The organism is Mesorhizobium sp. B2-6-2 (assembly GCF_006440615.1).
In the GTDB taxonomy this organism is placed as follows: domain Bacteria; phylum Pseudomonadota; class Alphaproteobacteria; order Rhizobiales; family Rhizobiaceae; genus Mesorhizobium.
The window spans coordinates 56226-110850 of the sequence record NZ_VFUG01000003.1; the positions used below are offsets into that span (position 1 = coordinate 56226).

A 54625-nucleotide genomic window follows, 5' to 3' on the forward strand; every position below is an offset into this window, starting at 1 on the left:
GTTCAGGCCGGCGATGGCCTGGACCGTCATGTGGTCGGGATTGCCGGCGCCGATGCCGATGACGAGAAGCTTGCGCATGGCGATCTCCTGCCCGATCGGCGGCGCGGTGTCCAGAAGTACCCGCATCGGCCTACGAAGGGCTTTGAAACGCCGTCCTGAAACGGCTAGATGGAACTGCGCATTCGGCTGATCCCGGTATCGCCGCACAGAGGAGGGTCCATGTTACGCACCGTACTGACCGCAGCGCTGGCGCTCGTGGCTGCCCCGGCCTTCGCCAATGATTCCGTCGCCGAGCTCGGCACCGGCGGGCTGATCCTGTCGCGCAGCGACGCGGTGGCGATGCAAGGCGAGGACCTTTTCATCTCGCCGGAGAAGGTGACGGTCGACTATGTGTTCCGCAACAACACCGACAAGGATGTCAGCTCCATCGTCGCGTTCCCGATGCCCGACATCGAGGGCGATCCGAACGAGATGCCGGCGATCCCGGAAGCGCAGAGCGATAATTTCCTCGGCTTCGAGGTGACGATCGATGGCGTCGACGCGAAGCCTCAGCTCGAGCAAAGGGCGCTGGCGCTCGGCATCGATATCACCGCCGATCTCAAGACGCAGAACGTGCCGCTCTATCCGTTCGGCGACGCCGCAAAGACGGCGCTGGCGAAGCTGCCCAAGGATGTCGCCAAGGACTGGGAAGACCGCGGCATCATCATCGAAGATACGGCCGATAACGGCTCGGGCATGCAAACCGCCTTTGCGCCGTTCTGGCAGCTACGCTCGACCTATTGGTGGCGCTCGACCTTCCCGGCCAACAAGGAGGTCCATGTCTCGCACCGCTACAAGCCCAGCGTCGGTGGCACGTCCTCGGTCAGCTTCTTCTATGATGGGCAGTTCCAGGGCCAGTATGCGGCCTACAAGTCCCGCTATTGCATGGATCAGACGTTCGAGAACGCGGTGCGCAAGGCGGCAAAGGCAAATCCGGACGGTTATCCGAAATATTACGAGAGCCGGATCGCCTATATCCTGACCACCGGCGGCAACTGGGCGGCCGGGACGATCGGCAATTTCAAGCTCACCATCGACAAGGGCAGCCCCAAAAACCTCGTCTCCTTCTGCGGCGACAATGTCAAAAAGGTCGGGCCGACGACGTTCGAGGTCACCGCCAAGGATTATTATCCCGAGCACGATATCGACATCCTTCTGCTCGAGCCGTCGGACAATGGCGGGAACGGCGGCTGATGGACATCGCGATCTATGTCGCCATCGCCGAAAACGGCGTGATCGGCCGCGAAGGCGGCCTGCCGTGGCGGCTTTCCACCGATCTCAAGCGCTTCAAGGCAGACACGATGGGCAAGCCGATCATCATGGGCCGCAAGACCTATGAAGGCATCGGTCGGCCGCTGCCCGGCCGGCTCAACATCGTGGTGACTCGCGACAAGGCCTGGTGCGCCGAAGGCATCGAGGTGGCCCACTCGCTGGAGGACGCTATCGCTCTGGCCAAGGTGCGCGGCCGCTGCATGGCGGGAGCGGAGGAGATCTGCGTGGTCGGCGGCGGCGAGATCTATGCCCAGGCCTTGGCGTTTGCCGACCGGCTGCATGTGACCCATGTGCTGGCCAGCGTCGATGGCGACGCCTATTTCCCGCCGATCGATCCAAGCGCCTGGCAGGTCGTCAGCGCCGAGGATTTTCCTGCCGGCGAGAAAGACAGCCACGCCACGCGTTACACGGTTTACGAGCGCCGGCGCGACGATCGTTGACGACGACAAAGGGTCGCTACCCGTCCAAATCGCACGGGGACGATGGCACATTGCGTTGAAAGCGGGTCAAGGCGTCCCTATAGAAGAACGGTGTTGCAGCGGCGCGCGTCCAACCGGACGCGCAAGAGGCCGCCGTAATACTTTGATTTTGGGGCATGATTCCTTTTCGAAAACCGATATGGGTTTTCGTGGTCATGCGCTAGGATTGCGCCGCAAGGCCCGAGGGAACCGAAGCGAAAGGACATTCATGCCCTGGAACGACAAGAGCGGTGGCGGCGGCCCATGGGGCGGCGGCGGCAATCAGGGGCCCTGGGGGCAGGGACCGAAAGGGCCAAGCGGCCCGCAGGGTTCGCCCCCCGATCTCGAGGACATCATCCGCCGCGGCCAGGACAGGCTGCGGCGTGCGCTTCCGGGCGGCGGCGGCGCCAGTCCGGCCGTGCTCGGGCTGATCGCGCTGGCCCTCATCGTGCTGTGGGCCTTCAAGGCGATCTATACCGTGCAGCCCGACGAGGTTGCCGTCGAACTGCGCTTCGGCCAGCCGAAGACCGAGCTTTCGCAGCCAGGCCTGCATTTCCACTGGTGGCCGATCGAAACGGTCGAGACCGCCAAGATCTCCGAGCAGCTCGTCAGCATCGGCGGCGGGTCGAGCAGCGGCTCCGGGCTGATGCTCTCCGGCGACCAGAACATCGTCAACGTGCAGTTCTCGGTGGCCTACCAGGTCTCCGATCCCAGAGCCTATCTGTTCGATGTTTCGGATCCCGACGGCATGCTGACCCAGGTCGCCGAGAGCGCCATGCGCGAAGTCGTCGGCCGGCGGCCGGCGCAGGACATCTTCCGCGACGACCGCCAGGGTATCGCAACCGGGGTGCGCGAGATCATCCAGGGCACGCTCGACGGCTACAAGACCGGTCTCCAGGTCAACGCAGTCTCGATCGAGGACGCGGCACCACCGCGTGAGGTGGCCGACGCGTTCGACGAGGTGCAGCGCGCCGAGCAGGACGAGGATAAGTTCGTCGAGCAGGCCAACCAGTATTCCAACCAGAAGCTCGGCCAGGCGCGCGGCCAGGCGGCTCAGGTCCGCGAGGACGCCGCCGCCTACAAGAATCGCGTCGTGCAGGAGGCGGAAGGCGAGGCGCAGCGCTTCATCTCCGTCTACGACGAATATGCCAAGGCGCCCGACGTCACGCGCAAGCGCCTCTACCTCGAAACCATGGAGAAGATCCTGAAGGACTCCAACAAGGTCGTCGTCGAGCAGGGCAACGGTCAGGGCGTGCTGCCTTACCTGCCGCTGCCGGCATTGCAGCCGAAAGCGCAGCCGGCGCCGGCCCCGCTGGGCGGCGTCACGACGGGAGGCAACCAGTGATGGCCAACCGTCTTCCCATCATCGCCGTCATTGCGGCTGTCCTTCTGTTCCTGCTCTATTCCTCGGTGTTCGTGGTCAATGCCGGCCAGCAGGCGATCGTGCTCAGGTTCGGCGAGATCATCGACGTCAAGAGCGAGCCCGGCATCTACTTCAAGGCGCCATTCGCCTTCTTCGATGCCGACAGCGTGCAGATGGTCGAGAAGCGGGTGATGCGCTTCGATCTCGACAACATCCGCGTCCAGGTCTCGGGCGGCAAGTTCTACGAGGTCGACGCCTTCATCGCCTATCGCATCTCGGATCCGCGCACGTTCCGCGCGGCGGTGTCCGGTCAGGTTGAACTGGCCGAGGCACGGCTGCGGACGCGTCTCGATGCGGCGCTTCGCCGTGTCTACGGCCTGCGCGACTTCGAGGCCGCGCTTTCGGAAGAGCGCGGCGTGATGATGCGCGAGGTGCGCGATCAGCTTCGCCCCGATGCGACCTCGCTCGGCCTCGACATCGAGGATGTGCGCATCCGCCGGACCGACCTGACGGCGGAGGTCTCGCAGCAGACCTATGACCGCATGAAGGCCGAGCGCCTGGCGGAAGCCGAGCGTCTGAGGGCGCGCGGCAACGAGGCGGCGCAGCGCATCAGGGCGCGGGCCGACCGCGAGGTCGTCGAGATCGTCGCCGAGGCGCAGAAGGAATCGGAAATCCTGCGCGGCGAGGGCGAGGCGCAGCGCAGCGCGACCTTCGCGGACGCCTACAAGCGCGATCCGGCCTTCTTCGATTTCTATCGCTCGATGAATGCCTACGGCACGGCGCTGGACAGCACCGGAACGACGATGGTGCTCTCGCCCGAATCCGAGTTCTTCCGCTACTTCCGCGATCCGGACAGCAAGCCTCAGCCCGGGCAGCCGGCCGCGCCCGCGACGCCGCCTGCCGCACCGGCCGCGCAACCCGGCACCGCCCAGTAGCGGCGGTGCAGGACTTTGTCGCGGCGATCGGGCTGGTCCTGGTGATAGAGGGCCTGGTCTATGGCGGGTTTCCGGGCCTTGCCCGGAAACTGGCGACGGAAATGCAGTCGATGCCCGAGAACGCGCTGCGGTTCGGAGGGCTGGCGGCAATCGCGGTTGGCGTCGCCATTGTGTGGCTGGTTCGCGGCTGATGAAATTCATTGGTGCCGCGGCGACGGACGATTTATCCTGAGAAGACGGGCATAGCCGCAAACGTGCCGTATTTCTTGCCAACATGAACCGGACAGGCGTCTTTGCGGAAAACGCCTGTCCTTTTCAGACACACCGGGAGGCCACGATGATATCCGACACCCTGTTGCGCGCGGCGCGGCGCATGGTCTTCGCCGGCGCCACCGCATTCGCGGTCGGCATTGTTGCCGTCCCGTCCTTCGTCACACCGACGATCGCCTCCGACGGGCCGCCCTCGGTCGCCGACCTCGCCGAGCGCCTGCTTGGCGCGGTGGTCAACATCTCGACCTCGCAGACGGTGAAAGGCACAGAAGGGCCAGGCGCGGTGCCGATGCCGCAGCTGCCCGAGGGCTCCCCGTTCCAGGACTTCTTCGACGATTTCTTCAAGAATCGCGGCGGCGACAAGGGCGGCGCCGGGCAGAAGGTGCAGTCGCTCGGCTCCGGCTTCGTCGTCGATGCCGAGCAGGGTATCGTGGTGACCAACAACCACGTCATCGCCGATGCCGACGATATCGAGGTCAATTTCTCCGACGGCATCACGCTGAAGGCGACGCTCGTCGGCACCGACACCAAGACCGATGTCGCTGTGCTGAAGGTCGATCCCAAGGGCCACAAGCTGACGGCGGTGAAATTCGGCGATTCCACCAAGATGCGTGTCGGCGACTGGGTGATGGCGATCGGCAATCCGTTCGGCCTGGGCGGCACGGTGACGGTCGGCATCGTCTCGGCGCGCAACCGTGACATCAATTCCGGCCCCTATGACGACTTCATCCAGACCGACGCCGCCATCAACCGCGGCAATTCCGGCGGCCCGCTGTTCAACGCCGAGGGCGAGGTCATCGGCATCAATACGGCGATCATCTCACCGTCGGGTGGCTCGATCGGCATCGGTTTCTCCATCCCCTCGCAGCTTGCCGCCGGCGTCGTCGACCAGCTTCGCCAGTATGGCGAGACGCGGCGCGGCTGGCTTGGCGTGCGCATCCAGCCGGTGACGGCGGACATCGCCGAAAGCCTCGGCATGGCGACCGCAAAGGGCGCGCTGGTGGCCGGTGTCATCAAGGGCGGGCCGGTCGACAACGGGTCGGTGCAGGCCGGCGACGTCATCATCAAATTCGACGGCAAGGATATCCATGAAATGCGCGACCTGCCGCGTGTTGTGGCCGAAAGCCCGGTCGGCAAGGCGGTCGACGTCGTCATCGTACGCAAGGGCGTCGAGCAGACCGTCAAGGTGACGCTCGGACGGCTGGAGGACGGCGAGAAGCTGGCCAGCGGCGAGAACGGCAACACCGACCAGGACAAGGGCGACAAGGCGACGCCTCCGGTATCGACGGCCTCGGTGCTCGGCATGACGGTCGGCGAGCTCAACGACCAGACACGGCAGAAGTTCGGCATCGCGGCGGATGTGTCGGGCGTGGTCATCACCGATGTCGCCAAGGATTCGGCGGCGGCCGAGCGCGGCATCCAACCCGGCGAGGTGATCACCGAGATCGCGCAGGAATCGGTCGGCACGCCCAAGGACGTCATGGACCGGATCGGCGCATTGAAGGAGCAGGGCCGCAAGAACGCGCTCTTGATGCTGGCGTCGAAGACCGGCGAACTGCGCTTCGTGACGATCCGGATGGATTGAGAGCGATGGAGACCGCGGCCGACTTCCTGCGCCGGCAAGCGGGCAACGCATCTGCCTGGGATTTTGCCAAGGTTCTAGACAGGGTCGCAGATGCGGCGCCACAGCCTGGCGACGAGCAGCCCTCCGAAAGCGATCAGCGCCGTCGCGCCCGCCAGTCCTCACGCGACAGCCTGTAGAGGACATGCCGCTTGAGATGCGGGTGGGTGTCCGGCACGGCGGGATGATCGAAATCGGCGCCCGCATCGGCTTGCATGCCGAGTCGCTTCATGACTGCGACCGAACGATGATTGTCGGCGACCGCGAACGATACGATTTCGTCGACGCCAAGCGTTTCGAAGCCGAAGGCGAGCCAGGCTTCAGCCGCTTCGGTGACATAGCCCTTGCCCCAGAATTCCGGCGCCAGCCGCCAGCCGATCTCGATCGTGCCGTCCGGTAGCGATGGCACATCATCCGTATCCAGGAGGCCGACGAAGCCGATGCATTCGCCGGTGGCCGCGATCTCGGCCGCGGCGAAGCCGTAGCCATCCTCATCGATCCAGGCGCGGAATTCGTCCATCTTGGCATCCGCGGTCGCACGGTCGCGGCGGAACGGGAAGAACTCCATCACGCGCTCGTCGGAGTTGACGCGGTGGAAAAGCTCGCGGTCGCGCTCCTCCCAGTTGCGCAGGATCAGGCGCTCGGTGCGGATCGGCTTCATTCGACGAACTCATCCCGGCGGTAGCCTTGGAGATAGAGCAGCGCGGTCAGATCGCCGTGATCGATGCGGATGCGGGCCTGCTCGGCCACCGTCGGCTTGGCGTGAAGCGCGATGCCGGTGCCGGCAAGACGGATCATATCGAGATCGTTGGCGCCGTCGCCGACCGCGATGGCATCCTCGGTCGTCAGCCCGAGCCGTGCCGCGATGTCGAGCAATGCTTCGGCCTTGGCGGCGCGGCCGAGGATCGGCTCGGCCACCATGCCGGTGAACGTGCCGTCTTTTTCGATCAGGCGGTTGGCGCGGTTTTCCTGGAAGCCCAGCATGGCGGCGATGCGGCTGGTGAAGACGTCGAAGCCGCCAGAGACCAGCGCCGTCCAGGCGCCATGGGCGCGCATCGTTTGCACCAAGGCGCGACCGCCGGAGGCGAGCGTCAGCCGGTTGGCGATGATGCGGTCGACCACGGCTGTGTCGAGGCCTTTCAGCAAGGCGACGCGCTCGCGCAAGGCGGGCTCGAAGGCGATCTCGCCATTCATCGAGCGCGCGGTGATCGCCGCCACATGGTCCTTGACGCCGATCTCGTCGGCTAGCTCGTCGATGCATTCCTGGTCGATCATGGTCGAATCCATATCGGCGAGCAGGATCTTCTTGCGCCTGCCTTCGGCTGGTTGGACGATGACGTCGACCGGCTCGGAAGCCAATGCTGCGCGCAGATTGGCGGTCATTTCGCCGATATCCGGCGTCTGCGGCAAAACGAGATCGCAGGCGACGTCCTCGGCCAGCCAATGAACGGCGCTTGCGCCGGCGGCCCGCAAGGCCATATTCGCAAGCGAGGCCGGCACGGCGCGGGCTTCTGGACGGGACACTAAAGTGGCGATCAGCGGCATTGAGAATTCCGGCAGGCAGGCGGGCGAAGGCCGCATCAAGAACGCGATCCTGATAGCCGGGCCGACAGCCAGCGGCAAGTCGGCGCTGGCGCTCGATCTCGCCGAGCGCCATGGCGGCGTCATCGTCAACACCGATTCCATGCAAGGCTATTCGGTGCTCGATGTCCTGACGGCGCGGCCGAGCGCCGCCGAAATGGCACGCGTTCCGCATTTCCTTTACGGCCATGTCCATCCCGCCACCGCCTATTCCACCGGCGCCTGGCTGCGCGACGTGACAAAGCTGATCGACGACGGCGTGCTGTCGGGCCGTCCGGTCGCTTTCGTCGGCGGCACCGGGCTCTACTTCCGCGCGCTGGCCGAAGGCATCTCGGATATGCCGGACATTCCGGCGTCAGTCCGCGACCGCTGGCGCTACGAGCTCAAGGAACAAGGGGCCGAAAGGCTGCATCGCCTGCTGATGCACGAGGATTCGGCTATGGCCATGCAACTCAGGCCGACCGACGGCCAGCGTATCGTGCGGGCACTCGAAGTGCTCGACGCTTCCGGGCGCTCGATCCTCGAATGGCAGGCGGTGCGCGGCCGGCCGCTGATCGATCGCGACAGCGCGCGCTTCTTGGTCATCGAGCCGGACCGCGAGCAACTGGTCCGGCGCATCGAGGCGCGTTTCGACCAGATGCTCGACAAGGGCGCTCTCGACGAAGTGCGTCGACTCACCGCGCTCGGCCTCGACCCGGACCTGCCGGCGATGAAAGCGATCGGCGTGCGGGAGCTGCAGGCGGCGATGGCCGGACAATCGGATTTTCCCGAAGCCATTGAGCGCGCCAAGATCGCGACCCGGCAATATGCCAAGCGTCAGTCGACCTGGTTCAGGCATCAGCTGGGCGCGGAGTGGCGCAGGCTGCGGCCGGGCGACGAACCGGCTGTTCAGGACTGACTAAAAGCTTTTTCAATCAGCGCCTTAAAATCCCCGGCTCTAATTCTCGCAAAGGTTGCTCGGGTTAACGGTCCGTAAGGTCGGCCATGCCATAACCTCGGGGCTACAGTGCGCGGGGAGTAGATGCGTTTCCATAAGGCGGAATCCGCATTTTTCGTCTTTATTTTCGTGATCCTGGCCGCGGGCCTGGTGACCTACCACGCCTATGGCCAATTGCAGGACATCGCCGCCGACCTCGACACCGCTTCGCGCGTCGACAGAATTGTCTATCTCAACAAACTGCTGTTCGTCACCGGGGCACTGCTGGCAACCGCGCTGTTCTTCGGCACCTTCTTCATCTACCCGCTGATCCGCGGTCAGGTACGGGAAGAGGGCAAGCTCAGGGCCATGACGGTTTCGCTCAGCGCCCGCTCGCAGACGCTCGAGCAGGCGGCGCTCACCGACAGTCTCACCGGAATGCAGAACCGCCGCTATTTCGATGACGCGCTGCGCGAATATCTGCACGAGTTTCGCCGCATCGACAGGCCGGTCGGGCTGATGATCCTCGATCTCGACCATTTCAAGCAGGTCAACGATACGCATGGCCATGACGTCGGCGACGAGGTGCTGAGGGCCGTCGCTACCTGCCTGCGGGGCATGACGCGCTATCACGACGTGGTGGCGCGGCTGGGCGGCGAGGAGTTTGCCGTCGTCACCCCCAACATGGATGTCGAATTGCTGGCCAGGTTCGCCGAGCGCATCCGCAAGGCGGTCGCCAACATGTCGATCATGTCGGGCAATGTGCGGCTGAAGGTCACCACCAGCGTCGGCCTTGCCGTCTGGGACCACAAGGAGAGCGCGGAGGATTTCTATCGCCGCGCCGACCGCCAGCTCTATGAGGCGAAGAAGCAAGGCCGCAACCGCGTCTGCGCCTAAAATCCCGCCACTAAATTCGTGAGGCTGGCCGTCTGAAGCTTCCTTCTGCGCTTCCGGTGCTCACGGACTTTATGTCCGCTCCGCTCCGGTTCTCGAAGGCAACTTCAGCCGACTCAGCCTGACGAATTTCCTGGCGGGATTTACCCCTGCTTTTCACGATCGCAGGCTTAATCGTTGAGCTGGCGCATGCCGAAGGTCGAGGGCTTCAGGCCGTAGCGAGTGTCGAAGTCGTCGTCCGGCTGCACGCGTGCGGCGGTGGCCGGCTTCTTGTAGTCCGGGTCGCCGGCCTGGCGGGAGGAATCCACAGCCTCGGCGAAGGCCATGGCCTGCTGCGGCTTCGGCACGTTGCGCAGCCGCTCGACGATCATGGCGAGATCGACGTCGTTGCCGTCCACGGAGGGCTCGATCTTCTCGCCCTTCGCGGTGCCCGGGATGAACTCCTGCGGCAGCTTCTCGAACTTCAGCCGCATGGTGGTCGCCACGCCTTCGCCGAAGGCGATGGCTTCGCGCTGCCCCATCGAGGAGAGGAACGCCAGGGTCGAGGCCGAGGAATCGGCGATCGCCGAGCGGATGATGGCCTGGTCCTGCTCGTTGGCAAGCCGCATGGCGAAGAAGGTCGAGCACTGCGACAGGATGGTCGGGTCGAGCTCGCCCGGACGCTGGGTGACGACGCCGAGATAGCAGCCGTATTTGCGGCCTTCCTTGGCGATGCGCGACAGCGCGTGTCTTGTCGGCGCGAAGCCGAGACGCGGATCGGCCGGCATGTAGCGATGGGCCTCCTCGCAAAGCAGCAGCAGCTTCAGCCGGCCCTCGCTCCACAGCGCCAGGTCGAAGGCCAGGCGTGCCAGCACCGAGCAGACCGAGTTGACGACTTCCGAAGGCATGCCCGCCATCTCGAAGCAGGTGACCGGGCGGCCATGGTTGGGGACGCGGAAAATGTTGCCGATCGTTTCGTGGATGGTGTCCTCGATCAGCCGCGAATTGAACATGAAGCGGTAGCGCGGATCAGCCGCCGCCGATTCGATGCGCGTTTTCAGCGACTTCAGGGTCGGGCGGTCGTTCTTGGCCTCAAGCATGCCCATGCGCTCGTCGATCTGCTTGATGAGATCGGCAATGCGATAAGGCACCGGCGTGTCCGCCGTCAGCGCGTCGCTGCCGCGCCTGACATAGGTGCCGGAATTCGGGTTGCGGTAAAGGTTCTTGGCGGCGGGGATCAGGTCGCGCAGGACATCCACTTCCTCGGGCACCGTCTCGCGGCCGCGAAACAGCACTTCGGCGAACTCCTCCAGCCTGAACATCCAGAACGGCAGGTCGAGCGTCTTGGAATCGACCTTCACGCAATATTCCGGCAGCGAGGCGGCGAACTCGTTATGCGGGTCGAGGATGAGCACGCGCAGATCCGGACGCGCTTCGATCGTCTTGCGCAACAGCAGCGAGACAGCTGTCGACTTGCCGACACCGGTGGTGCCCACGATGGCGAAATGACGCGCCAGCGTGTCGTCGATAGCAATGTTGGCATCGATCGATTCATCCTGCGACAGGGTACCGATGGTCACCGAATGGCGCCCGGCCAGATCGTAGACCGCCTGCAGGTCGCGGGTTCGGATGCGGTGAGCAATGGCGCCGATATGCGGGTAGGTGGTGATGCCACGGTCGAACACCGGCTTGGCGCCGGGGTCGACGCCGTCGCGCACCTCTCCGACCAGTTCGACGCTGACCTCGATCGGATTCTGCCCTTCGTGATTCCAGGCGCGATCCGATTTGCCGATGGCATAGACAAGGCCGACCGTTCGTGTCGATCCGAGATTGATTGAGATCATCTTACCGACGGTCCAAAGGCCGCTGATCGCGCCTTCGGTGTCTTCGGCATGGGCACTGATGGTGGCGCGCGCGCCGTCGCATTGCACGACATTGCCCAGAATCCGCTTGTCGTTCTGTTGGATGTTGCGGCGCTCCTGCGAAGTCGGTTCGCCAACGGAGGCTTCGCGTTCGACAAACATGGCTTACCCGATCCCATTCCCCTGGAGCCTCGACCCTACCCAATCGGGGTTAAAGTCAGGTGAGGTCGGATGGTGTAGGCAGCGTTAAGCCTGGCGCGACAATTCGATCAACTGGCCTCTTTCCAGGCCGAAAAAATCCGATATATTGGACGAATGGATGATATATCGAATGTTATTACCGCCACGATCGGCAGGCGGATACGCTCCGAAAGAACGGTGAGGGGCTGGTCGCTCGCCGAATTGGCTGAGCGCTCGGACGTTTCGAAGGCGATGCTGAGCGCCATCGAACGCGGCACGACCAGTCCGACCGCGGCGCTTCTGGTGCGCATCGCGGTGGCCTTCGGCATGACGCTGTCGACGCTGATCGCACGGGCCGAGATGCAAGGCGGCGGTATTTCGCGCCGGGACGAGCAGCCGATCTGGCAGGATCCGGCAACCAGGTACATCAGGCGGCATCTATCGCCGGCATCGCAGATGCCGCTGGAACTGGTCAGGGTCAGCCTTCCAGCCGGTGCCAAGGTCAGTCTGCCGGCGGCGTCCTACGCCTTCATCAAACAGCAGATATGGCTAATCGACGGAAGGCTGGATTTCACCGAGGGCGATGTGGTGCATCGGCTCGAGCCCGGCGACTGCCTGGCGCTGGGCGCGCCCTCGGATTGCGTCTTTCATGCTCCCGGACCGGATGTGGCGGAGTATCTCGTGGCGCTGGTCAGGGACTGACTCCGATGTCTCGCCGGCCAAGACGCTCGCACAATGGCGGGCCGCCGCTCGACGACTATGACGGCCCGCCCTGGGGCAAGGGCGATGCCTACATTTTCCTCGCCTGGCGCGCCGCCCACGACAAGGCTTGGAAGGCGCCAAGTCACGCCGTCATGCTGATGCGGCTGGAACGGGCCGAGCGGCTCGGTCTGACCTATGAGGAATATACGCTCGAGGTCCTGGAGCGTGGCCGCCATCTCAGCGAGGACGACGCCGACCGTATCGCCGAAATCCGGCGGGCGCGCCGACGCAAACGCATCAGCCATTTCGAATGACCTGTCCCCGATGTTTCGTCACCTGGAGAGCACCAGCATGAATTCCCTTGAAATCCGGGCGTTGCGCGACGATGCGGCGACCATTGCGATGCTCACCGATCTGTTGATCGAGACGGTCGCCGCCGGCGGATCGGTGAGCTTCATGCATCCATTGTCGGCGGAGGACGCGCGGGAATTCTGGCGCAAGTCGCTCGCCGCGGCTGCGCGCGGCGAAAGGGCGGTGCTGGGCCTATGGCAGGGCGAGGTGCTTGCCGGCACCGTCACGCTGTTGCTCGACTTCCCGCCCAACCAACCGCACCGCGCCGAGATCGCCAAGCTGATGACTGGCCGGAACCATCGCGGCAAAGGCATCGCGACCGCGCTGATGCGGGCAGCGGAGAACCTGGCCGTCGACAAAGGCCGTACGTTGCTGGTGCTGGACACGGCCAGCGAAGAGGGCGCGGCCGGGCTTTATGAGAAACTTGGTTTCACCTTGGCCGGTGAGATCCCCGATTTCGCGCTCAAGCCACAGGGCGGGCTCACCGGCACCCTTATCTACTGGAAACGGATCGGGGCAGCGGCCGACAGGCTATCCTGAAATCCTGGCGATACGCGACAGAAGCCAGCGGCGAAAATCCTGCTCGGCGCCGGAGAGCCGCGACGATGAGGGTCTCGTCAGGAAATGGCCCGACGGGCTCGAAAGCTCGAAATCCGAAAGCCTGACCAGAACCTTGTCCTTGAGGGCCGCGTCGATCAGTGGCCGCGAGCCGAGCAGCGCCCCGGCGCCGACCTTCGCGGCTTCCAACGCGGCGACGAAACTGTCGAAGCGATGCGAGCGCCGGGAATGGCCGGCAAGCCCCGCGGCGGCAAACCATTCCGCCCACATTTCGCGCGCGCCGGCCACCAGGAGAAGCGGCAACGACGTCCACTCGCCACCTCGGGCAAGCGGCGGAGCCGCGACCGGGACAAGCCGCTCGACGGTCAGCCGGTCGGCCTCACGCCCGGGAAAGGATCCATTGCCGAAGCGTATGTCGAGCGCCGAGCCCGGCTGGTCGTAGTCGGTCGGCCGATGGATGGTCACCAGATCGAGCCGGATCTGCGGCAGCACCTTTGCCAGATCCGGAAGAGCCGGGACCAGCACCAGCATCGCGAAGGAGATGGGGACGCGGATGCTGACGATCTGCACGGCACGCGGCTCGAACAGCTCGTTCGTGCTGTTGCCGATGGTCGCGAACGCCGACTGGATGTGCGGGAGATAGGCTGCGCCTTCCGGCGACAATGCCACGCCGCGCGCCAGGCGCGCAAACAATCGCGTCTTGAGCCGCTCCTCCAGAAAACGGATGTGCTGGCTGACGGCGGCTTGGGTGAGCCCGAGCTCGGCGGCCGCGGCGGTGAAGTTCGACAGGCGGGCGGCAGCCTCGAAACTGCGCAGCCAGTCGAGCGGAGGAATCGCATCGAAAGTTCTTCCAGCCATCAGAAGTTTAGCGCCAATGCCCGCAAAACAATAATTGGATTTATGCCTTGGATGAAGCCAGCATGCAATCCGTGCCCCTAGTGGCGGGTAAAGGATGGGAGCTTTCGGGATATGTTGAGGACGGTAACGCTAGCCGACGACGGACGAGTGATCGAGCTTGGCTGGAAAGACGGAACGGTGAGCCGGTTTCATGCCATATGGCTGCGCGACAACGCGCTGGACGACAAGACGCGCAGCGCCGGCAACGGACAGCGGCTGATCACCATCCTCGATATTCCGGCTGAGACGCGGATCGGCGCGGCTGAGATCAAGGGCGAGCTGCTCGAAGTCACGTTCGTTCCCGATGACAAGACCGTCGGCTTTCCCGCCGGCTGGCTGCGCAGCCATGCCTATGATCGCCAGCAGGCGCGCGAGCCTGGCTGGACGGCAAGCGATATAGAGCGCTGGACGAAAGCCACGATGCAGAATTCCGTGCCGCGCGCGGCCTATGCGGAGGCCAGCCGCGACAGCGATGTCCTGCGGCAGTGGCTGGCCGCGGTCCGCAGCTTGGGCTTTGCCGTGATGGACGGCCTGCCTGCCGAATCCGGCGCGCTGTGCAAGGTGGTCGACCTTTTCGGCTATATAAGGGAGACCAATTACGGGCGCTGGTTCGAGGTGCGCGCCGAGGTCAATCCGAACAATCTCGCCTACACCAATCTCGGTTTGCAGGCGCATACCGACAATCCCTATCGCGATCCGGTGCCGACGCTGCAGATCCTGGCCTGCATCGAGAACACGGTGGAAGGCGGCGAATCCAGCGTCGTGGACGGGTTCGCGGTGGCTGCCGCACTTGAGTCGGAAAACCCGGACGGCTTCCGGCTGCTTTCTTCCTATCCGGCGCGTTTCGAATATGCCGGCTCGTCGGGTGTGCGGCTCCAGTCCAAGCGGCCGATGATCGAGCTCGGGCCCGATGGCGAGCTCATCTGCATCCGCTTCAACAACCGCTCGCTGGCCCCGACCGTCGATGTGCCCTTCGCTGAGATGGACAAATATTATGCGGCCTATCGCCGGTTCGCCGAGCTGATCGAGGATCCTGCCTTCGAGGTCACGTTCAAGCTCGAGGCGGGGCAATCCTTTATCGTCGACAACACCCGCGTCATGCATGCGCGCAAGGCGTTTTCCGGCAGCGGCAAGCGCTGGCTGCAGGGCTGCTACGCCGACAAGGACGGCCTGCTGTCGACGCTTGCCGCGATCGAGCATGGTTTCAAGGAGGCGGCGGAATGAAGCCGAACGAATTGAACGCAGGCAACATCGTCGAGTTCATCGCCGATATTTTCGAGCGTCGCGGCGCCGAATCCTATCTCGGCGAGCCGGTCACCATGTCGGAGCATATGCTGCAGGGCGCGTGGCTGGCCGAGCAGGACGGCGCGCCGGAGGAGCTTGTGGCGGCGGCGCTGCTGCACGACATCGGCCACTACACCAGCGAGTTCGGCACCTATTCGCCCGACGACGTGGAAGACAAGCATCATGACGAGGCGGGCGGCGAGGTGCTGGCGCCGTTCTTCCCGCCGGTCATCGTCGAATGCGTCAGGCTGCATGTCTCTGCCAAACGCTATCTCTGCGCCACCGATCCGGCCTATTTCAGCAAGCTGTCACCTGCCTCGGTGCATACGCTGTCGCTGCAGGGCGGGCCGATGAGCGCGGAGGAGGTGGCTGAGTTCCGCTGCAATCCCTTCCACGACGAAGCGGTGCGCGTGCGCATCTGGGACGAGGGCGGCAAAGTCGCCAACATGAAGACGCGGGCCTTTCGCGACTACGTGCCGTTGCTCGAGCGGGTGGTGAAGAAGTTCGCGGCTGAAAACGCGGCCTAGATGGCAGAAGCCCGGTCGGCCGGCTTTCTGCCATCCGCGAGAGCGCCCTGGGTCAGCTCTTGTGGTAGACCTCCTGCAGCCCGTAGACGGGCGTCGGCAGGCCAACTTGGCGCGCCTTCAGCTGCAGCGACAGATACTGCGAATAGTGGCGCGACTGGTGCAGGTTGCCGCCGTGGAACCAGAGCGCTTCTTGCTGCGTCGGCTTCCACATGTTGCGCTGCTCGCCTTCCCACGGTCCGGGATCCTTGACGGTGGCGGAGCCGAGGCCCCAGACCTTGCCGACCTTGTCCGCCACCTCCTGCGAGATGAGGTCGGCGGCCCAGCCGTTCATCGAGCCGTAGCCGGTGGCATAGATCACCAAGTCAGCCGGCAATTCGGTGCCGTCGACGAATTTGACGCCGGCTTCGGTGAGTTCCTGCACCGCCGCGCCCGGTCCGCTCTTCAATTTGATCGAGCCGTCGATGACGAGGTCGCAGGCGCCGACATCGATATAATAGCCGGAGCCACGGCGCAGATATTTCATGAACAGGCCCGAGCCGTCGTCGCCCCAGTCGAGCATGAAGCCAGCCTTTTCCAGGTCGTCGTAGAATTTTGCGTCGCGCTCCCTCATCTGCCGGTAAAGCGGGATCTGGAACTCATGCAGGATGCGGTAGGGCAACGAAGCGAAGATCATGTCGGCCTTGCCCGTCGTCATGCCGTTCTCCACTGCCTGCTCGGAGTAGAGCGCGCCAAGACCGATATCCATCAGCGTGTCGGACTTGACGATGTGGGTCGACGAGCGCTGCACCATGGTCACGTCGGCGCCGCCTTCCCACAGCGCCGCGCAGATGTCGTGGGCCGAGTTGTTGGAGCCGATGACCACCACCTTCTTGCCGCGGTATTTGTCCGGTCCGGGATGGGTCGAGGAGTGCTGTTGCTCGCCCTTGAAGATGTCCTGGCCTTTGTATTTCGGCCAGTTCGCCTTGCCCGACATGCCGGTCGCCAGCACCAGTTGCTTCGGCTTGAGCACGATCTCCTTGCCGCCGCGCTCGACGACGATCGTCCATTCCTTGGCCTTCTCGTCGTATTTGGCGGATTTGGCGGTGGTGGAAGACCAATAGTTCAGCTCCATCACCTTGGTGTACATTTCCAGCCAGTCGCCGATCTTGTCCTTCGGCGCGAAGACCGGCCAGTTCTTCGGGAAGTCGATATAGGGCAGGTGATCGTACCAGACCGGGTCATGCAGGCAGAGCGACTTGTAGCGTTTGCGCCAGGAGTCGCCCGGACGCTCGTTCTTCTCGACGATGATGGCCGGCACGCCGAGCTGCTTCAGCCGGGCGCCGAGCGCGATACCGCCCTGGCCGCCGCCGATGATAACGACATAGGGTTGCTTGGTGTGGCCGAGCTCGGCGATCTCGTCGTCGCGCTCCTCACGCCACGTCTTGCGGCCCTTGCCGTGGCCGTGCTTGGCGCCGAGAGGGCGGGTGAAGCCCGCTTTCTCCTCATGGCCCTTGAGCTCCGCCATGGTGGTGAGCAGGGTCCAGATCAGGTCGCCCTTGAACCGCACGAGGCCAAAGCCGCGCGCAACGCTCGTCTCGAAGGTGATCCAGGCGGTGGTGACGCCGCCGTCCTCGCTCGCTTCCTCGCCCTTGGCCACCGCCCATCCGGTCGGCCTGGTGCTGGCCAGCGTCGCCTGCAGCATGTCGCGGATCTGGTCCTGGCCCTCCATCGTCTTCAGGTTCCAGGTGAAGGTGACGAGGTCGCGCCAGTAGCAATCGGCCTGGAAGCAGTTGACGGCGCTGTCGATGTCGCCGGCTTCCAGCGCCTTGCCGAACTTGTCGAGCAGCGCCTGCGCCTTGGTGGTGGGTGTTCTCTCGAGCATTTGTTCTCCTCCACTTTGCTAGAATCCGGCATGAGCAACAAGCAGCCTGCCAACCGCGACGCTCATGAGCGATTGCAATGAAATCAATCTGTTAGGACGATATGGGCTTCGATCGGCCGTGCCGGGTCGAGTCGATGGGTACCGATGCAGCGCAGCCAGGATTGAACTATGACATCGTCGCGAGACGATCGCACGCCGGACAGGACCTGCTCGATCTCGCGTATGTGCTCGCCAGCCATGCGTCCTCCTCGCACGTCTTTTGCCAGCGTATAGTGGTGCGTCGGAGAGGCACGCTCAACTGTACTATGGTAGCTGTGGGGTGGTAGCGCGCAGGCGCCATCTCTCACAGGCGAGTGAATTCGCGCTGGACCCCATTGACGAGCCCGCGTTTTGGCCCTTATTGTCCGCGCCCATGAAAACGGCACTCATTCTCGTAGGCTGGCGCGTGGGCAAGGCGGTGTAACCGCCGGGCGAAAACCTCCCATGCGCATCACACAGGCTCCCTCGGGGGCCTTTTTTATTGCCTTGAACACGACTAAACGACCAGCAAATCGCCAGGCGGCGAACATTACGGGACCAGACCGATGAGCAACGGACAGAACGAGCGGCGCGAAATGACCGGCGCCGAAATGGTGGTGCAGGCGCTGAAGGACAACGGCGTCAAGCATGTGTTCGGCTATCCGGGCGGCGCCGTGCTTCCGATCTACGACGAGATTTTCCAGCAGGACGACGTCGAGCACATTCTGGTGCGGCACGAGCAGGGCGCCGGCCATGCGGCCGAAGGCTATGCGCGCTCGACCGGCAAGGCCGGCGTCATGCTGGTGACGTCGGGCCCGGGCGCCACCAACGCGGTGACGCCGTTGCAGGACGCGCTGATGGATTCGATCCCGCTGGTCTGCCTGACTGGCCAGGTGCCGACCTCGCTGATCGGTTCCGATGCCTTCCAGGAATGCGACACGGTCGGCATCACGCGACCCTGCACCAAGCACAATTGGCTGGTGAAGGACGTCAACGAGCTCGCCGCCACCATCCATGAGGCGTTCCATGTCGCGACGACCGGCCGACCCGGCCCGGTCGTGGTCGATATTCCGAAGGACGTGCAGTTCGCCAAGGGCATCTACGTGCCGCCGCAGACGGCGCCGCGCACCAGCTATCAGCCGAAGGTCCAGGGCGACCTGGAAAAGGTGAAGGCCGCCGTCGAGCTGATGGTGGGCGCGAAGAGGCCGATCATCTATTCGGGCGGCGGCGTGATCAACTCCGGCGCGGAAGCCAGCCATCTGCTGCGCGAGCTGGTCGATCTCACCGGCTTTCCGATCACTTCGACGCTGATGGGGCTGGGCGCCTATCCGGCTTCCGGCAAGAACTGGGTCGGGATGCTCGGCATGCACGGCACCTACGAAGCCAATATGGCCATGCATGACTGCGACGTGATGATCTGTATCGGCGCGCGCTTCGATGACCGCATCACCGGCCGGCTCAACGCATTCTCGCCGAACTCGAAGAAGATCCACATCGATATCGACCCGTCGTCGATCAACAAAAACGTTCACACCGAGGTGCCGATCATCGGCGATGTCGGCCGGGTGCTCGAAGACATGGTGCGGCTGTGGCGGGCGACCGCCAAGGTCGACAAGAAGGCGCTCTATCCGTGGTGGGAGCAGATCGCGAAATGGCGGGCGCGGGATTCGCTCGCCTACAAGATGAACAACGACGTGATCATGCCGCAATATGCGATCCAGCGGCTCTACGAACTGACCAAAGATAAGGACACCTACATCACCACCGAGGTCGGCCAGCACCAGATGTGGGCGGCGCAGCACTATCATTTCGACAAGCCGAACCGCTGGATGACGTCGGGCGGCCTCGGCACGATGGGCTACGGCCTGCCGGCGGCGCTCGGCGTGCAGATCGCGCATCCCGACGCGCTGGTCATCGACATCGCCGGCGACGCTTCGGTGCAGATGACCATGCAGGAGATGAGCTCGGCGGTGCAGTATGAAGCGCCGATCAAGATCTTCATCCTCAACAACCAGTATATGGGCATGGTGCGCCAATGGCAGCAGCTGCTGCACGGCAACCGGCTGTCGCATTCCTATACCGAGGCGATGCCGGACTTCGTCAAGCTGGCGGAAGCCTATGGCGGCCACGGCATTCGCTGCGACAAGCCGGACGAGCTCGACGACGCGATCCGCGAGATGATCTCGGTCAAGAAGCCGGTGCTGTTCGACTGCCGCGTGGCGACCTTGGCCAACTGCTTTCCGATGATCCCGTCGGGCAAGGCGCATAATGAGATGCTCCTGCCCGACGAGGCGACCGACGAGGCGGTGGCCAACGCCATCGACGCCAAGGGCAGGGAACTGGTTTAGAGCATGATGCCGAAAAGTGAGAAGCGGTTTTCGGGCAACATCATGCTCCATCCATAACACCAGCCATCAAGGCGGGGCTGTCGCGAGAAAGCCGTGCGCAAACAGAGAATTAGCTCAAAAGTCTGAAATCGAGATTCACGTCATGAACGCACAGCACCTTCAACCGACCGGCTCCGCCTACTTCATCGCCAAGGAAACCGAGAAGCCGGAAACGCACACGCTTTCCGTGCTGGTCGACAACGAGCCGGGCGTGCTTGCCCGCGTCATCGGCCTGTTTTCTGGTCGCGGCTACAACATCGAGAGCCTTACCGTTTCCGAGACCGAGCATGAGAAGCATCTGTCGCGCATCACCATCGTGACGCGCGGCACGCCGCATGTGATGGAGCAGATCAAGCATCAGCTCGAGCGCATCGTGCCGGTGCACAGGGTGGTCGACCTGACCGTGCGCTCGCATGAGCTTGGGCAGGAGCGGCCGCTGGAACGCGAGCTCGCGCTGGTCAAGGTCGCCGGCACCGGTGACGCCCGGGTCGAGGCGCTGAGGCTCGCCGACGCGTTCCGCGCCAGCGTGATCGACGCCAACACCGAGCATTTCATCTTCGAGATCACCGGCAAGGGGTCCAAGCTCGACCAGTTCATCGCCATCATGAAGCCGCTTGGCCTGGTCGAGATCTGCCGCACCGGCGTCGCCGCGATGAACCGCGGTCCACAGGGAATGTGAACAGGACGACCGTCCTGTTTTCAAGCTTTGGCCCGGCGGTTGCCCGGTTCTGGCTTTTGCGCATTCGCTAAAGGACAGTAAGGCTGACATATCCGGGAGGATAACATGTCGCTCGACACATTCCTTGCGCTATTGGTCTATGCTTTCGTGACTTCGATCACGCCGGGGCCGAACAACCTCATGCTGCTGGCTTCCGGCGTCAATTTCGGTATCGCCAGGACGGTTCCGCACATGCTGGGCATCAGCATCGGCTTCCTGATCCTGCTGCTGGCCGTCGGCTTTGGGCTCGGCGCGGTGCTGACGGCGTTCCCTGCGCTGCATACGGCGCTGAAGATCGCCGGCGCCGCCTACCTGCTCTACCTCGCCTGGAAGATCGCCATGTCGCGCTCGATAAGCGACGGAAAAGGGGCGCAGGGCCGGCCGATGCGCTTCATCGACGCCGCCGCATTCCAGTGGGTCAACCCCAAGGCCTGGGTGATGGCGATCACCGCGATGGCCGTCTACGCCAATGCCGATCACCCGTTCGTCTCGGTGGCGCTCATCTCGATCGCCTTCACCATCGTCAACCTGCCCAGCGTTTCGGTATGGGCCGGCTTCGGCACGGCGCTGCGCGGCTTCCTGTCGGACCCGGTGCGGCTGAAATGGTTCAATATCGCCATGGGCGTGCTCTTGGCGGCGACTCTGTGGCCGATGCTCGGCTGAGGCATTTTGCGCTGATGGGAGTATCCGCGGCGGCAAGTTAGCCGGCTGCTTAGCTATTGTGCAGTGCACATTAAATCTTCGTAATGCCCCGTTTTGGCCCTTTTCGGCCAAAGCCTTGTCCTATCTACTCCACGAAAATCGCGGCACGAGGTCGTGAAGCGAGCTAGAATGGACCACCGGGATCGGCGTGTCGGGTAGAAGGCTTATTTGTCGATGCGCGGAAAAATTGCCTTTGCAGTTGTTGCGGTCGCCTGCCTGGCGGGCGCCGGGCTCTATCTTTCGCCCACGACGTTGGCCAAGGTCGAGCAGCTGATTTCGGGCAAGCAGTCAAGCACGGCCACCGCGGACAAGACGTCGAGCGGCGATAAAGCGGCCGGTGCCCCGGACAACGCAAAAGGCGACAATGCGAAGGGCAGTGGTCCGCGTTCGGCCTCGATCGTCTCCGCCACCGCGACGACGGCCGATTTTCCGATCCGCCGCTATGCCATCGGCTTCGTCTCGTCACCGGAGGTGGTCAATATCAATGCCCGAGTTTCCAGCCAGATCGTCTCGATTGCGGTCAAGGATGGGCAGATGGTCAAGGCCGGCGATCTGCTCATTTCGCTCGATGACCGCGCACTGAAGGCGCAGCTCGCCAAGGATCAGGCGCAGCTCGCCAAGGACCAGGCGATGCTGGTGAGCGCCCAGGCCGATCTGCAGCGCGCCAAGGACCTCGTCGCCAAGCAGGCCGGCACGCAGCAGACCTACGATCAGGCGCTGGCGGCGCAGAAGGCCGCGGCCGCCACCATCGACGCCGACAAGGCGACCATCGATGCCGACACCGTGCAATTGAGCTATGCAGCGATTACGGCGCCGATCTCGGGCCGGCTCGGCGCGGTCAACGTCTCGGTCGGCGATCTCGTCACCACTAGCAACGGCAACTCGAGCAGCTCGACGCCGCTGGTCACCATCACGCAGATGGACCCGCTGCAGGTGAACTTCACGCTGCCCGAGAGCAACCTTGCCCTGCTGCACAAGGCGCTCTCCGATCCACAGCAAGGCGACGTGACGCTGACCAAGACCGGCGATCCCAGACCGATCGGCAAGGGCACGCTCGATTTCGTCGATTCCAGCGTCGATACGGCCTCCGGCACCATCGCCACGCGGGCGAGCATACCGAATGCGGATCTTTCGCTGTGGCCTGGGCAGTATGTGAACGTGGTGCTCGAGGCCGGCATGATGCCGCAGATGACCTCGGTTCCGACGGTCGCGGTCCAGCCCAGCCAGAAGGGGCCGTTCGTCTATGTCGTCAAGCCGGACAACACCGTCGAGATGCGGCCGGTGCAGGTGGCGCTGACGGAAGGCCAAAACAGCGCCATCAGCGATGGTCTCAAGAGTGGCGAGAAGGTCGTCGTCGAAGGCCAGACGCGGTTGAAAAATGGCGCGGCCGTGCATGAAGGCAAAGCCGCGGCCGGATCCGGCGGTCAGGCATCGCCCAAGGTTGCGGAGGCCGACAAGGCGGGCGGGGCGAGCCAATGATCTCCGAATTCTGCATCCGCAAGCCTGTCGCCACCCTTTTGATGTCGTTCGCCCTCATTCTGGGCGGTATTTTTGCCTACAAGTTCCTGCCGGTGGCGGCGCTGCCCAGCGCCGAATTCCCGGTGGTCAACGTTTCGGCCAGCCTTCCCGGTGCTTCGCCGGAGACGATGGCGACATCGGTGGCGACGCCGCTGATCAAGCAATTCGCGACGATCGCCGGCATCGATTCGATCTCGACCACCAATTCGCTCGGCCAGACCTCGATCGCCATCCAGTTCGTGCTCAACCGCGACATCGATGCCGCGGCCGCGGACGTCCAGGCGGCGATCGCGCGCACGCAAAGATCGCTGCCGCCGGAAATGACCTCGCCGCCAAGCTATCGCAAGGTCAATCCGGCCGACGCGCCGATCCTCCTGATGTCGCTGGTCAGCGACACCGTCCCGCTGACCGATCTCGACGCCTTCGCCGAGAACGTCATCTCTCCGTCGCTGTCGACCATCGACGGCGTGGCCCAGGTCTCGATCTTCGGCCAGCAGAAATACGCCGTGCGCATCCAGATCGATCCGACCGCGCTCGCCGCGCGCGGCATCTCGATCGATCAGCTGCAGGCCGCGATAACCTCGGCCAACAGCAACACCCCGCTCGGTGTTTTGCAGAACAACAAGCAGCAGCTGACGATTACCGCCAACACGCAGCTTACCGACGCCGCAGGCTTCTCCAACCTCATCATCGCCACCAAGAACGGCCGTCCGGTGCGGCTGGGCGACGTGACGCGCGTCGTCGATTCCGTGCAGACCACGACGACGGCGAGCTGGTATGACGGCACGCGCGCGATCATCATGGCCGTGCAGCGCCAGCCCGACGCCAACACCGTCGATGTCGTCGACAAGGTCAAGACGATGCTGCCGTCCTTCCAGGACCAGATGCCGGCCGCCGCCCAGATCAAGCTGCTCAATGACCGCTCGACATCGATCCGTCAGGCCGTCGACGACGTTCAGTTCACGCTGCTCCTGACCATCGCCCTGGTGGTGCTGGTGATCTTCGTGTTCCTGCGCCGGGTGACGGCGACGATCATCCCGGCGGTGGCGGTGCCGATCTCGCTGATCGCCACGCTTGGCGCGATGTTCCTGTTTGGCTTCTCGATCGACAACATCTCGCTGATGGGATTGACTTTGGCCGTCGGTCTTGTCGTCGACGACGCCATCGTCATGCTGGAAAACATCTTCCGCCATATGGAAGAGGACGGGCTGTCCGCCTTCGACGCTTCGTTGAAGGGGGCGCGCGAAATCGGCTTCACCATCATCTCGATCTCGATCTCGCTGGTGGCGGTGTTCATTCCGGTGCTTCTGATGGGCGGCGTCATCGGCCGCATCTTCAACGAATTCGCCGTCGTGGTGACCGTCGCCATCCTGGCCTCGATGTTCGTGTCGCTGACGCTGACGCCGATGCTCTGCTCGCGTCTGTTGTCGGTGACCAAGGCCGATCGCGAAAAGCATGCCCCCGGTCATGAGCCGGACCTCATCACGCGCGGCTACGACCGGATCCTGGGCTTCTGCCTGCGAAACACTTTCCTGGTGTTCCTCGTCTTCATCGCGACCGCCGCGGCGTCGGTGTGGGTGATCCAGGTCTCCCCGAAGGGCTTCTTTCCGCAGGAGGATATCGGCCAAATATCGGTGAGCACGATCGCGCGCCAGGACATCTCGTTCGACGCCATGGCGAAGCTGCAAGGGCAGGTGGCCAGCGTGTTTTCGAAGTCGCCCTATGTCGACCATGTGGCCTGGTCGGCGGGCAGCGGCGACAACGCGCTCAACCAGGGCCAGCTCTTCGTCCAGCTCAAGGGCAAGGACCAGCGACCCAACATCGAGAAAGTGCTCTCCGATCTGAGACGCCAGCTGGCGGGCGTGGCGGGCATCGAGACCTATATGCAGCCCGTGCAGAACCTGCGGCTCGGCTCGCGGTCGTCGGCCAGCGCCTATCAGCTCGTGGTGCAGGGGCTCGACACCGGCCAGACGGATATCTGGGCGCAGAAGCTGAACGACGCGATGGCCGCGGACCATACGAAATTCACCGATGTCACCAGCGACCTGCAGAACAACGCATCGCAGGCCTCGCTGGTGATCGACCGCGACAAGGCCGCCCAGCTCGGCATCGACACCAACACGCTGCGTTCCGCCCTCTATGGCGGCTTCGGCACCGACCAGGTTTCGACGATCTTCGGTTCGGCCGACAGCTACGAGGTCATCACCGAGCTCGATCCCAAGATCGAGTGGTCGCCCGAGCGGATGCTCGCCATCCAGATGCGCACGGCGAGCGGCAGCCTTGTGCCTCTCGGCGCCTTCGCCCACGTCGATCGCACGGCCGGCGCGCTGACGATCAATCAGCTCGGCCAGCTTCCGGCGGTGACGATCTCCTACAACCTGCCGCAGGGCGTCTCGCTCGGCGACACGGTGACCCGCATCGACCAGCTCAAAGAACAGATCGGCATGCCGAAGGAGATCTCGACGAGCTTTGCCGGCACGGCCAAGACCTTCCAGGATTCGCTTGCCAATCAGGGGCTGCTGATCGGCGGTGCGATCCTGACGATCTATATCGTGCTCGGCATGCTCTATGAGAGCTTCATCCACCCGCTCACCATCCTCACCGGCCTGCCGTCGGCGGTGCTGGGCGCCGTGGTGGCGCTGCGCTTCGCCGGCATGGATCTGTCGGTGATCGCGGTGATCGGCATCCTGATGCTGATCGGCATCGTCAAGAAGAACGGCATCATGATGGTCGACGTCGCGCTGGAGCTCAGGCGGCAAGGCATGTCGGCAAGGGACTCCATCCACAAAGCCTGCCTGATGCGCTTCCGGCCGATCATGATGACGACGCTGGCCGCGTTGATGGGCACGTTCCCGATCGCGCTCGGCACCGGCGCCAGCGCCGAATTGCGCCAGCCGCTCGGCGTCGCGGTGGTCGGCGGCCTGCTCGCCTCGCAGGCGCTGACGCTGTTCGTCACGCCGGTGATCTACGTCTATTTCGAGAATCTCTCGGGCTGGCTGCTCGGCTTCTCGTCGAAGAAGAGCCGGCCGGCGCTGCATGTGGTGGAAAGCGGCGAGCAACGCTCGCTGTTCGATGGCGAACCCGAGCCGCAGAAGACAGCAGCCGAGTAGATCGCTCCGACTGGCCCAAGCCGTGGCGCTTGCCGCCGGCCGCAGCCGATCCTAGTCTGTGGCCATGGCCCATGATCATGACCACGACAACGAGCTCGATCCGTTCGCGGCGCGCGTGCGCGCGCTGGAGACGATCCTGACCCAAAAGGGCCTGATCGATCCGGCGGCCATCGACGTCATCGTCGACACCTATGAGACGAAGATCGGCCCGCGCAACGGGGCGCGGGTGGTGGCGAAGGCCTGGAACGATCCTGACTATGCCGAGTGGCTCAAGCGCGACGCGACGGCGGCGGTCGCCTCGCTGGGCTACACCGGCCGCCAGGGCGAGCACATGCAGGCCGTGTTCAACACCGAGGAGACGCACAATCTCGTCGTTTGCACGCTCTGCTCCTGCTATCCGTGGTCGGTGCTCGGCCTGCCGCCGGTGTGGTACAAGGCGCCGCCTTACCGCTCGCGGGCGGTCATCGATCCGCGCGGCGTGCTGGAGGAGTTCGGACTGACACTGCCGGCGGAGAAGAAAATCCGCGTCTGGGATTCCACCGCCGAGCTTCGCTACCTGGTGGTGCCGATGCGTCCCAAGGGGACCGAGGGCTGGTGCGAAGAGCAGCTCGCCGGACTGGTCAGCCGCGACGCGATGATCGGCACCGCGCTTGCAAAAGAGCCGGAAGGGGAACCGGCATGAACGGACCGCAGGATCTCGGCGGGCAGATGGGCTTCGGGTCGGTCGCGCCCGAGACGGACGAGCCCTATTTCCACGCGGAGTGGGAGCGGCGGGCGCTGGGTGTGACGCTGACGGCCGGTGCCATGGGCGCCTGGAACATTGACGAAAGCCGGCACGCGCGGGAATCGCTGCATCCGGCCGATTATTATTCGTCGAGCTACTATCAGATTTGGATCAAGGCGCTGGAAACGCTCCTGAAACGCCACGGCTTCATCACCGAGCGCGACCTTGCCGCCGGCAAGGCCGTGGATGCGGCCACGACGCCGAAGAGAGTGCTGAAAGCGGCGGATGTGCCGGCGGTGCTCGCCAAGGGCGGACCTTGCAACCGGCCGGTCGCCACGCCGGCGCGTTTTCAGCCGGGCGATCGGGTGCGCACAAAGATTTTCAACCCGGCCGGCCATACGCGCCTGCCGCGTTATGCGCGCGGTAAGCACGGCAGGATCGAGGCGGTGCGCGACGGCTTCGTCTTCCCCGACAGCAATGCGCATGGCAAGGGCGAGAGCCCGCAATGGGTCTATACCGTGGTGTTCGACGGGGCCGAAATCTGGGGCGAGGGCGCCGATCCGACGCTCAGCATCTCGATCGATGCCTGGGAGAGCTATCTTGAGCCGGCATGAAGGTGCGTTGCCGGCTGGTTTCGATGAGCCGGTCTTTGCCGAGCCGTGGCAGGCCGAAGCCTTCGCCCTGACCGTTGCGCTGCACGGCAAGGGCCTGTTCTCGTGGAGCGAATGGGCGGAGGCCCTGTCCGCCGAGGTGAAGAAGCCTGGCGCGGCGAGCGACGGGCATGACTACTACGAGCATTGGCTGGCGGCGCTGGAGAAGCTTTTGTCGCGAAAAGGGGTCGCCGGCAAGGGCGAGGTGGACGAGCTCGCCGCCGCCTGGGAACGCGCCGCGCATGCGACCCCGCATGGCAAGCCGATCCTGTTGGAGAATGATCCAGGCGCAGTCCGATAGATCGTCTTTGTTCTCTTTACGTTCCGGTTGGCGCCTGATAGCCTGAGTTGACGAGGCTCGCGCTCGCAGCCGACAACGATCGATATGGCGGCCAATCTTGTCTTTCGTCAGCGAATCCGGTCTGTCGCACTGATGGAATTTTCTCCCCAACAGGACGAGGCTCTGAAGGCGGTCGGGCGCTGGCTCAAGGAGGGCCGGCCGCAGGTCTTTCGGCTGTTCGGCTATGCCGGCACCGGCAAGACGACGCTGGCTCGCTATTTCGCCGAGCATGTCGACGGCCAGGTGCAGTTCGCCGCCTTCACCGGCAAGGCGGCGCAGGTGCTGCGCTCGAAAGGCGCGACCAACGCCCGCACCATCCATTCGCTGATCTACAGGCCGAAAGGCGAGGAATCGGTCGAGGACGAGGTGACCGGCAAGACATCGATGTCGCCGACCTTTTCGCTCAACCGGCAAAGCCCGATTTCGCGCGCCAAGCTTGTCGTCATCGACGAATGCTCGATGGTCGACGAGCAGCTCGGCCGCGACCTGCAGAGTTTCGGCACGCCGATCCTGGTGCTTGGCGACCCGGCGCAGCTGCCGCCGATCTCGGGCGGCGGCTTCTTTACCGAGCATGAGCCGGATGTTCTGTTGACGGAAATCCACCGCCAGGCGCGCGACAATCCGATCATCCGGCTGGCGCTCGACGTGCGCGAGGGCCGCGAATTCATGCATGGCGACTACGGCACGGCGCAGGTGATCGGCAGGGAAGCAGTCAACCAGGAGCTGGTTCTCAAGGCCGACCAGGTGCTGGTCGGCACCAACCGCACGCGCCGGCGCTACAATCAAAGGCTGCGCGAGCTGAAGGGGTTTGTCGCCGACTTCCCGCAAGCCGGCGACAAGCTGGTCTGCCTGCGCAACGATCCGGCCAAGGGACTGCTCAACGGTTCGCTGTGGAAGGTGATGACCTCGTCGCGCGAAACGGTGAAACCTGGCATCAATCTTCTGGTCTCGCCGGAAGAGGACGACCCCGACCGCGGCGTCGCCAAGATCAAGCTGCTCAAGGCGGCATTCGAGGATCCGGATGCCGAGATCCCCTGGCAGCAGAAGAAGCGCTTCGACGATTTCGACTACGGCTATGCGCTGACCGTGCACAAGGCGCAGGGCTCGCAATGGAACGACGTGGTGCTGTTCGACGAGAGCTGGGCGTTCAAGGAAACCAGGCAGCGCTGGCTCTACACCGCCATCACCCGGGCCGCGGAGCGACTGACGGTGGTGCGCTAGTCCGTTGGTCTTGCGCCAAGCCATTGCCAGGCGGCTTCCTCGTCGTCGACGCCAAAGCGCCTGAATTCGAAAGGCAGCGTCTTGGGGAAAAGGCCGGCGACGAGGGGGGCCCAACTCGGCTCGCCGATGGCCGCGCAGCGTACGACATGTTGCATCGCGTCGGCCACGCCCTGCTTGAGCGTGTCTTGCTTGATATTGGCCCAGTCGACGCTTTCCTCGTCGGTCAACCTGACCAGCACGTCGATCCTGGGATGCAGCGCGTAGGCGGCCTCCAGCAGGCCGCACAGATTTTCCGCATCGGCCGGCGAGACATCGCCGACGACGTCGATGGCGAAAAGCGCATCGCGGTTGGTCTCGATGCGGCGGATCGCCGGCACGGCTTCGAGGAAATTCACTGGCAAATCCTTATCTTAGCCTCCATCTATCCCCTGGAACACGCGAAACCCTCTATCTGTTCCCGTCAAAGGCGCTATAGATGCCCGCCGATCCACTGGACCCCAGCTCATGCCCGCCAAGCTTTCGGTCAATCTCAACGCCGTCGCCATGCTGCGCAACCGTCGCGACTTGCCATGGCCGAGCGTGACCGGACTTGGCCGCATAGCACTTGCCGCCGGCGCGCACGGGCTGACGGTGCATCCGCGCCCTGACGAGCGGCACACCAGGCATTCCGACCTGCCGGAGATCAGGGCGTTGATCGATGACGAGTTTCCGGGCGCGGAGTTCAACATCGAGGGCTATCCGACCGAGGATTTCCTGGCGCTTGTCGAAAAGAACCAGCCCGAGCAAGTGACGCTGGTGCCGGACGACCCTGCGCAGGCGACATCTGACCATGGCTGGAACTTCGTCGCCCAGGCGGCGTTCCTCACTCCGATCGTCAAGCGGTTGAAGAAGGGCGGGTTTCGCGTGTCTTTGTTCTCCGACGCCGATCCTGATGGCGTGAACGCGGCGCGCGATACTGGCGCCGACCGCATTGAACTCTATACCGGCCCCTATGGCGGCTTCCATTCCGATTCCGAAAAGGCGGCGAAAGAACTGGAAAGATTGGGAAAAACCGCTGATGCGGCGTTCGCGGCCGGGCTCGGTGTCAATGCCGGCCACGATCTGACCGTGAAGAACCTGCCGCCGCTGGCCAAACGCATTCCGGCATTAGCCGAAGTATCGATCGGACATGGGTTGACAGCGGATGCGCTGGAGTATGGCATGGCCGGCACTGTCGGGCGGTTCTTGAAGGCCTGCGGATGGTAGGGCGCCTTGCGTAACTCCGGCAGTTTCGGTGCGTCCCGCGCGTTGCGGCGACGTCGAAGCGTGGCGAATCTGATGAAATGGGGTTCATGGTGCTAGCCAACGCCAGCGAGACGGAATCCCTCGAACGCTCGGGCCATGCCGAAACCGAGCGGCAGCACAGCACCAAGGTTCTCATGCTTGGCGCGCTGGGCGTCGTCTACGGCGATATCGGCACGAGCCCGATCTACGCCTTCCGCGAGGCGCTGCATGCCTCGTCGAGCTCGGTCGCCCGCTATGACGTGCTCGGCGTGCTGTCGCTGATCGTCTGGGCGCTCACCATCATCGTCACGATAAAATATGTCGCCTTCGTGCTCAGGGCCGACAACAAGGGCGAAGGCGGCACGCTGTCGCTGATGTCGCTGGCGCGCAGCGCCTATCCCCCGGGCTCGCGTTTCATCCTGGTGATCGGCCTTTGCGGCGCGGCATTGTTCTTCGGCGATTCGATCATCACGCCGGCGATCTCGGTGCTTTCGGCGGTTGAGGGCCTGAAAGTCATCACCCCGGCGCTCGATGCCTATGTGGTCCCGATCACGCTGGTCATCCTGGCCGTGCTTTTCGCCGTGCAACGCTTCGGCACCGGCAAGGTGGCGGCGGTGTTCGGACCCGTGACGGCGACATGGTTCGTGGCGATCGGAGCGGCCGGCGTCTATCATATCATCGACGACCCGTCCGTCTTCCTGGCGATCAATCCCTATTACGCGATCTATTATCTCGCCACCACGCCGACAGGCGCCTTCGTCACCGTGGGCGCCGTGTTCCTGGCCGTCACTGGCGCCGAGGCGCTCTATGTCGACCTCGGCCATTTCGGCCGCAAGCCGATCGTGATGGCCTGGTTCGCAATCGTTTTCCCTTGCCTGCTCCTGAATTATTTCGGGCAGGGCGCCTTCGTGCTCTCGCATGGCGGCAAGCCCACCAACCCGTTCTTCCAGATGCTGCCCGAATGGGCGCTGATGCCGATGGTGGGCCTGGCGACCGCGGCCACCGTCATCGCCAGCCAGGCCGTCATTTCCGGCGCCTTCTCGCTGACAAGGCAGGCGGTGCAGCTCAACCTTCTGCCCCGTATCGAGGTGCAGCACACCTCCGAGATGCAGAGCGGCCAGATCTATATGCCGAGGGTCAATCTCCTGGTGGCGCTTGGCGTGATGCTTCTGGTCGTCGGTTTCGGCAGCTCGAGCGCGCTCGCCTCGGCCTATGGCATTTCGGTGACCGGCGAGATGCTGATGACGACGATCCTTTTGTTCGTCGTCATGCGCTGGCTCTGGAAATGGCAGGTTGCGGCCGCACTAGCGCTGGCATTGCTGTTCGGCGTCATCGATCTCGGCTTCTTCTCAGCCAACGTCGTCAAGATCGTCGAAGGCGGCTGGGTGTCGATCACCGTTGCCTGCCTCATGGGCCTGATCATGTGGACCTGGATCCGCGGAACCCGCTACCTTTTCGACAAGACGCGCCGCAACGAGATCCCGCTCGATTTCCTGGCGGGGAACCTGTTGAAGAAGAAGCCGCAGCTCGTCTCGGGCACCGCCGTGTTCCTGACCAGCGATCCGCTGAGCGCCCCCACGGCGCTGATGCACAGCCTTAAGCACTACAAGGTGCTGCACGAAAAGAACGTCATCCTGTCGGTGGTGACGGCGCCGCAGCCGGTCGTGCCCGACAGCGAGCGCGTGAAGCTGGAGACGGTCAACGAGCTGTTCATGCGGGTGACGCTGACCTTCGGCTACATGGAGCAGCCCAACATTCCGCGCGCCTTGGCCATCTGCCGCAAGCAGGGCTGGAAGTTCGACATCATGACGACGTCCTTCTTCCTGTCGCGACGCTCGCTTAAGGCCTCGCCCAATTCCGGCATGCCGGTCTGGCAGGACCGCCTGTTCATCGGCCTTGCGCGGACGGCTGCGGATGCAACGGAGTATTTCCAGATTCCCACCGGACGCGTGGTCGAGATCGGCACGCAGGTCGCTATCTGACGTTTCTATCGGATGACGATGCCAACGCGCTCCGTACGCAGTGAAGCCGTGCGTCGGCGGCATGGGAGCCCTCACGCTAGGGCACTTGATATTGCACTGCAGCAAGCGTAGAGCACCGCGCATTTTATCGGAGTGTCGTCCATGGCCCTTGCCAATGGTGCTGAGGCAGAACCCGTCGACCAATCGAGCCATCCAGAGATCGAACAGCACAGCACCAAGGTGTTGATGCTGGGGGCGCTGGGCGTCGTCTATGGCGATATCGGCACGAGCCCGATCTACGCCTTCCGCGAGGCGCTGCACGCCTCGTCGGGCGGCGACGTGGCCAACCGCGCCGACATTCTCGGCGTGCTGTCGTTGATCATCTGGTCGCTCACCATCACGGTGACGGTAAAATACATCATGTTCGTGCTGCGCGCCGACAACCGCGGCGAGGGCGGCGTGCTGTCGCTGATGGCGCTGGCGCGCGGCACTTTTCCGACACGCTCGGCGATCGTGCTCGGCATCGGCATCGTCGGCGCGTCGCTGTTCTTCGGCGATGCCGTCATCACGCCGGCCATCTCGGTGCTGTCGGCGGTCGAGGGCATGAACGTCGTCACCCCCGCCTTCCAACCCTATGTGGTGCCGCTGACATTGCTCATTCTCGCCGCCGTGTTTGCCGTGCAGCGTTTCGGCACGGGCGGTGTCGGCCTGGTGTTCGGGCCGGTCACCGCCATATGGTTCCTTGCCATTGGCGTTTCCGGGCTGAAGCACATCATCTCGGACCCGGAAATCCTGTGGGCCATAAGCCCGCACTACATCGTGGCCTTCTTCATCAACTCGCCCGACGTGTCTTTCGTCACGGTCGGCGCCGTCTTCCTGGCCGTCACCGGCGCCGAGGCGCTCTATGCCGACCTCGGCCATTTCGGCCGCAAACCGATCGTGCTGGCCTGGCTTGCGATCGTGTTTCCCTGCCTGCTTTTGAACTATGCCGGGCAGGGCGCCTATGTGCTTGCCAAGGGAGGCACGGTCGGCCACCCGTTTTTCGAGATGAACGAGGGCTGGGCGCTCATCCCCATGGTGGTCCTTGCGACCGCGGCGACCGTGATTGCCAGCCAGGCTGTCATCTCCGGCGCCTATTCGCTGACCAGACAGGCGGTGCAGCTCAACATGCTGCCGCGGCTTGAAATCCTGCATACGTCGGAGAAGCAGTCCGGCCAGGTTTATATGCCGCGCGTCAACATGCTCCTGGCGCTGGTGGTGATGCTGCTGGTGGTTGGCTTCGGCGAATCCAGCAGGCTCGCCTCGGCCTACGGCATTTCCGTCACCGGCAACATGCTGGTGACGACGACGCTGCTGTTCATCATCATGACGCGCATCTGGAAATGGAATATCTGGCCGGCGATCGGCTTGACGGCGCTGTTCGCCCTGATCGACATTGGCTTCTTCGCCTCGAACGTCGTCAAGGTGTTCGAGGGCGGCTGGGCCTCGCTCGCGGTCGCCTTCGCCATCATCCTCGGGATGTGGACCTGGGTGCGCGGCAGCCGCTACCTCTTCGACAAGACCCGCCGCAACGAGATTCCGCTCGATTTCCTGGCGGCGAACCTGTTGAAGAAAAAGCCGCAGCTCGTCTCGGGCACCGCCGTGTTCCTGACCAGCGATCCGCTGAGCGCCCCTACGTCTCTCATGCACAGCCTGAAGCACTACAAGGTGCTGCACGAAAAGAACGTGATCCTGTCGGTGGTGACGGCGCCGCAGCCGGTCGTGCCCGACAGCGAGCGCGTGAAGTTGGAGACGGTCAACGAGCTGTTCATGCGCGTGACGCTGACCTTCGGCTACATGGAGCAGCCGAACATTCCGCGCGCCCTGGCCATCTGCCGCAAGCAGGGCTGGAAGTTCGACATCATGACGACGTCTTTCTTCCTGTCGCGTCGTTCTCTGAAGGCCTCGCCCAATTCCGGCATGCCGATCTGGCAGGACCGGCTGTTTATCGGCCTGGCGAAGACGGCGTCGGACGCGACCGAGTATTTCCAGATTCCCACCGGACGCGTGGTGGAGATTGGCACGCAGGTCGCGATCTGAGAGGATGGGCCGTGCCGGCCTCGGCTGGACACCGCATCTCGGAAAGGCGCGCTTGTCGCGACCGGTGAAAGCCCGATCCGGCTCGGATGCCCAAGAAATCGAAGTGAAGCGCGCCGGGGGGACGACCTCCCAGGCGCGCCAGACTTCAGCCGAGCAATGCGGCCTTGTTCGCTTCGAGGAACTGCTTCAACGTCCGCGGCTTGCGGCCCGAGAGTCTTTCGACGGCATCGGTCACCTCGCCTATGCGGCCGGCGCGGGTGTTGGCATCGAAGGAGACGATGATGCGGGCGAAGTCCTCGGGCACGCCTGCCGCCTTGACGCCTTCGGTCAGCGCCTCGTCCGGCAACTGGATGACCTCCAGCGGCTTGCCGATGACTTCGCTCACCAGCGCGGCTATCTCGCTTGTCGTGTAGGCCTCCGGGCCGGTCAGGGTATGGATTTCGCTCTGCTTCGAGCCGGAAGCGAGGCCGGCGGCGATGGCGGCCGCCATATCGTCGCGCGCGCCGTGGGCGACGCGCCCGTCGGCGGCCGAGCTGTACCACTTGCCCGAAGCAATCGCGTGCGGCAGCGACATGAACAGGTTCTCCTGGTACCAGCCGTTGCGGAAGATAGTGTAGGGGATGCCGCTCGCCTTGATCGCCTCCTCGGTACCGTAATGGTCGCCAGCAAACAGCACCGGCGAGCCGGGCTCGGGATTGGGCATCGAGGTGTAGAGCAGGTGCGAGACCTTGGCCGCCTTGGCCGCCGCCACCGCTGCCTGGTGCTGCTTCAGGCGCCGGTCGCTTTTCAGGTCGAGCTCGCCGGTCGAGATGACAAGCACCCGGTCGGCGCCCGTGAACGCTTCTTCCAGCGAAGCCTTGTCGTCGAAGTCGGCGACTCTCACAGCGACGCCCCGCGCAGCCAGATCGGCGAGATTTTCCGGGTTGCGTGTGGTGGCGATGATATTGGCTGGCGCGACTTTCCGTTCGCCAAGCAGATGATTGATGACGGCGCGGCCAAGATGGCCGGAAGCACCGGTTACGAGAAGGGTTTCGGTCATCGGGTATCCCTTGAAATTGCCAATGGCGGGTCTGGTTGGTGGTCTCAAAAAGAGACCAGCGCTAAAATAGGAATTGACCGCAGGCCGTAAAGAAGGCAGTTTTTCGGGAGGTAGGCACTGCGAGGGAACCACCCCGCCCGGCCACGTTTCGACCAAAGGGTGTCGCGATGGACAGCAAGATCCTCAATCTGAAAGCCAAGCTCGAGGTCTACAAGGCCATGACGAACGGCGCCAATTTCGCCGACTGTCCGGTCCGCGACGTGATCCAGGGCATCAGCGGCAAATGGAGCTCGCTGCTGGTGATGGCGCTGGCCGAGAAGCCCTATCGCTTTGGCGAGCTGCGCCGGTTGGTTCCCGACATCTCGCAGCGCATGCTCACGCAGACGCTCCACGATCTGCAGCGGGACGGCTATGTGCACCGCGAAGTGTTCCCGACCAAGCCGCCGAGCGTCGAATACAGCCTGACCGATCTTGGACGCTCGATGTTCCTGCCCCTGCAACAGCTCGTTCAATGGGCCGAACTCAATCATGACGCGGTGCGCGATGCGCGCGCCGCCTTCGACGCCGCCCAAGGCTGATCTCTCGATACAAGCGTCAAAGCGCCCGATTGATCCGGCGCGTTCCAAGCGGGATTGTCCCCGTAGGGTCGGGTTGGGGGACGATGGGCAAGTCTTACGAGATCGCGATTGCTGGCGCTGGTCCGGCCGGGCTGGCGGCAGCGCTTTACCTCAAGCGAGCCGGGCACAAGGTCACCATTTTCGAGCGCTTCGATGCGCCGAAGCCCGTCGGTTCCGGCCTCATCCTGCAGCCGACCGGGCTGACCGTGCTCGCCGATCTCAGCCTGCTCGACGAGACCCTTTCACTTGGCAGCCGCATCGAGCGGCTGCACGGCACCGACTCCGGCAGCGGGCGCACGGTTCTCGAAGTCCGCTATGACGCGCGGCGCGGTCGCCGCTTCGGCCTCGCGGTGCATCGGGCGGCGCTGTTCGGGGTGCTCTACCGCGCCGCCTTGCGCGAAGCGATCGCCATCGAAACCAATGTCGAGATCGAAACGCTGAAAGTCGGCGAACGGGCGACGCTGGTCTGCGGCAACGGCAGGCGGCTCGGCCCCTTCGACCTCATTGTCGATGCCAGCGGCGCGCGCTCAACACTGCGGCGCTATCTCGGCGATGCCGCCATGCCGCGGCCGCTCGCCTATGGGGCATTCTGGGCGTCGCTCGGCTGGCGGGGCGGCTTTGACAAGCGGGCGCTGCTGCAGCGCTATGACAAGGCGAGCGTCATGGTCGGCGTGCTGCCCATCGGCCGGCCGGAGCTCGGCGCGCAAGAGATGGCGGCCTTCTTCTGGAGCCTCAAGCCGGCCGATGCCGAACAGATAAAGGCGAAGGGCCTCGATGCCTGGAAAGCGAGGGTGGTCTCTGTGTGGCCAGAGTGCGAGGCTTTCACCAGCCAGATCGACAGTTTCGAGCAGCTCTCGCTCGCCCGTTATGGCCACCACACAATGACACTGCCCGCCAGCCGGCGGCTTGCCGTCATCGGCGATGCCGCGCATTCGACCAGCCCGCAGCTCGGGCAAGGCGCGAACATGGCGCTGCTCGACGCGGCGGCGCTCAGCCATGCGCTGGCGCACGCGAAAGGTCTCGACGACGCGCTCGACACCTACGCGAAAGCGAGGCGCTGGCATGTGCGCGTCTTCCAGGCGCTGTCGCTGTCGCTGACGCCGTTCTACCAATCGGACTCCGCGGCCTTGCCCTTTGTCCGCGACCGTGTGGTCGCGGCGCTGGCAAGAGTTCCGCCAGGGCCGCAACTCCTTGCGGCCATGGTCGCTGGTACGGTAATCGATCCGTTCAGGCGGATCGGGCTTGCGGAGTTGCAATGGCCTGCTCTCGGATGATCTCGGACAGATAAGATCTTTTTGCCCCTAGGAAGGCATGCAGCCGCTGCGGATAGTCCAGGCCGACGGCTTCCTTCACCGACCGGCGTTTGCTCAAGGCCGAGCGCCATGCTTGGACGAGCGGCTTGCCGTCCAGAATGCCGAAATCGCCGATGCTGTCGAACGTGTCGAAATAGCGGAAGACCGGTCCGTAGACGGCGTCGACCAGCGAGAAACGATCTCCGGCAAACCACGGACCGCCTTGCCTTGCCGCGAGTTCTGCTTCCACAAGCGCGAACATCCCGGACAAGCCTCCGCTTTCATGGAGGAAAGCGGCTTCATCGGCAGCGGAATAGAAACGGCCGATGGCATTGAGGATCGCCGAGCCGAATTCGATCCAGGCGCGATGCCTGGCCCGCAGCAGCGGATCGGCAGGGTGCAAGGGATTGGCCTCCGTATCCTCGAGAAATTCGAGGATAACGGCGGATTCGAAGATGATTTCCTGCGCGTCGCCATGCCGGACGCGCAGCAGCGGCACCTTGCCAAGCGGCGAGACCGCCTTGAACCAGCCGGGCTTGTTGGCAAGGTCGACATCGACCCGTTCGAACGGCACGCCTTTCTCGGCAAGCGAGATCGCGGCGCGCTGTACGTAGGGGCAGAGGTGATGGCTGACGAGGGTGAGCCTGGCGGTCATCTATTCCCCCCAGACGTAGTTCAGCGCGCCGTCTTCGACGCGGGTCGACAGGAATATCAGGCGGGAGCCCTTCGGCGCCGGGCCTTCCAGGTGTTCGCCGCTTGCCATGTCGAACTTCGCGCCATGCCATTGGCAGACAAATGAGCCGTCCTTGCATTCCAGCGGCCCGCCGAAATGCAGGCAGGCATTGGCCGCGGCGCGGATGCGCTCGCCGCTGCGCCAGACATGGACCTCGCGGCCGAAGAACGGCGCGATCAGGCTGCCGGTTTGCGGGATATCGGCGATCTTGCAGATTTTATGTTTCATCGGAGAACTCCTTATCGATGCGTTTGCATCTATACATGGATGCATTTGCATCGATCGTCAAGCTTGATGCATTTGCATCTATCCGCTAGGCTGCGCCGATGACGACGAAATCCCCATCGCCCGAAGCCGTCACCGCCTGGGCGCGCCTCATGCGCGTCTCGCGCCAACTGGTCGAAAAGACCGAGGACGCGCTGAAGGCCAGCGGGCTGCCGCCGCTAGGCTGGTATGATGTGCTGCACGAGCTGGCGGAAGCGGGCGAGGGAGGGCTGCGGCCGTTCGAGCTGATCGATCGCGTTCTGTTGGCGCAGTACGGCGTTTCAAGGCTGCTGGCCCGGCTGGAAGTGGATGGCCTCGTCGAAAAGCTGCCGGTCTCCGATGACGGCCGGGGCCAGACCGTGCGCATCACGGCAAGGGGCCGGGAGATGCGCCGCCGCATCTGGGCCGTCTATGGCGCTTCGATCGCGGAACTGATGGGCGACAGGCTGTCAGCCAAAGAGCTGGAGATGCTTGGGGCGTTGCTCGGGCGGCTGCGCGATCCGCCGGTCCCGGACTGAAATCCATGAGCCGACGATCTTTCAGGGCAGGCGCAAGGCCCATAGAAATGCGATCGTCGCCAGCCCGCCCAGCGCGACACGGACCAGATGCATCTCGCCCCACCTGACGATCAATGACCTCGCCTGAGAATTGGCGGCCTCGGCATCCATCGCCTCCAGCATCCGGTTCGTCGGCATCATCACCAGCAGCGTCCATGGCCAAGGCAGAATGATGAACAGCGCACCGGCCAGGTAGGCCGACGCGCCCGTCAGCCACCAGGCGATCAAGCCGAGAACGCAGGCGACCATGGCAATCGAGGCCTGCATGGCGGCGCCGCGCTTATAGGAGGGCTGCCATTCGCGCAGCAACGCCTGGTCATCGAGGCCAAGCCGCGCAGGCTGCTCCGCGACGCTGACATAGACAGCGGCACCGGTGAAAGCGGCGGCCACAGCCAGGGCGAGCAGACCGACCAGCATCGTATCCCTCGCAAGGAAATGGAAAATAGGGCTTGCATGACGTCCGGCAATACGGCATAGAACCGAACCGTAACGTACGGTACGCACCGGTCTTGTTGACGTAGCCGAGGGCAAACGTGTTGCATAGCGTGCAGAATATCGACAACAGCGAAACGCTCACCGAGCGCCAGCAGGCCGTTCTGGATGCGGCGCTTCGCCTGCTGGTCGAGGAGGGCGACAACCTGACCATGACCGCAGTGGCGCGGCGGGCAAGCTGCTCCAAGGAAACGCTCTACAAATGGTTCGGCGACCGCGACGGGCTGCTGACGGCAACAGTGCAGTGGCAGGCGTCCAAAGTGCGCGTGGCGCCGGTCGATCGCAAAGGGCTCGACCTTGCTTCGCTGACCATGAGCCTCGAACGCTTCGCATCCGACTGGCTCAAGGTAATTTCCAGCGACACCTCGATCGCGCTCAACCGTGTCGCGGTCAGCCATGCCGGCTCGGGCAAGGACGATCTCGGCGCCGTCGTGCTGCAGAACGGCCGCTTTGCCTTGGCGAAGCGCCTGAAGCCTGTGCTCGAAGCCGGGCGCCAGGCAGGACTGCTCGATTTCGAGGACGCCGAGACGGCGTTCCGGACCTTTTTCGGCCTGGTCGGCCGCGACGTGCAGATACGTCTGCTGCTCGGCGATCGGGTGGAATTGACTGGGGCGACGATCGGCGGCGATGCCCGCCGCGCGACGCAGCAGTTTCTCGCTCTTTTCGGAGCAAAAACCGGGCCGCAGGCCCTCTGATCTTCAAACGGGAAGGAAGACCACAATGCGTGTCTATTACGATCGTGATGCCGATCTCAATCTGATCAAGGGCAAGAAGGTCGCCATCATCGGCTATGGCAGCCAGGGCCGGGCGCATGCGCTCAATCTCAAGGATTCCGGCGTCAAGGAAATCGCCATCGGCCTGAAGGCCGGCTCGGCGACCGCCAAGAAGGTCGAGGCCGACGGGCTCAAGGTGATGACCGTGGCCGACGCCGCCAAATGGGCCGACCTGATGATGATGGCCACGCCCGACGAATTGCAGGCCGACATCTACAAAAACGAGATCGCGCCGAACATCCGCGACGGCGCCGCGATCGCCTTCGCGCACGGCCTCAACGTGCATTTCGGCCTGATCGAGCCGAAGGCGTCGGTCGACGTCGTCATGATCGCGCCGAAGGGCCCGGGCCACACGGTGCGCGGCGAATACCAGAAGGGCGGCGGCGTGCCGTGCCTGGTGGCCGTCAACCAGGACGCTTCGGGCAACGCGCTCGACCTCGCGCTCTCCTACGCCTGCGGCGTCGGCGGCGGCCGTTCGGGCATCATCGAGACCAATTTCCGCGAGGAATGCGAGACCGACCTGTTCGGCGAGCAGGTGGTGTTGTGCGGCGGCCTGGTCGAGCTGATCCGCGCTGGTTTCGAGACGTTGGTGGAAGCCGGCTACGCGCCGGAAATGGCCTATTTCGAGTGCCTGCACGAGGTGAAGCTGATCGTCGACTTGATCTATGAAGGCGGCATCGCCAACATGAATTATTCGATCTCGAACACCGCCGAATGGGGCGAATATGTCTCGGGTCCGCGCATCATCACCGCCGAGACCAAGGCCGAGATGAAGCGCATCCTGAAGGACATCCAGACCGGCAAGTTCACCTCGGAATGGATGCAGGAATATCGCGCCGGCCTGTCGCGCTTCAAGGGCATCCGTCGTGGCAACGACAGCCACCAGATCGAGGAAGTCGGCGCCAAGCTGCGCGCCATGATGCCGTGGATCGCCAAGAACAAGCTGGTCGACAAGGCGAAGAACTAAGGCGAGTTTTCGTGTCAGATATCAAAGCCGGCGGAGCGATCCGCCGGCCTTTCTTTGCCAAGCAAGCTGGTCGGGTCCGGGAATTTAGCCGTAGTGCCAGTGCGGCTTGGGCTCGGTGCCGGTGAACTCGACGCCGATGCGGTCCTCGCGGCGCCAACGCACCACGGCCCTGTAGCCGATGCCGTCGACCGGCACATAGAGCAGAAATTCGTCCGGCACGCGCGCATCGATCGGCACTTTCAACTCTGCGCCGTTAGCATGCATGTTGCGCACCGTGCATCTGACCTCGGAATTGTTGATGCCGGTCAGGATCGCCGCGCCTTTGAGCACGCGTTGCCTGTGTTGGTTTCTGTGTTCGTTTTCGGCCATGGCGTGCACGTCTCGCACCCCGTTCGCGCGAATCGTCATATTGGGGGACAACGGCATGGATGAATAGCCGCCGCCGATGAATTTAGGGTTATCGGCCGATGGCGGGCACAGGTTCGGCAAAATAAAACGGCGCCGCGAAGGGCGCCGTCTCATCCTTCATGCCGAAGGGCTCAGATGTAGGGCGAGATGCACTGCCGGCGCGGGCCGTAGTTGGGCTGGAACGTGTTGTCCCAGGCCCGATAGGACCGGTAGCGGTCGTAGCACCATTGGACATGGGCCCTGGAAAGCCGCTCGGTCCGGTAGATGCGCCGCGGCTGAACGTAGCGCGGGTAAGGGTCGTAATAGTATGGATCGTAGTAGTTGTTGTAGGCGAGGCTACCCAGGCCCAGGCCTAGGCCCAGCCCCAGAAGGGCGGCGTCACCATTGTCGAAACCCCGATGATGGCGATGATGCCGCCAGCGCCAGTCGCCGCCGCCGTCCCAGTTGCGGGAGAAATGACGGGAGCGGAAGTCGTCGCCGCGCCATCTGAAATCCCGGCCCCGCCAGTCGCCACCGCGCCGCCAGCGCCAATCATACATCCCCCGCCGGTCGTTGCCGCCGGCCCAGCTGTCGCGGATGGGTATGATGGTTGCCGCCGTGCTGGTTGCGGTCGACAGATCGGGTTGCAGGATCGGTCCAGCGACCGATGGCGCCGTCACGCCGGTAACGAGGCCCAGGACCAGGAGGCCGGATCTCAGGGAAGAAAAAAGCGGTTTCATTTCACTCTCCAAGGAGCAAAGGCCCCACGCCCAGCACAACTCGGGAAGAGGCCCATTGTTGGAACTTTCCGTCTGAACGGAGGATGAACGGAAAGGTTCCATCAACCATAACGAGTATCGCGCCTGGCTCTTGTTTTCGTTCCCGCTTGCGGGCAAAGGTCACGGCCATGTCGCTGCGGCTTGCCACCTTCAACGTCGAGAACCTGATGAGCAGGTTCGATTTCTCGGGCTATCGCAACCAGCTCAATGAAGACCGCACGCTGGCCCTGTTCGATATCCAGAGCGAGGCCGAATACCGGTTTCTCGAGCAGGCCCGTGCCATCGCCCAGTCCGACGACACGCGCCAGCTGACGGCGCTCGCCATAGCAGCCACCCGCGCCGACATCATCTGCATGCAGGAGGTCGACAATATCGAGGCGCTGAAGGCTTTCGAATATGGCTATCTGTTCAAGATGATCGGCCAGGGCTACCGGCAGAAATACACCACCGCCGGCAACGATACGCGCGGCATCGATGTCGCGGTTATGATGCGCAACGAAACAGCGCAAGGGCAGCCGATCGACTTCGTGCGCATGACCAGCCATGCCTATGTCACCTTCGAACAGTTCGGCCTGTTCACGCCGGAGCTCGCCGCGCTCGGCTATCTCGCCAATGAGCGTGTCTTTCGCCGCGACTGCCTGGAGATCGACCTGAGGGTCGGCGGCGTGCCGTTAACGCTCTATCTGGTGCATTTCAAATCGATGGGGCCGCCGCGCAACGGGCTGGATGGCCGCCAGGCATCGATGCCGCTGCGCATCGCGGAAGCGCAAGCGGTGCGCCGCATCGTCGAGGAGCGTTTCGGCAAGGACCATGCCGCCGACAAACGCTGGGCGATCTGCGGCGACATGAACGATTACCGGCAGCGCGTGAAGATCGATGGCGACGCCATTGACGGCTACCATTTCGAGGTTGTCGACGAAACCCTATCCTCGATCGATGTGCTCACCGCAGGGGGCTTTTGCGAGAATGTCGTCGAGCGGCGTCCGGAGATGGACCGCTGGAGCTTCTACCATACGCGCGGCCCGGAGGAGCGGCACCTTTGCCAGCTCGACTATATCCTGCTGTCGAAGGCGCTGGCCGCGAAGAACGCCACCGCCGTTCCCGACATCATCCGCAACGGCCAGCCCTGGCGCACCATATTTCCGCCCGGACAGGAGGTCGAACGTTTCCCGCGCGCGGGCTGGGACAGGCCGAAAGCGTCGGACCATTGCCCGGTGGCGATCACACTGGACATGGCATGACGCTGTTGAGGTTCGACCTGCCGCGCAACGTCATCCTTCCGGTCGATGCGGTCGCTGTCCGCCTCGATCCCGGCCCGCATCCCTTCGCGCTGAGCAATGCGGCAGCCATCGCCGAGAACTGGCGGCGGGAGATCGCCGCCAATCCGGCATTGTTCGACGGCGCCGTGGTGCTGCTTTCCGAGCTTGCCTACCGCGACGGCCGCCTCGTCGGCCGCTGCCATGCGGTGAACTATTCGACCTTCATGCTGTGGCGCAAGCGGCGCGAGAATTCCGGCGCCGAGCACGCCTACGCGCATGCCGTGCTGGTCGCCGGCGACAATGCGCTGGTCGCGATCCGCATGGGGCCGCATACGGTCAATGCCGGCCGCGTCTATTTCGCCGCCGGCTCGTTCGAGCCGATCGATTTCCGCGACGGGCTGGCCGATGTCGACTTCAACATGATCCGCGAGGTGAGAGAGGAGACCGGGCTCGATCTTTCTGCGGCCGAGCGCGGACAGCGCTATCACGCGCTATCGATAGCAAGCGGCACGGTGATCTTCCGCCGCTACCGGGTGGCCGAGCCGGCCGACGAGCTGGCGCGCCGCATCAGTGCCTTCGTCGCCGCCGAGACAGAGCCGGAGATCGAAGGGCCGGTCATCATCCGCAATGCCGCCGATCTGCCCGACGGCCTGATGCCGCACATGAAGCCGCTGGTCGAGTGGCATTTCGCCGGCGATCGTTAGCAGCACCCGTCTGCTCTTTCAGCGCTTCGTCACCGCAAGATCGGGGGGCACAGCTGCAGAACGCTGCCTCTGACTATTCGTGCCTGAGCGCGTCGATCGGGTCGAGCCTTGCGCCGCGCAGCGCCGGGAAGAAGCCGAACACCATGCCGATCAGCGCCGAGAAGCCGACGGCGAGCATGATGACGGCGGGGCTTGGCGCGAACGGTATCGTCAGCGTCATCGAGGCAAGGCCGGCCAGCGAAAGCCCGGTCAGGATGCCGATGATACCGCCAAAGAGCGACAGCACCGTCGCCTCGACCAGGAATTGGATGAGGATATGTTTTTCATGCGCGCCGATGGCCAGCCTGATGCCGATCTCGCGCGTGCGTTCGGTGACCGAGACCAGCATGATGTTCATGATGCCGATGCCGCCGACCAGCAGGCTGACGCCGGCGACGGCGCCCAGCATGCCGGTCATTGTGGTGGTGGCGCTGGTCATCGCATCGGCGATCTGGGTCATGTCGCGGATGGCGAAATCGGGATCGCGGTCGGGCGTGATACGGCGTGTGTCGCGCAAGATATCCTCGACGCGCGGCTGCAGCTCGGTGGTCGGGGTGCGGTCGTCGGCGGCGATATAGATGTTGTCGATGTCGCGGTTGCCGGCGATGCGCCGTTGAAAGGCGTGCAGCGGCGTCAGCACGACATTGTCCTGGTCCTGGCCGAAGCCGGTATAGCCCTTGGGCTCGAGCAGGCCGATGATCTTGCAGGAGGTGCGGTTGACGCGGATGATCTCGCCTTCCGGATCGCCGGCGCCGAAGAATTGCTGGCGCACGGTTTCGCCGATCAGGCACACACCCGCGCCGGCGCGCGTTTCGGAATCGCTAAAGGATCGTCCGGACACCAGTTTCCAGTCGCGGGCGTCGAGATAGGCGCTGTCGGTGCCGGTCACGCCAGAGGTCAGGCTTTCGGTGCCGAAGATGACGCGGACCTGCTTTTGCGAGGCCGGCGAAATCGCGCGGGCGCCGCTCAGATGCGCGACGAGCGCGGCGACATCCTTTTCGGCCAGCGGCCGCACCGCCTGGTCGAGCCCTCCCGGTCCGCCGGGTCCCGCCGGCCGACCGGCGCGAACGACAAGCAGGTTGCTGCCGAGCTTGGAAATATCCGCCTTGACCTTCTCCGTCGTGCCGGAGCCGATGGTGAGCATGGCGATGACGGCCGCGACGCCGATGACGATGCCAAGCAGCGTCAGGAACGAGCGCAATACGTTGCGGCGGATTGAGCGCAGCGAGAGGCGTACGGTCTCCCAGATCATGCCGCTTGCTCCGCTAAGGTGTCGGAGGCGACATGGCCGTCGAGGAAACGGATGGTGCGGCCGGCATAGTTCGCGACGTCGGCCTCATGCGTGACCATGACGATGGAGAGCCCGAGCTCGGCATTGAGCCTGGTCAACAGCTCCATGATCTCGTGCGTGCGCGCGGTGTCGAGGTTGCCGGTTGGCTCGTCGGCAACGAGCAGCGTCGGCCTGGTGACGATGGCGCGGGCGATCGCCACGCGCTGCTGCTGGCCGCCGGAAAGCTCGGCCGGCGTGTGGTGCTCGCGCCCGATAAGTCCGACCTCGGCCAGCGCCTGCATGGCGAGATCGCGGCGCTCGCGCGCGGCAACGCCGCGATAGATCAGCGGCAGCTCGACATTTTCCGCCGCGGTGGTGCGCGGCAGCAGATTGTAGCCCTGGAAGACGAAGCCGACATAGAGGTTGCGCAAAAGCGCGCGGCGGTTGCGGTCGAGGCGGCCCGCATCGATGCCCATGAAACAGTAGGTTCCGGCCGTCGGCGTGTCGAGGCAGCCGATGATGTTCATCGCCGTCGACTTGCCCGAGCCGGAAGGACCCATGATGGCGACGAATTCACTTCTGCGGATGGCGAGATCGACGCCGGCCAGCGCGTGCACGCGGGCCTCGCCCTCGCCGTAGCTCTTCCAGACCTTGTCGAAACTGATGAGAAGAGGAGCCGACATTTCGTCAGCTCCGCTGCTGCGCGCCGGTGACGACCTCAGCGCCCTCATCGAGGCCGGATGTGATCTCGGTCAACTCGCCGTCGGTCGAGCCGATTCTGACATTGACCGGATGCGGCCGGCCGTTCTCCAGCACATAAAGCGTGCGCGAGCCGTCGGTCGGCGCCTTCGTTGCCTCGGCTTGCCGGTTGGGGCGGCCCATTCGGCCGGTGAAGAGGTCGCGCAGGCTCCAGCCGCGTGCCTGCTGTTGCATCGGGCGGTAGCGGAAGGCGGTCGACGGGACGGTAAGCACGCCTTTGGCCTGCCGGGTGACGACCGAGACGGTCGCCGTCATGCCGGGCCGCAAGAGCAGCTCGCCATTGTCGACTTCGAGCCGCGCTTTATAGGTGACGACGCCGTCGGTGGTGACCGAGGCGTAGGAGATGTCGCGGATCTCGGCGTCGAACGGGCGGTCCGGGAAAGCGTCGACGGTGAAGCGGGCATGCTGGCCGGGCTTGACCTCGCCGATATCGGCCTCGTCGACCGCAGCCTGCAATTCCATGTTGCGAAGGTCGGCGGCGATGACGAAGAGCACGGGCGCCTGCAGCGAGGACGCGACCGTCTGGCCGGGATCGACCGAGCGCGTCAACACGATGCCGTCGATCGGCGCATAGATGGTGCTCTTGGCGAGATCGGTCTGCTGCGCCTTGAGATCGGCCTGAGCAATGGCGAGATTGGCTTCGGCGCTGTCGAGCGCGGCCTTCGAACGATCGCGCGTCGCGGTCGCCGCTTCGAGCGACTGGTCCGTCGCCATGCCGCGCTTGGTCAGCGCACTTGCGCGCACAACCGCGTTCTCGTTCTCCTGCAAGGTAACCTTGGCGTTCTCGACGGCGGCTGCCGCCGCCTTGGCGGAGGCGGTGGCGCGCTCGATCTGGACCTCCAGCTTGGCGGTGTCGAGCCTCGCCAGCACGTCGCCCCTCTTGACCTGCTGATTCTCATTGACCGCGACCGATCGGACGATGCCGGAAAGCTCGCTGGAGATGTCGACCTGGGTCAGCGGCTGCAGCGTGCCGGTGGCCGATACCGCGACGGTGAGGTCGGCGATCGCCGCGGGCACGGTGGTGTATTCGATCCTGGGAGGTGCTGCGGCATACGACCGATAGACGGCAATGCCGGCCGCGATGATCGCTATCGTCAGCAGCGCGTAGAACCAGAAGCGGCGACGCTTGCGGCTTGCGCCCTTGCGGTCGAGCCCGAGCGCTGCCTCTATGGAAGTACCGGATTCCGCGTTTGGCGGATTGACAAGCTGGTCCACGCCGGACCCCTATGCTGAAAATGGATGTCCCTATCCGTCCACAAATCAGGCCTTAAGGTTCGAATTTCAAATTAAATTTCCCTCATGTTGGGATTGAGGCAGAAATTCGGGGCGAGGCGAAAGGTTTTCTCCATGGCGCGCAATTACTTGCTTTACGATGTGTTTACTACCGAAGGGCTGGCCGGAAATCCGCTTGCGGTGGTGCTCGACAGCGATGGGCTCGACACTGGCGGCATGCAGGCGATCGCGCGCGAATTCAATCTGTCCGAGACGGTGTTCGTGCTGCCTCCCGACAATCCGAAGCATCGCAACCGCATACGCATCTTCACGCCCGACTATGAAATGCCTTTCGCAGGCCATCCGACGGTCGGCTCGGCGATCGCGCTGGCCGAACTCGCCGGCGAGGCGACCGGCATCTTCGTGCTGGAGGAAAATATCGGGCCGGTGCGCTGCGCGGTGAGCAAGCATGACGGCTCGACCTTCGCCGAGTTCGACCTGGCGAAACTGCCGGAACCGCTGGAGCTCAAGGCCGACCCGGAAGCGATCGGCGCCGCGCTCGGCCTTGCCCCGCACGAGATCGGCTTCGAGAATCACCGCGTCGCTTTCTGGTCGGCCGGCGTGCCTTATGTGACGATTCCCGTTGCCGGGCTGGAGGAGGCGGCCAAGATCCGGCTCGACAACCAGGCGTGGTCGGAATTGGCGCCGCGCAAGAGCGAATGGGCCTTCGCCAGCCCCTATGTCTATTGCCGCGAGCGGGTCCACCACGACAGCGCCTTCCATGTCCGCATGATCGTGCCTGGCACGCCGTCCTATGAGGACCCGGCAACGGGTTCTGCCGCCGCCGCCTTTGCCGGCGCCGTCATGCATTTCGACGCCCCGACCGACGGCATCTCGCAGCTCTGGATCGAGCAGGGGCTGGAAATGGGCCGGCCTTCGCGCATCCGGCTCGAGCTCAATGTCGATGGCGGGAAACTGGCCTCCGCGCGCATCGGCGGCCACGCGGTCAAAGTGGCTGAAGGCAAGCTTTTTATCTGACGGGTGCGGCAATTCAGCGATTTGTCGGGAAATGATCCGGCAGGGCCTAGACACAGCCGAAAGCGGCGGCTATATGCGCCGCCGACGCTGAGTTTTCCGGCGGTGTGGGTGTGTAGCTCAGTTGGTAGAGCAGCTGACTCTTAATCAGCGGGTCCACAGTTCGATCCTGTGCACACCCACCAAACGGTCTCTTCTTTTCACCTATCCGCTAGTCCCTCAAAATCTTCGATATTTCTTACCGCATTGAAGGCGATATCAGCGGGGTTGAGTCTGACTTCTCTCGACATATTGAGGGAATTTCCGCGACGGTCTCTCCAGCCTGTGCGCCGCAGGCGGGCAAAGGCAAGATGCACATCCGAGCTTGTAGCTGACGCCAGATGCCGCGCGTTGATCGAAAGTGAAGGCAGTTCGAGTCCAATTTTGACGCCAGATAGTGACGTCAATGGCAGATGGCGGCTTGGCGCACTCACTGTCGCCGTACACCGACCCGCGCGCCAATCCTGAAAGCTGCCGTACGTTTACCTTGGGCAGATGTTGCTCGAAAAGCCGACATGAGACTCCCCGCGCGACAGCTCTGACAGATCGGCGTTGGTAACTGCCTATCGAGAAGCTCACAGACAGCTCGTCCAGCGCTCGTGGAATACGCTTGCTAGACAGCAATGACGAAATGACCTCATGTTCTGCATGAGGTCAAATCGATGCTCGGTGAGGTGGTACGGCCGGAAGGTAGGCCTTCTCAAGCAATGCTTATGCGGCGCGTGACCTGACCGTTGCTTTCCCAGTAAGTATGTTTCTTGGTAATCCAAGGATCGTCCATCGCGGGTTGGATTTTCCCGGTCATGTCAGTGGCGCGCGAGGTGATCGTGTGTTCGCCCTTTGATGGGTCTTTCCAGTCGAGATACCACACCTTCCAGGCGAATTCAGCTTCTTCAGCATGGTCGATTGTCGCTTCGACCCAGGGGCCATCATCAACTTTCACTTCGACCTTGGCGAATGGAGCACCCCAGGCCGCACCGCTGATCCGGTATCCGGCATCGCTGCGCGTCACTCTTGCAGGCGCGGACTTCAGCAATGCACGGCCGACCGAGGTCTCGGCCCACACCGTCTCGCCATTGTGCTCTTCCTCGCGGATGGTAACGTAGTTTCGTCCCATCAGCAGGTTCATGAAGCGCGTGTTGCGTATCTCGATGCGCTTAAGCCACTTGACGTTGGCGATACCATACCAGCCAGGTGCAATGAGCCGCACGGGGAAACCGTTGGGTTGCGGCAGGGCGGTCCCATTCATCTCGTAACAGAGGATGTTGTTGGGGCTCATCGCATCGGCGAGCGACATACTGCGGGCGAAATTCTGATGCATCTTGACGTCGCGGGTGTCGTCTTTGAGGGCGATGTCGCCGACATCAGTGCCCCAAAAAACAACTTCGATGCCATTTTCTTTCACGCCTGCCTCTTCAAGGATGGCGGCGAGCGGAGTGCCAGCCCAACGGGCGTTGCCAATGCCGCCAGTGAAAAATGGAAAACCGTGATTGCCTGAACACTCTACGGTGAAAGCCACCTCCTGGCGCGGCCGCCCCTTGAGGTCGGCAAGCGACAGGCTCAGGGGCTTCTTGACCAACCCGTCGATTTCCAGCTTCCAGGCATTCGCATCGATGGTTGGCCGATCAAAATGCGCGATGCTGAAGAATTTCTCATTGGGCGTCACCCACGAATCCATATCCTCCCAGACGAGCTGGGTCTGGATGACGGCTGGGACAGGATTGGGCGGCGGCTGGTCCACCCACGGGATTACGGTTTCACCCGCCCGGCTTGGAAAGGCGTAGGCAAACCGTGAATGGAAGACCGCCAGCGCCGCTAGGGCCGCGCTACCTTGACCGATGAATTCGCGTCGCGGAAGGTGATGCATGATGATTTCTCCTCCGATGAAAAACTGATTACTCCTCCAGTCATAAAGGCACTGGGCCGGAATCGCGCAAAGGAGAGGCCCGGCCGAAGCAGGCAATCTTGAGAGCACGCGGAGCAGCGCGAGTTGGAAATGCGACGTATTTTAAGGCGGAGTCTCCCGCTCTCAGTCGCCGGATCCCTCAGGTGCCAGCCGGCGATCTACAAACGTACGCCTTATATGCGTTCGTGGCGAGAGCAAACATGAGGAGTCTCTAATGAACGTACGATAGTTACAATGAAGATAGGGCTATCAAACAGACATGGCGCAGCGCTTCCAGTTCGGAATTTCCGCAGTACCGGCGGAAATTTCCGCAGTTCGGGAGCGAAGCGCGACTTGCTGCTGCGCGGCGGCGTCGTCGTCATCCTTGACCGGAAAGGTCATCGAGATGGACGATTGGATCCTGGCCGACCCGTCTTCGCCCGGACGGAGCGGCCGAACATATTGGTCCTGAGATACGGCCGGCGAAGCTGCGGCAACAAGAATCGCAGCAGATATTAGATATTTCAAATACATCGAGTGATCTCCCGTGAGACTTCTACGTCTCATGGAATAATCAAGATGACGTTATTTCGATGCTTCAACAGTGTTGAAATTTCGACCGATTTTATTTTTCAGAAACGCCGGCCTCGGCAAAGCTCGCCATCTTCGCGTGGCATTCCAGTGCCGAACGAACGATGTTGACGGCAAGGCAGGCGCCGGAGCCTTCGCCGAGCCGCATGCCGAGATCGAGCAGCGGCGGCAGGCCGAGCGCTTCGAGCAGGCGGCGGTGGCCGGCTTCGGCCGAGACATGGGCGGCGATGGTGTGGGCCAGCCCGGTCGGATGCAGCCTGGCCAGCGGTGCTGCGGCCGCGGTGCAGACGAAGCCGTCGAGCAGCACCGGCACGTTGTTCTTGCGCGCGGCGAGTGTGGCGCCGAGGATTGCCGCCAGCTCGCGCCCGCCAAGGGCGGCAGCGATCTTCAGCGGGTCGGAGAGCGCATCGGCATGGCGCTTGAGGCCGGCCTCGATGGCCACGACCTTGCGCAGCAGCCCGGCATCGTCGACGCCGGTGCCGCGGCCGGTCCATTTTTCCGCGCCGCCGCCGAAAAGCGCCGTCGAGATCGCCGCCGCCGGCGTGGTGTTGCCGATGCCCATCTCGCCGAAGCAGACGAGGTCGAGATCCTTGGTCGCCGTGTCGTAACCGGCCGAGACGGCGGCGAGGAACGCCTTTTCGTCCATCGCCGGCACTATCGTGAAATCGCCGGTCGGATGGTCGAGATCGAGCGGGATGACGTCGAGCTTGGCGCCGGCAATGCGGGCAAGCTGGTTGATGGCCGCGCCGCCGCCGGCGAAGTTCGCCACCATCTGTACCGTGACTTCCGAAGGATAGGCCGACACGCCCTGCGCGGTGACGCCGTGATTGCCGGCGAAGACGACGACCTTCACATGGTCGAGTTTCGGCATGTCGCGGGCCTGCCAGCGGCCGAGCCAGGCGGCGATCGTTTCCAGCCGTCCGAGACTGCCCTGCGGTTTGGTCAGCGTGTCCTGGCGCCTCGCGACGGCGCTGGCGGCCGCATCGCTGCCGGTGGGGAGTTCAAGGCAGGCGGCGCGAAGGTCTTCGAGGGATTTGAAGCTCATGGGGGCAAGGTCTCCGAAAGTGAATCAGGAAAGGCAAACGGATGCGACGAGCAGCACGGCGATCTCGCCGAGCTGCTGCAGCGCGCCGATCGTGTCGCCGGTCTGGCCGCCGATCTGGCTGAGGCAAAGCGCGCGGAACGCCATGAAGACCAGGCCGAGCAGGATGAGCGCCGCTATCGCGCCGCCAAGGCCGAGCGCCAGCAGCGCCACCGCGCCGAGCGCGGCGCCGATGACTGCGGTTTCGGTGGTGACGGTGCCGGCGCCCGCCGACAGGCCGTCGCTGCGTGCCGGCGGCAGAAGATGCATGAAGGCGCCGAACAGGCCACGCGAGCCGGCATGCGCAGCAAGCAGCGCCAGGAACACGTGCCCTGGACCGGCGAGTTCGGAAAGCGCGCTCCAGCGGATGAGCAGAGACAGCCCAAGCGCGGCGGCGCCATAGGCGCCGATGCGGCTGTCGCGCATGATCTCCAATTTCCTGTCGCGCGTCCTGCCGCCCCAAAAACCATCGGCGATATCGGAAAGCCCGTCCTCGTGCAGGCAGCCGGTGACGAGCATCGTCGCGGCGAGCGTGAGCGCCGCGGCCGGTGCTGTGGCGAGGCCGAAGACGGCGGCGATCGCATAGACAAGCGCGCCGATGATCGCCACCGCGAGGCCGGCGAAGGGCGCCGCCCAGATTGCATCCGCCAGGCTGCGGCCGCCGAAGTCGCTCGAGGGCAACCTCAGCCGGGTGAAGAAGACGAGGCTGAGGCCGATATCGTCAAGCACTTGCCGGGGCGCGGAAGGGCCGCTCATGCGCCCCTCGCAATGGCATGGAAGAAGGTGCCGCTGACATGGCCGCGCCAGTAGCCGGAGGCGCCGAGCGGACTGCCCTGGCCGTCGGCGAGGTCGGCCAACGGCTCGTCATTGCCGGCAGCAAGCATCTGCGCGTAGTGGAATTCGTGACCGCGGATCAACGTGCCCTCCGGCCCCAATGGGCAGGCGGCACGCAGCCGCGCCTCGCGATAGCCGAGGTTCATCTTGCGTTTGGCGAAGCTGGTCGAATGGCCAAGCAGGCCAAGCATCTTGTGGCTCTGGCCCTCCGCGTCTTCCAGCACCTCACCCAGCACCATGAAGCCGCCGCACTCGCCGTGAACCGGCTTCGTCGCCGCGAACCGCACCATTCCGGCCTGGAAGTTGGTCGCGGCCGCGAGCTTGCCGGCATGCAATTCGGGATAGCCGCCCGGCAGCCAGCAGACATCGCAGTCCGGCGAGGGCGCCTCGTCGGTAAGCGGCGAGAAGGGCACGATCTCGGCGCCGGCCTTGCGCCAATGCATGGCGACATGCGGATAGAGGAAGGTGAAGGCGGCGTCCTCGGCCAGCGCAATGCGCTGCCCGGGCGGCTGCAAGGCATCGCCGAAGTCGCCGGCCGCCGGCTCCAGCGGGCATGCCAGCGCCAGGATGGCGTCGATGTCGAGCGACTTCTCGACCATGTCGGCCAGCCGGTCGAGATGCGCCATCAGGTTCTCGTATTCGCCGGCCTGGACGAGGCCGAGATGCCGCTCCGGCAGGTTGAGTGTCGGATCGCGCAGGATGGCGCCGACCACGGGCAGGCCGATCGCCTCGATAGCGTCGCCGGACAGGCGGCGATGGCGTTCGCTGCCGAGCCGGTTGAGCACGACGCCTGCCATGCGGACATCCGGGTCATAGGTCGCGAAACCCTTGGCCACCGCCGCCGCCGTGGTCGATTGGCCGGAAACGTCGAGCACCAGGAGCACAGGCAGGCCGTAGAGCCGGGCGAGATCGGCGGCCGAGCCGGAGCGGCCTTCCGGCGCGGGGATGCCGTCGAACAGGCCCATCGCGCTTTCGAGAATGATGTATTCGGCGTCGTCGGATGCTTGGCTGGCCAGCGCGTTGAGCAGGCAAGGCGACATCGCCCAGCTGTCGAGGTTGACGCCGGAAAGGCCGGTCGCGGCGGCGTGGAAGCCGGGGTCGATATAGTCCGGTCCGGACTTTGCGCCGCGCACCTTCAGGCCGCGCCGGGTAAGCGCGCGCAACAAGCCGATCGTGACGCTGGTCTTGCCTGAGCCGGAGCGGGGCGCGCCGATGATGATCGCGCGCGCCGTCATGCCTCGCCCGCCAGTGCCGCGCGCATGGCGACGATGCCGCCGACCACAATCAGCGCCGGCGAAGCGAGCCCGGCGGCCGCGGCCTGCTCGGCAATTGTCGCGAGCGTGGCGACGACGATGCGCTCCTGCGGCGTGGTTGCCGCCACGATCACGGCGGCTGGGGTCGATGGCGCAAGGCCGCCCTCGAGCAGCTTCGCCGCGATGACCGGCAGATTGGCCATGCCCATATAGATAACGACCGGCTGTCCGGTGCGGGCGAGCGCGGCCCAGTCTATGTCGTCATCAGTGCCCGCCGCGTGGCCGGTGGCGAGGATGACCGCCTTGTTGATGCCGCGCATGGTGGCCGGAATGCCGGTGGCGGCCAGCGCACTGAGGCCCGAGGTGAGGCCGGAGAGCACCCGGAACGGAATTCTTTCGCCGGCGAGCGCCAGAGCCTCTTCGCCGCCGCGGCCGAAAATATAAGGATCGCCGCCCTTCAGGCGCACGACGCGGCGGCCTTCGCGCGCCAGGCGCACGAGAAGGGCGTTGATGTCGTCCTGCT

The 54625-nt window shown here is 64.0% G+C and carries 56 protein-coding genes and 1 tRNA gene (2 of these 57 only partly in view); 34 read left to right on the forward strand and 23 right to left on the reverse strand.

The window, feature by feature from the left end; translation table 11 throughout:
• A protein-coding gene (cobF, locus tag FJ419_RS08340; RefSeq protein WP_140689571.1) for a precorrin-6A synthase (deacetylating) crosses the window boundary here: on the reverse strand, positions 1-78 show its beginning. 687 nt of this gene lie to the left of the window's left edge; 78 of the gene's 765 nt are visible here — the first part of the coding sequence; the start codon lies at positions 76-78; its stop codon lies beyond the left edge, outside the window.
• A gap of 141 nt (positions 79-219) precedes the next feature.
• Between cobF and FJ419_RS08345 the strand changes: the two genes are divergently transcribed.
• From FJ419_RS08345 to FJ419_RS08370, 6 genes are all read left to right on the forward strand, one after another.
• Positions 220-1233, forward strand: a complete 1014-nt coding sequence (locus FJ419_RS08345) for a DUF4424 domain-containing protein (protein ID WP_140689575.1) — start codon at positions 220-222, stop codon at positions 1231-1233.
• The gene (locus FJ419_RS08350) at positions 1233-1751 is read left to right on the forward strand and encodes a dihydrofolate reductase (protein ID WP_140689584.1); all 519 of its coding nucleotides are present in this window, start codon (positions 1233-1235) and stop codon (positions 1749-1751) included. The genes FJ419_RS08345 and FJ419_RS08350 overlap by 1 nt, the downstream gene beginning before the upstream one ends.
• Before the next feature lie 247 nt (positions 1752-1998).
• Positions 1999-3114, forward strand: coding sequence for an FtsH protease activity modulator HflK (gene hflK, locus FJ419_RS08355; RefSeq protein ID WP_140689587.1), 1116 nt, complete (start codon positions 1999-2001; stop codon positions 3112-3114).
• Positions 3114-4067: a protease modulator HflC gene (locus FJ419_RS08360; protein ID WP_140689589.1), complete on the forward strand. Its 954-nt coding sequence runs from the start codon at positions 3114-3116 to the stop codon at positions 4065-4067. Before hflK ends, FJ419_RS08360 begins: the two co-directional genes overlap by 1 nt.
• Positions 4068-4072: 5 nt before the next feature.
• A complete protein-coding gene (locus tag FJ419_RS08365) occupies positions 4073-4258 on the forward strand; it encodes a DUF2065 domain-containing protein (RefSeq protein WP_140689591.1) in 186 nt (61 codons plus the stop codon).
• Positions 4259-4404: 146 nt separating this feature from the next.
• Positions 4405-5922 carry a DegQ family serine endoprotease gene (locus FJ419_RS08370; protein ID WP_140689593.1) on the forward strand — a complete coding sequence of 506 codons (1518 nt, stop codon included), beginning with the start codon at positions 4405-4407 and terminating at the stop codon, positions 5920-5922.
• Between the two features lie 133 nt (positions 5923-6055).
• Here FJ419_RS08370 and FJ419_RS08375 read toward each other — a convergent pair whose 3' ends face one another.
• Positions 6056-6619 (reverse strand): GNAT family N-acetyltransferase, encoded by a 564-nt coding sequence (locus FJ419_RS08375; RefSeq protein WP_140689595.1) that lies wholly within the window; start codon positions 6617-6619, stop codon positions 6056-6058.
• Positions 6616-7503: a phosphoserine phosphatase SerB gene (serB, locus tag FJ419_RS08380; protein ID WP_140689597.1), complete on the reverse strand. Its 888-nt coding sequence runs from the start codon at positions 7501-7503 to the stop codon at positions 6616-6618. The genes FJ419_RS08375 and serB overlap by 4 nt, the downstream gene beginning before the upstream one ends.
• On the opposite strand from serB, the gene miaA reads away from it, so the two are divergent.
• Together miaA and FJ419_RS08390 are read left to right on the forward strand one after the other, a co-directional pair.
• Positions 7493-8437: a tRNA (adenosine(37)-N6)-dimethylallyltransferase MiaA gene (miaA, locus tag FJ419_RS08385; RefSeq protein ID WP_140691036.1), complete on the forward strand. Its 945-nt coding sequence runs from the start codon at positions 7493-7495 to the stop codon at positions 8435-8437. The two genes, serB and miaA, sit on opposite strands and share 11 nt — an antisense overlap.
• A 123-nt stretch (positions 8438-8560) precedes the next feature.
• Positions 8561-9352: a GGDEF domain-containing protein gene (locus tag FJ419_RS08390; RefSeq protein WP_140689599.1), complete on the forward strand. Its 792-nt coding sequence runs from the start codon at positions 8561-8563 to the stop codon at positions 9350-9352.
• A 167-nt stretch (positions 9353-9519) separates the two neighbouring features.
• Here FJ419_RS08390 and FJ419_RS08395 read toward each other — a convergent pair whose 3' ends face one another.
• Positions 9520-11352: an ATP-binding protein gene (locus tag FJ419_RS08395; RefSeq protein WP_140689601.1), complete on the reverse strand. Its 1833-nt coding sequence runs from the start codon at positions 11350-11352 to the stop codon at positions 9520-9522.
• A gap of 153 nt (positions 11353-11505) precedes the next feature.
• Here FJ419_RS08395 and FJ419_RS08400 point away from each other — a divergent pair, with 153 nt between their 5' ends.
• The 3 genes from FJ419_RS08400 to FJ419_RS08410 are packed head-to-tail and all read left to right on the forward strand — an operon-like array spanning position 11506 to position 12963.
• A complete protein-coding gene (locus FJ419_RS08400) occupies positions 11506-12072 on the forward strand; it encodes an XRE family transcriptional regulator (protein ID WP_140689608.1) in 567 nt (188 codons plus the stop codon).
• A 5-nt stretch (positions 12073-12077) separates the two neighbouring features.
• Positions 12078-12386, forward strand: coding sequence for a hypothetical protein (locus FJ419_RS08405; RefSeq protein WP_140689615.1), 309 nt, complete (start codon positions 12078-12080; stop codon positions 12384-12386).
• A 37-nt stretch (positions 12387-12423) separates the two neighbouring features.
• Positions 12424-12963, forward strand: a complete 540-nt coding sequence (locus tag FJ419_RS08410; protein WP_140689622.1) for a GNAT family N-acetyltransferase — start codon at positions 12424-12426, stop codon at positions 12961-12963.
• Here FJ419_RS08410 and FJ419_RS08415 read toward each other — a convergent pair.
• Positions 12955-13839: a LysR family transcriptional regulator gene (locus FJ419_RS08415; RefSeq protein ID WP_140689629.1), complete on the reverse strand. Its 885-nt coding sequence runs from the start codon at positions 13837-13839 to the stop codon at positions 12955-12957. The two genes, FJ419_RS08410 and FJ419_RS08415, sit on opposite strands and share 9 nt — an antisense overlap.
• 111 nt (positions 13840-13950) lie before the next feature.
• On the opposite strand from FJ419_RS08415, the gene FJ419_RS08420 reads away from it, so the two are divergent.
• Positions 13951-15102 carry a gamma-butyrobetaine dioxygenase gene (locus FJ419_RS08420; protein ID WP_140689636.1) on the forward strand — a complete coding sequence of 384 codons (1152 nt, stop codon included), beginning with the start codon at positions 13951-13953 and terminating at the stop codon, positions 15100-15102.
• The gene (locus tag FJ419_RS08425) at positions 15099-15689 is read left to right on the forward strand and encodes an HD domain-containing protein (protein WP_140689641.1); all 591 of its coding nucleotides are present in this window, start codon (positions 15099-15101) and stop codon (positions 15687-15689) included. The genes FJ419_RS08420 and FJ419_RS08425 overlap by 4 nt, the downstream gene beginning before the upstream one ends.
• Before the next feature lie 52 nt (positions 15690-15741).
• Here FJ419_RS08425 and FJ419_RS08430 read toward each other — a convergent pair whose 3' ends face one another.
• Positions 15742-17550: an NAD(P)/FAD-dependent oxidoreductase gene (locus FJ419_RS08430; RefSeq protein WP_140689643.1), complete on the reverse strand. Its 1809-nt coding sequence runs from the start codon at positions 17548-17550 to the stop codon at positions 15742-15744.
• 83 nt (positions 17551-17633) lie between these two features.
• Positions 17634-17789 carry a hypothetical protein gene (locus FJ419_RS30725; RefSeq protein ID WP_181170647.1) on the reverse strand — a complete coding sequence of 52 codons (156 nt, stop codon included), beginning with the start codon at positions 17787-17789 and terminating at the stop codon, positions 17634-17636.
• 345 nt (positions 17790-18134) lie between these two features.
• Between FJ419_RS30725 and FJ419_RS08435 the strand changes: the two genes are divergently transcribed.
• From FJ419_RS08435 to FJ419_RS08475, 9 genes are all read left to right on the forward strand, one after another.
• Positions 18135-19916, forward strand: coding sequence for an acetolactate synthase 3 large subunit (locus FJ419_RS08435; RefSeq protein ID WP_140689645.1), 1782 nt, complete (start codon positions 18135-18137; stop codon positions 19914-19916).
• A 142-nt stretch (positions 19917-20058) separates the two neighbouring features.
• On the forward strand, positions 20059-20634 hold the full coding sequence (gene ilvN, locus FJ419_RS08440) for an acetolactate synthase small subunit (RefSeq protein WP_027169049.1): 576 nt from the start codon (positions 20059-20061) through the stop codon (positions 20632-20634).
• A 105-nt stretch (positions 20635-20739) separates the two neighbouring features.
• On the forward strand, positions 20740-21336 hold the full coding sequence (locus tag FJ419_RS08445) for a LysE family translocator (protein ID WP_140689648.1): 597 nt from the start codon (positions 20740-20742) through the stop codon (positions 21334-21336).
• Positions 21337-21549: 213 nt separating this feature from the next.
• The gene (locus tag FJ419_RS08450; RefSeq protein WP_140689651.1) at positions 21550-22854 is read left to right on the forward strand and encodes an efflux RND transporter periplasmic adaptor subunit; all 1305 of its coding nucleotides are present in this window, start codon (positions 21550-21552) and stop codon (positions 22852-22854) included.
• Positions 22851-26003 carry an efflux RND transporter permease subunit gene (locus FJ419_RS08455; RefSeq protein WP_140689653.1) on the forward strand — a complete coding sequence of 1051 codons (3153 nt, stop codon included), beginning with the start codon at positions 22851-22853 and terminating at the stop codon, positions 26001-26003. The genes FJ419_RS08450 and FJ419_RS08455 overlap by 4 nt, the downstream gene beginning before the upstream one ends.
• Before the next feature lie 64 nt (positions 26004-26067).
• Positions 26068-26685 (forward strand): nitrile hydratase subunit alpha, encoded by a 618-nt coding sequence (gene nthA, locus FJ419_RS08460; protein WP_140689655.1) that lies wholly within the window; start codon positions 26068-26070, stop codon positions 26683-26685.
• Complete coding sequence (gene nthB, locus FJ419_RS08465; RefSeq protein ID WP_140689658.1) at positions 26682-27341, forward strand: nitrile hydratase subunit beta; 660 nt, start codon at positions 26682-26684, stop codon at positions 27339-27341. The genes nthA and nthB overlap by 4 nt, the downstream gene beginning before the upstream one ends.
• A complete protein-coding gene (locus FJ419_RS08470) occupies positions 27328-27678 on the forward strand; it encodes a nitrile hydratase accessory protein (RefSeq protein WP_140689660.1) in 351 nt (116 codons plus the stop codon). The genes nthB and FJ419_RS08470 overlap by 14 nt, the downstream gene beginning before the upstream one ends.
• Before the next feature lie 132 nt (positions 27679-27810).
• The gene (locus tag FJ419_RS08475; RefSeq protein ID WP_140689662.1) at positions 27811-28938 is read left to right on the forward strand and encodes an ATP-dependent RecD-like DNA helicase; all 1128 of its coding nucleotides are present in this window, start codon (positions 27811-27813) and stop codon (positions 28936-28938) included.
• Here FJ419_RS08475 and FJ419_RS08480 read toward each other — a convergent pair.
• Positions 28935-29333, reverse strand: coding sequence for an STAS/SEC14 domain-containing protein (locus FJ419_RS08480; protein WP_140689665.1), 399 nt, complete (start codon positions 29331-29333; stop codon positions 28935-28937). The two genes, FJ419_RS08475 and FJ419_RS08480, sit on opposite strands and share 4 nt — an antisense overlap.
• A 109-nt stretch (positions 29334-29442) precedes the next feature.
• Between FJ419_RS08480 and FJ419_RS08485 the strand changes: the two genes are divergently transcribed.
• The 3 genes from FJ419_RS08485 (at position 29443) to FJ419_RS08495 (ending at position 34241) form a co-directional block, all read left to right on the forward strand.
• Complete coding sequence (locus tag FJ419_RS08485; protein ID WP_140689667.1) at positions 29443-30183, forward strand: pyridoxine 5'-phosphate synthase; 741 nt, start codon at positions 29443-29445, stop codon at positions 30181-30183.
• Positions 30184-30269: 86 nt separating this feature from the next.
• Positions 30270-32183 carry a potassium transporter Kup gene (locus FJ419_RS08490; RefSeq protein ID WP_140689669.1) on the forward strand — a complete coding sequence of 638 codons (1914 nt, stop codon included), beginning with the start codon at positions 30270-30272 and terminating at the stop codon, positions 32181-32183.
• 141 nt (positions 32184-32324) lie between these two features.
• A complete protein-coding gene (locus tag FJ419_RS08495; RefSeq protein WP_140689672.1) occupies positions 32325-34241 on the forward strand; it encodes a potassium transporter Kup in 1917 nt (638 codons plus the stop codon).
• 145 nt (positions 34242-34386) lie between these two features.
• On the opposite strand, the gene FJ419_RS08500 is transcribed toward FJ419_RS08495, so the two are convergent.
• Positions 34387-35280, reverse strand: coding sequence for an SDR family oxidoreductase (locus FJ419_RS08500; protein ID WP_140689675.1), 894 nt, complete (start codon positions 35278-35280; stop codon positions 34387-34389).
• Positions 35281-35447: 167 nt separating this feature from the next.
• On the opposite strand from FJ419_RS08500, the gene FJ419_RS08505 reads away from it, so the two are divergent.
• Together FJ419_RS08505 and FJ419_RS08510 are read left to right on the forward strand one after the other, a co-directional pair.
• Positions 35448-35858 carry a helix-turn-helix domain-containing protein gene (locus FJ419_RS08505; RefSeq protein ID WP_140689677.1) on the forward strand — a complete coding sequence of 137 codons (411 nt, stop codon included), beginning with the start codon at positions 35448-35450 and terminating at the stop codon, positions 35856-35858.
• An 83-nt stretch (positions 35859-35941) separates the two neighbouring features.
• Positions 35942-37171 (forward strand): NAD(P)/FAD-dependent oxidoreductase, encoded by a 1230-nt coding sequence (locus FJ419_RS08510; protein ID WP_140689680.1) that lies wholly within the window; start codon positions 35942-35944, stop codon positions 37169-37171.
• Here FJ419_RS08510 and FJ419_RS08515 read toward each other — a convergent pair.
• Complete coding sequence (locus tag FJ419_RS08515) at positions 37125-37844, reverse strand: glutathione S-transferase family protein (RefSeq protein WP_140689682.1); 720 nt, start codon at positions 37842-37844, stop codon at positions 37125-37127. The genes FJ419_RS08510 and FJ419_RS08515 overlap by 47 nt on opposite strands.
• Positions 37845-38150 (reverse strand): Rieske (2Fe-2S) protein, encoded by a 306-nt coding sequence (locus FJ419_RS08520; RefSeq protein ID WP_140689684.1) that lies wholly within the window; start codon positions 38148-38150, stop codon positions 37845-37847.
• 98 nt (positions 38151-38248) lie between these two features.
• Here FJ419_RS08520 and FJ419_RS08525 point away from each other — a divergent pair, with 98 nt between their 5' ends.
• Positions 38249-38704: a MarR family winged helix-turn-helix transcriptional regulator gene (locus FJ419_RS08525; protein ID WP_140689687.1), complete on the forward strand. Its 456-nt coding sequence runs from the start codon at positions 38249-38251 to the stop codon at positions 38702-38704.
• A 21-nt stretch (positions 38705-38725) separates the two neighbouring features.
• On the opposite strand, the gene FJ419_RS08530 is transcribed toward FJ419_RS08525, so the two are convergent.
• Positions 38726-39157, reverse strand: coding sequence for a DUF1772 domain-containing protein (locus FJ419_RS08530; protein ID WP_181164842.1), 432 nt, complete (start codon positions 39155-39157; stop codon positions 38726-38728).
• A 119-nt stretch (positions 39158-39276) separates the two neighbouring features.
• Between FJ419_RS08530 and FJ419_RS08535 the strand changes: the two genes are divergently transcribed.
• Both FJ419_RS08535 and ilvC read left to right on the forward strand, forming a co-directional pair.
• The gene (locus FJ419_RS08535; protein ID WP_140689689.1) at positions 39277-39930 is read left to right on the forward strand and encodes a TetR/AcrR family transcriptional regulator; all 654 of its coding nucleotides are present in this window, start codon (positions 39277-39279) and stop codon (positions 39928-39930) included.
• Between the two features lie 25 nt (positions 39931-39955).
• A complete protein-coding gene (gene ilvC / locus FJ419_RS08540; RefSeq protein ID WP_140543150.1) occupies positions 39956-40975 on the forward strand; it encodes a ketol-acid reductoisomerase in 1020 nt (339 codons plus the stop codon).
• 84 nt (positions 40976-41059) lie between these two features.
• On the opposite strand, the gene FJ419_RS08545 is transcribed toward ilvC, so the two are convergent.
• Together FJ419_RS08545 and FJ419_RS08550 are read right to left on the reverse strand one after the other, a co-directional pair.
• The gene (locus FJ419_RS08545) at positions 41060-41344 is read right to left on the reverse strand and encodes a PilZ domain-containing protein (protein ID WP_140543151.1); all 285 of its coding nucleotides are present in this window, start codon (positions 41342-41344) and stop codon (positions 41060-41062) included.
• A 170-nt stretch (positions 41345-41514) separates the two neighbouring features.
• Complete coding sequence (locus FJ419_RS08550; protein WP_140689692.1) at positions 41515-42102, reverse strand: BA14K family protein; 588 nt, start codon at positions 42100-42102, stop codon at positions 41515-41517.
• A gap of 167 nt (positions 42103-42269) precedes the next feature.
• Between FJ419_RS08550 and FJ419_RS08555 the strand changes: the two genes are divergently transcribed.
• Together FJ419_RS08555 and FJ419_RS08560 are read left to right on the forward strand one after the other, a co-directional pair.
• Positions 42270-43382: an endonuclease/exonuclease/phosphatase family protein gene (locus tag FJ419_RS08555; RefSeq protein WP_140689694.1), complete on the forward strand. Its 1113-nt coding sequence runs from the start codon at positions 42270-42272 to the stop codon at positions 43380-43382.
• Positions 43383-43387: 5 nt separating this feature from the next.
• Positions 43388-44104 (forward strand): hypothetical protein, encoded by a 717-nt coding sequence (locus tag FJ419_RS08560; protein WP_140691039.1) that lies wholly within the window; start codon positions 43388-43390, stop codon positions 44102-44104.
• 73 nt (positions 44105-44177) lie between these two features.
• On the opposite strand, the gene FJ419_RS08565 is transcribed toward FJ419_RS08560, so the two are convergent.
• From FJ419_RS08565 to FJ419_RS08575, 3 genes are read right to left on the reverse strand one after another with little or no spacing between them, the layout of a single operon-like run.
• Positions 44178-45395 (reverse strand): ABC transporter permease, encoded by a 1218-nt coding sequence (locus tag FJ419_RS08565; protein ID WP_140689696.1) that lies wholly within the window; start codon positions 45393-45395, stop codon positions 44178-44180.
• Complete coding sequence (locus FJ419_RS08570; protein ID WP_140689698.1) at positions 45392-46096, reverse strand: ABC transporter ATP-binding protein; 705 nt, start codon at positions 46094-46096, stop codon at positions 45392-45394. Before FJ419_RS08570 ends, FJ419_RS08565 begins: the two co-directional genes overlap by 4 nt.
• A gap of 4 nt (positions 46097-46100) precedes the next feature.
• The gene (locus FJ419_RS08575; protein ID WP_140689700.1) at positions 46101-47387 is read right to left on the reverse strand and encodes an efflux RND transporter periplasmic adaptor subunit; all 1287 of its coding nucleotides are present in this window, start codon (positions 47385-47387) and stop codon (positions 46101-46103) included.
• A 132-nt stretch (positions 47388-47519) separates the two neighbouring features.
• Here FJ419_RS08575 and FJ419_RS08580 point away from each other — a divergent pair, with 132 nt between their 5' ends.
• Both FJ419_RS08580 and FJ419_RS08585 read left to right on the forward strand, forming a co-directional pair.
• Positions 47520-48422 carry a PhzF family phenazine biosynthesis protein gene (locus FJ419_RS08580; protein WP_140689702.1) on the forward strand — a complete coding sequence of 301 codons (903 nt, stop codon included), beginning with the start codon at positions 47520-47522 and terminating at the stop codon, positions 48420-48422.
• Between the two features lie 106 nt (positions 48423-48528).
• A tRNA-Lys gene (locus FJ419_RS08585) sits at positions 48529-48604 on the forward strand.
• Positions 48605-49158: 554 nt separating this feature from the next.
• Here the strand turns inward: FJ419_RS08585 and FJ419_RS08590 are convergent.
• The 6 genes from FJ419_RS08590 to cobA form a co-directional block, all read right to left on the reverse strand.
• Positions 49159-50325, reverse strand: coding sequence for a sulfite oxidase (locus FJ419_RS08590; RefSeq protein WP_140689704.1), 1167 nt, complete (start codon positions 50323-50325; stop codon positions 49159-49161).
• Positions 50326-50613: 288 nt separating this feature from the next.
• Positions 50614-50877 (reverse strand): hypothetical protein, encoded by a 264-nt coding sequence (locus FJ419_RS08595; RefSeq protein WP_140689706.1) that lies wholly within the window; start codon positions 50875-50877, stop codon positions 50614-50616.
• Between the two features lie 91 nt (positions 50878-50968).
• Positions 50969-51979, reverse strand: coding sequence for a nicotinate-nucleotide--dimethylbenzimidazole phosphoribosyltransferase (cobT, locus tag FJ419_RS08600; protein ID WP_140689709.1), 1011 nt, complete (start codon positions 51977-51979; stop codon positions 50969-50971).
• Between the two features lie 24 nt (positions 51980-52003).
• Complete coding sequence (gene cobS / locus FJ419_RS08605) at positions 52004-52771, reverse strand: adenosylcobinamide-GDP ribazoletransferase (RefSeq protein WP_140543160.1); 768 nt, start codon at positions 52769-52771, stop codon at positions 52004-52006.
• Complete coding sequence (locus FJ419_RS08610; protein WP_140689711.1) at positions 52768-54084, reverse strand: cobyrinate a,c-diamide synthase; 1317 nt, start codon at positions 54082-54084, stop codon at positions 52768-52770. Before FJ419_RS08610 ends, cobS begins: the two co-directional genes overlap by 4 nt.
• Positions 54081-54625: the 3' portion of a uroporphyrinogen-III C-methyltransferase gene (cobA, locus tag FJ419_RS08615; protein ID WP_140689713.1), read on the reverse strand. 271 nt of this gene lie beyond the right edge of the window; 545 of the gene's 816 nt are visible here — the last part of the coding sequence; the start codon falls outside the window, past its right edge — the gene reads right to left on this strand; the stop codon is at positions 54081-54083. The genes FJ419_RS08610 and cobA overlap by 4 nt, the downstream gene beginning before the upstream one ends.

What these genes read in the sequence shown, in the direction of transcription:
- FJ419_RS08345 (WP_140689575.1), top strand. Translation starts at nt 220, where the DNA reads ATGTTACGCACCGTACTGACCGCAGCGCTGGCGCTCGTGGCTGCCCCG.
- FJ419_RS08350 (WP_140689584.1), top strand. Translation starts at nt 1,233, where the DNA reads ATGGACATCGCGATCTATGTCGCCATCGCCGAAAACGGCGTGATCGGC.
- hflK (WP_140689587.1), top strand. Translation starts at nt 1,999, where the DNA reads ATGCCCTGGAACGACAAGAGCGGTGGCGGCGGCCCATGGGGCGGCGGC.
- FJ419_RS08360 (WP_140689589.1), top strand. Translation starts at nt 3,114, where the DNA reads ATGGCCAACCGTCTTCCCATCATCGCCGTCATTGCGGCTGTCCTTCTG.
- FJ419_RS08370 (WP_140689593.1), top strand. Translation starts at nt 4,405, where the DNA reads ATGATATCCGACACCCTGTTGCGCGCGGCGCGGCGCATGGTCTTCGCC.
- FJ419_RS08375 (WP_140689595.1), bottom strand. Translation starts at nt 6,619, where the DNA reads ATGAAGCCGATCCGCACCGAGCGCCTGATCCTGCGCAACTGGGAGGAG.
- serB (WP_140689597.1), bottom strand. Translation starts at nt 7,503, where the DNA reads ATGCCGCTGATCGCCACTTTAGTGTCCCGTCCAGAAGCCCGCGCCGTG.
- FJ419_RS08390 (WP_140689599.1), top strand. Translation starts at nt 8,561, where the DNA reads ATGCGTTTCCATAAGGCGGAATCCGCATTTTTCGTCTTTATTTTCGTG.
- FJ419_RS08395 (WP_140689601.1), bottom strand. Translation starts at nt 11,352, where the DNA reads ATGTTTGTCGAACGCGAAGCCTCCGTTGGCGAACCGACTTCGCAGGAG.
- FJ419_RS08400 (WP_140689608.1), top strand. Translation starts at nt 11,506, where the DNA reads ATGGATGATATATCGAATGTTATTACCGCCACGATCGGCAGGCGGATA.
- FJ419_RS08405 (WP_140689615.1), top strand. Translation starts at nt 12,078, where the DNA reads ATGTCTCGCCGGCCAAGACGCTCGCACAATGGCGGGCCGCCGCTCGAC.
- FJ419_RS08410 (WP_140689622.1), top strand. Translation starts at nt 12,424, where the DNA reads ATGAATTCCCTTGAAATCCGGGCGTTGCGCGACGATGCGGCGACCATT.
- FJ419_RS08415 (WP_140689629.1), bottom strand. Translation starts at nt 13,839, where the DNA reads ATGGCTGGAAGAACTTTCGATGCGATTCCTCCGCTCGACTGGCTGCGC.
- FJ419_RS08420 (WP_140689636.1), top strand. Translation starts at nt 13,951, where the DNA reads ATGTTGAGGACGGTAACGCTAGCCGACGACGGACGAGTGATCGAGCTT.
- FJ419_RS08425 (WP_140689641.1), top strand. Translation starts at nt 15,099, where the DNA reads ATGAAGCCGAACGAATTGAACGCAGGCAACATCGTCGAGTTCATCGCC.
- FJ419_RS08430 (WP_140689643.1), bottom strand. Translation starts at nt 17,550, where the DNA reads ATGCTCGAGAGAACACCCACCACCAAGGCGCAGGCGCTGCTCGACAAG.
- FJ419_RS30725 (WP_181170647.1), bottom strand. Translation starts at nt 17,789, where the DNA reads ATGGCTGGCGAGCACATACGCGAGATCGAGCAGGTCCTGTCCGGCGTG.
- FJ419_RS08435 (WP_140689645.1), top strand. Translation starts at nt 18,135, where the DNA reads ATGAGCAACGGACAGAACGAGCGGCGCGAAATGACCGGCGCCGAAATG.
- ilvN (WP_027169049.1), top strand. Translation starts at nt 20,059, where the DNA reads ATGAACGCACAGCACCTTCAACCGACCGGCTCCGCCTACTTCATCGCC.
- FJ419_RS08445 (WP_140689648.1), top strand. Translation starts at nt 20,740, where the DNA reads ATGTCGCTCGACACATTCCTTGCGCTATTGGTCTATGCTTTCGTGACT.
- FJ419_RS08450 (WP_140689651.1), top strand. Translation starts at nt 21,550, where the DNA reads ATGCGCGGAAAAATTGCCTTTGCAGTTGTTGCGGTCGCCTGCCTGGCG.
- FJ419_RS08455 (WP_140689653.1), top strand. Translation starts at nt 22,851, where the DNA reads ATGATCTCCGAATTCTGCATCCGCAAGCCTGTCGCCACCCTTTTGATG.
- nthA (WP_140689655.1), top strand. Translation starts at nt 26,068, where the DNA reads ATGGCCCATGATCATGACCACGACAACGAGCTCGATCCGTTCGCGGCG.
- nthB (WP_140689658.1), top strand. Translation starts at nt 26,682, where the DNA reads ATGAACGGACCGCAGGATCTCGGCGGGCAGATGGGCTTCGGGTCGGTC.
- FJ419_RS08475 (WP_140689662.1), top strand. Translation starts at nt 27,811, where the DNA reads ATGGAATTTTCTCCCCAACAGGACGAGGCTCTGAAGGCGGTCGGGCGC.
- FJ419_RS08485 (WP_140689667.1), top strand. Translation starts at nt 29,443, where the DNA reads ATGCCCGCCAAGCTTTCGGTCAATCTCAACGCCGTCGCCATGCTGCGC.
- FJ419_RS08490 (WP_140689669.1), top strand. Translation starts at nt 30,270, where the DNA reads ATGGTGCTAGCCAACGCCAGCGAGACGGAATCCCTCGAACGCTCGGGC.
- FJ419_RS08495 (WP_140689672.1), top strand. Translation starts at nt 32,325, where the DNA reads ATGGCCCTTGCCAATGGTGCTGAGGCAGAACCCGTCGACCAATCGAGC.
- FJ419_RS08500 (WP_140689675.1), bottom strand. Translation starts at nt 35,280, where the DNA reads ATGACCGAAACCCTTCTCGTAACCGGTGCTTCCGGCCATCTTGGCCGC.
- FJ419_RS08505 (WP_140689677.1), top strand. Translation starts at nt 35,448, where the DNA reads ATGGACAGCAAGATCCTCAATCTGAAAGCCAAGCTCGAGGTCTACAAG.
- FJ419_RS08510 (WP_140689680.1), top strand. Translation starts at nt 35,942, where the DNA reads ATGGGCAAGTCTTACGAGATCGCGATTGCTGGCGCTGGTCCGGCCGGG.
- FJ419_RS08515 (WP_140689682.1), bottom strand. Translation starts at nt 37,844, where the DNA reads ATGACCGCCAGGCTCACCCTCGTCAGCCATCACCTCTGCCCCTACGTA.
- FJ419_RS08520 (WP_140689684.1), bottom strand. Translation starts at nt 38,150, where the DNA reads ATGAAACATAAAATCTGCAAGATCGCCGATATCCCGCAAACCGGCAGC.
- FJ419_RS08525 (WP_140689687.1), top strand. Translation starts at nt 38,249, where the DNA reads ATGACGACGAAATCCCCATCGCCCGAAGCCGTCACCGCCTGGGCGCGC.
- ilvC (WP_140543150.1), top strand. Translation starts at nt 39,956, where the DNA reads ATGCGTGTCTATTACGATCGTGATGCCGATCTCAATCTGATCAAGGGC.
- FJ419_RS08545 (WP_140543151.1), bottom strand. Translation starts at nt 41,344, where the DNA reads ATGGCCGAAAACGAACACAGAAACCAACACAGGCAACGCGTGCTCAAA.
- FJ419_RS08550 (WP_140689692.1), bottom strand. Translation starts at nt 42,102, where the DNA reads ATGAAACCGCTTTTTTCTTCCCTGAGATCCGGCCTCCTGGTCCTGGGC.
- FJ419_RS08555 (WP_140689694.1), top strand. Translation starts at nt 42,270, where the DNA reads ATGTCGCTGCGGCTTGCCACCTTCAACGTCGAGAACCTGATGAGCAGG.
- FJ419_RS08565 (WP_140689696.1), bottom strand. Translation starts at nt 45,395, where the DNA reads ATGATCTGGGAGACCGTACGCCTCTCGCTGCGCTCAATCCGCCGCAAC.
- FJ419_RS08570 (WP_140689698.1), bottom strand. Translation starts at nt 46,096, where the DNA reads ATGTCGGCTCCTCTTCTCATCAGTTTCGACAAGGTCTGGAAGAGCTAC.
- FJ419_RS08580 (WP_140689702.1), top strand. Translation starts at nt 47,520, where the DNA reads ATGGCGCGCAATTACTTGCTTTACGATGTGTTTACTACCGAAGGGCTG.
- FJ419_RS08590 (WP_140689704.1), bottom strand. Translation starts at nt 50,325, where the DNA reads ATGCATCACCTTCCGCGACGCGAATTCATCGGTCAAGGTAGCGCGGCC.
- FJ419_RS08595 (WP_140689706.1), bottom strand. Translation starts at nt 50,877, where the DNA reads ATGTATTTGAAATATCTAATATCTGCTGCGATTCTTGTTGCCGCAGCT.
- cobT (WP_140689709.1), bottom strand. Translation starts at nt 51,979, where the DNA reads ATGAGCTTCAAATCCCTCGAAGACCTTCGCGCCGCCTGCCTTGAACTC.
- cobS (WP_140543160.1), bottom strand. Translation starts at nt 52,771, where the DNA reads ATGAGCGGCCCTTCCGCGCCCCGGCAAGTGCTTGACGATATCGGCCTC.
- FJ419_RS08610 (WP_140689711.1), bottom strand. Translation starts at nt 54,084, where the DNA reads ATGACGGCGCGCGCGATCATCATCGGCGCGCCCCGCTCCGGCTCAGGC.